This window comes from Xenorhabdus mauleonii, assembly GCF_900113945.1.
GTDB lineage: Bacteria > Pseudomonadota > Gammaproteobacteria > Enterobacterales > Enterobacteriaceae > Xenorhabdus > Xenorhabdus mauleonii.
In genome coordinates, this window is the sequence record NZ_FORG01000009.1 from 57672 (window position 1) to 115342 (window position 57671).

General features: G+C 45.9%; 56 protein-coding genes, 1 tRNA gene and 1 riboswitch (2 of these 58 cut by a window edge). Of the genes, 20 read left to right on the forward strand and 37 right to left on the reverse strand.

The features are described 5' to 3' along the window. A protein-coding gene (locus tag BM100_RS10555) for a hypothetical protein (RefSeq protein ID WP_244590628.1) crosses the window boundary here: on the forward strand, positions 1-385 show its end. Its footprint begins 1535 nt before the window's first position; the window shows 385 of its 1920 coding nt (coding positions 1536-1920); its start codon lies beyond the left edge, outside the window; the stop codon is at positions 383-385. A 2-nt stretch (positions 386-387) separates the two neighbouring features. Continuing rightward, on the forward strand, positions 388-1233 hold the full coding sequence (locus BM100_RS10560; protein WP_092510693.1) for a DUF6402 family protein: 846 nt from the start codon (positions 388-390) through the stop codon (positions 1231-1233). A gap of 415 nt (positions 1234-1648) precedes the next feature. Here BM100_RS10560 and BM100_RS10565 read toward each other — a convergent pair whose 3' ends face one another. The 20 genes from BM100_RS10565 to BM100_RS10660 form a co-directional block, all read right to left on the reverse strand. Further along, positions 1649-3073: an MFS transporter gene (locus BM100_RS10565; RefSeq protein WP_092510695.1), complete on the reverse strand. Its 1425-nt coding sequence runs from the start codon at positions 3071-3073 to the stop codon at positions 1649-1651. Then, the gene (locus BM100_RS10570) at positions 3060-3305 is read right to left on the reverse strand and encodes a hypothetical protein (RefSeq protein WP_092510697.1); all 246 of its coding nucleotides are present in this window, start codon (positions 3303-3305) and stop codon (positions 3060-3062) included. The genes BM100_RS10565 and BM100_RS10570 overlap by 14 nt, the downstream gene beginning before the upstream one ends. Positions 3306-3690: 385 nt before the next feature. Next, positions 3691-4920 carry a beta-ketoacyl-ACP synthase gene (locus BM100_RS10575; RefSeq protein WP_092510699.1) on the reverse strand — a complete coding sequence of 410 codons (1230 nt, stop codon included), beginning with the start codon at positions 4918-4920 and terminating at the stop codon, positions 3691-3693. Then, complete coding sequence (locus BM100_RS10580; protein ID WP_092510701.1) at positions 4917-5648, reverse strand: 3-ketoacyl-ACP reductase FabG2; 732 nt, start codon at positions 5646-5648, stop codon at positions 4917-4919. Before BM100_RS10580 ends, BM100_RS10575 begins: the two co-directional genes overlap by 4 nt. A gap of 1 nt (position 5649) precedes the next feature. Then, a complete protein-coding gene (locus BM100_RS10585; RefSeq protein ID WP_338066834.1) occupies positions 5650-6123 on the reverse strand; it encodes a hotdog family protein in 474 nt (157 codons plus the stop codon). Beyond that, on the reverse strand, positions 6120-7286 hold the full coding sequence (locus tag BM100_RS10590) for a beta-ketoacyl-[acyl-carrier-protein] synthase family protein (protein WP_092510705.1): 1167 nt from the start codon (positions 7284-7286) through the stop codon (positions 6120-6122). The genes BM100_RS10585 and BM100_RS10590 overlap by 4 nt, the downstream gene beginning before the upstream one ends. Positions 7287-7289: 3 nt before the next feature. After that, positions 7290-7853, reverse strand: a complete 564-nt coding sequence (locus BM100_RS10595) for a DUF3261 domain-containing protein (protein WP_092510707.1) — start codon at positions 7851-7853, stop codon at positions 7290-7292. Next, positions 7850-10174 (reverse strand): MMPL family transporter, encoded by a 2325-nt coding sequence (locus BM100_RS10600; protein WP_092510709.1) that lies wholly within the window; start codon positions 10172-10174, stop codon positions 7850-7852. The genes BM100_RS10595 and BM100_RS10600 overlap by 4 nt, the downstream gene beginning before the upstream one ends. Beyond that, on the reverse strand, positions 10146-10781 hold the full coding sequence (locus BM100_RS10605) for a LolA family protein (protein WP_092510877.1): 636 nt from the start codon (positions 10779-10781) through the stop codon (positions 10146-10148). The genes BM100_RS10600 and BM100_RS10605 overlap by 29 nt, the downstream gene beginning before the upstream one ends. 14 nt (positions 10782-10795) lie before the next feature. Beyond that, a complete protein-coding gene (locus tag BM100_RS10610; RefSeq protein WP_092510711.1) occupies positions 10796-11218 on the reverse strand; it encodes an acyl-CoA thioesterase in 423 nt (140 codons plus the stop codon). A 10-nt stretch (positions 11219-11228) separates the two neighbouring features. Further along, the gene (locus BM100_RS10615) at positions 11229-13004 is read right to left on the reverse strand and encodes a glycosyltransferase family 2 protein (protein WP_244590629.1); all 1776 of its coding nucleotides are present in this window, start codon (positions 13002-13004) and stop codon (positions 11229-11231) included. Next, entirely contained in the window at positions 12995-13354 is a 360-nt protein-coding gene (locus BM100_RS10620; RefSeq protein ID WP_092510713.1) for an ApeI family dehydratase, read from the reverse strand. Before BM100_RS10620 ends, BM100_RS10615 begins: the two co-directional genes overlap by 10 nt. After that, the gene (locus BM100_RS10625) at positions 13341-14729 is read right to left on the reverse strand and encodes an AMP-binding protein (protein WP_092510715.1); all 1389 of its coding nucleotides are present in this window, start codon (positions 14727-14729) and stop codon (positions 13341-13343) included. The genes BM100_RS10620 and BM100_RS10625 overlap by 14 nt, the downstream gene beginning before the upstream one ends. Next, complete coding sequence (locus tag BM100_RS10630; protein ID WP_244590630.1) at positions 14726-15295, reverse strand: COG4648 family protein; 570 nt, start codon at positions 15293-15295, stop codon at positions 14726-14728. Before BM100_RS10630 ends, BM100_RS10625 begins: the two co-directional genes overlap by 4 nt. A 58-nt stretch (positions 15296-15353) precedes the next feature. Then, entirely contained in the window at positions 15354-15605 is a 252-nt protein-coding gene (locus BM100_RS10635) for an acyl carrier protein (protein ID WP_420855317.1), read from the reverse strand. Between the two features lie 14 nt (positions 15606-15619). Then, the gene (locus tag BM100_RS10640) at positions 15620-15877 is read right to left on the reverse strand and encodes a phosphopantetheine-binding protein (protein ID WP_092510719.1); all 258 of its coding nucleotides are present in this window, start codon (positions 15875-15877) and stop codon (positions 15620-15622) included. A gap of 18 nt (positions 15878-15895) precedes the next feature. Then, positions 15896-16684, reverse strand: a complete 789-nt coding sequence (locus BM100_RS10645) for a lysophospholipid acyltransferase family protein (protein ID WP_092510883.1) — start codon at positions 16682-16684, stop codon at positions 15896-15898. A 4-nt stretch (positions 16685-16688) separates the two neighbouring features. Beyond that, entirely contained in the window at positions 16689-17408 is a 720-nt protein-coding gene (locus BM100_RS10650; protein WP_092510721.1) for a beta-ketoacyl synthase chain length factor, read from the reverse strand. Positions 17409-17421: 13 nt separating this feature from the next. Next, positions 17422-18495, reverse strand: a complete 1074-nt coding sequence (locus BM100_RS10655) for a methyltransferase (RefSeq protein ID WP_092510723.1) — start codon at positions 18493-18495, stop codon at positions 17422-17424. 113 nt (positions 18496-18608) lie between these two features. After that, positions 18609-18998: a hypothetical protein gene (locus BM100_RS10660; protein ID WP_092510725.1), complete on the reverse strand. Its 390-nt coding sequence runs from the start codon at positions 18996-18998 to the stop codon at positions 18609-18611. A 706-nt stretch (positions 18999-19704) separates the two neighbouring features. On the opposite strand from BM100_RS10660, the gene BM100_RS23030 reads away from it, so the two are divergent. Beyond that, positions 19705-19845, forward strand: coding sequence for a hypothetical protein (locus tag BM100_RS23030; protein WP_175494939.1), 141 nt, complete (start codon positions 19705-19707; stop codon positions 19843-19845). Between the two features lie 186 nt (positions 19846-20031). Here the strand turns inward: BM100_RS23030 and BM100_RS10665 are convergent. After that, a tRNA-Ile gene (locus BM100_RS10665) sits at positions 20032-20107 on the reverse strand. A gap of 275 nt (positions 20108-20382) precedes the next feature. On the opposite strand from BM100_RS10665, the gene BM100_RS10670 reads away from it, so the two are divergent. After that, complete coding sequence (locus tag BM100_RS10670; protein WP_092510727.1) at positions 20383-21159, forward strand: GNAT family N-acetyltransferase; 777 nt, start codon at positions 20383-20385, stop codon at positions 21157-21159. Between the two features lie 54 nt (positions 21160-21213). Here the strand turns inward: BM100_RS10670 and rpoD are convergent, their stop codons facing one another. From rpoD to rpsU, 3 genes are all read right to left on the reverse strand, one after another. After that, on the reverse strand, positions 21214-23061 hold the full coding sequence (rpoD, locus tag BM100_RS10675) for an RNA polymerase sigma factor RpoD (RefSeq protein WP_092510729.1): 1848 nt from the start codon (positions 23059-23061) through the stop codon (positions 21214-21216). Positions 23062-23528: 467 nt separating this feature from the next. After that, positions 23529-25277: a DNA primase gene (dnaG, locus tag BM100_RS10680; RefSeq protein WP_092510731.1), complete on the reverse strand. Its 1749-nt coding sequence runs from the start codon at positions 25275-25277 to the stop codon at positions 23529-23531. Positions 25278-25392: 115 nt separating this feature from the next. Continuing rightward, positions 25393-25608 (reverse strand): 30S ribosomal protein S21, encoded by a 216-nt coding sequence (gene rpsU, locus BM100_RS10685; protein WP_001144069.1) that lies wholly within the window; start codon positions 25606-25608, stop codon positions 25393-25395. 494 nt (positions 25609-26102) lie between these two features. On the opposite strand from rpsU, the gene tsaD reads away from it, so the two are divergent. Continuing rightward, positions 26103-27140 carry a tRNA (adenosine(37)-N6)-threonylcarbamoyltransferase complex transferase subunit TsaD gene (gene tsaD / locus BM100_RS10690; protein WP_092510734.1) on the forward strand — a complete coding sequence of 346 codons (1038 nt, stop codon included), beginning with the start codon at positions 26103-26105 and terminating at the stop codon, positions 27138-27140. A 185-nt stretch (positions 27141-27325) separates the two neighbouring features. Further along, complete coding sequence (locus BM100_RS10695; protein ID WP_092510736.1) at positions 27326-28552, forward strand: MFS transporter; 1227 nt, start codon at positions 27326-27328, stop codon at positions 28550-28552. Positions 28553-28651: 99 nt separating this feature from the next. Here BM100_RS10695 and BM100_RS10700 read toward each other — a convergent pair whose 3' ends face one another. The 4 genes from BM100_RS10700 to plsY all read right to left on the reverse strand — a co-directional run bounded on the left by BM100_RS10700 (position 28652) and on the right by plsY (position 31905). Then, positions 28652-29194 carry a DUF5384 family protein gene (locus tag BM100_RS10700; protein ID WP_092510738.1) on the reverse strand — a complete coding sequence of 181 codons (543 nt, stop codon included), beginning with the start codon at positions 29192-29194 and terminating at the stop codon, positions 28652-28654. Between the two features lie 54 nt (positions 29195-29248). Continuing rightward, positions 29249-29764 carry a hypothetical protein gene (locus tag BM100_RS23035; RefSeq protein WP_092510740.1) on the reverse strand — a complete coding sequence of 172 codons (516 nt, stop codon included), beginning with the start codon at positions 29762-29764 and terminating at the stop codon, positions 29249-29251. 235 nt (positions 29765-29999) lie between these two features. Continuing rightward, positions 30000-31040 (reverse strand): zinc-dependent alcohol dehydrogenase family protein, encoded by a 1041-nt coding sequence (locus tag BM100_RS10710; protein ID WP_092510742.1) that lies wholly within the window; start codon positions 31038-31040, stop codon positions 30000-30002. Between the two features lie 211 nt (positions 31041-31251). Then, on the reverse strand, positions 31252-31905 hold the full coding sequence (plsY, locus tag BM100_RS10715) for a glycerol-3-phosphate 1-O-acyltransferase PlsY (RefSeq protein WP_092510744.1): 654 nt from the start codon (positions 31903-31905) through the stop codon (positions 31252-31254). 109 nt (positions 31906-32014) lie between these two features. Here plsY and folB point away from each other — a divergent pair, with 109 nt between their 5' ends. Next, positions 32015-32368, forward strand: a complete 354-nt coding sequence (gene folB / locus BM100_RS10720) for a bifunctional dihydroneopterin aldolase/7,8-dihydroneopterin epimerase (RefSeq protein WP_092510885.1) — start codon at positions 32015-32017, stop codon at positions 32366-32368. An 88-nt stretch (positions 32369-32456) separates the two neighbouring features. Here the strand turns inward: folB and BM100_RS10725 are convergent, their stop codons facing one another. Both BM100_RS10725 and BM100_RS10730 read right to left on the reverse strand, forming a co-directional pair. Beyond that, a complete protein-coding gene (locus BM100_RS10725) occupies positions 32457-33644 on the reverse strand; it encodes a multifunctional CCA addition/repair protein (protein ID WP_092510746.1) in 1188 nt (395 codons plus the stop codon). 15 nt (positions 33645-33659) lie between these two features. Then, on the reverse strand, positions 33660-34280 hold the full coding sequence (locus tag BM100_RS10730; protein WP_092510748.1) for a TIGR04211 family SH3 domain-containing protein: 621 nt from the start codon (positions 34278-34280) through the stop codon (positions 33660-33662). Positions 34281-34550: 270 nt separating this feature from the next. Between BM100_RS10730 and BM100_RS10735 the strand changes: the two genes are divergently transcribed. From BM100_RS10735 to hldE, 3 genes are all read left to right on the forward strand, one after another. Then, positions 34551-35564, forward strand: coding sequence for a CYTH domain-containing protein (locus BM100_RS10735; protein WP_092510750.1), 1014 nt, complete (start codon positions 34551-34553; stop codon positions 35562-35564). Between the two features lie 116 nt (positions 35565-35680). After that, on the forward strand, positions 35681-38521 hold the full coding sequence (glnE, locus tag BM100_RS10740) for a bifunctional [glutamate--ammonia ligase]-adenylyl-L-tyrosine phosphorylase/[glutamate--ammonia-ligase] adenylyltransferase (protein WP_092510752.1): 2841 nt from the start codon (positions 35681-35683) through the stop codon (positions 38519-38521). A 99-nt stretch (positions 38522-38620) separates the two neighbouring features. Next, on the forward strand, positions 38621-40045 hold the full coding sequence (hldE, locus tag BM100_RS10745; RefSeq protein WP_092510754.1) for a bifunctional D-glycero-beta-D-manno-heptose-7-phosphate kinase/D-glycero-beta-D-manno-heptose 1-phosphate adenylyltransferase HldE: 1425 nt from the start codon (positions 38621-38623) through the stop codon (positions 40043-40045). Positions 40046-40128: 83 nt separating this feature from the next. Here hldE and loiP read toward each other — a convergent pair whose 3' ends face one another. Continuing rightward, positions 40129-40881 carry a metalloprotease LoiP gene (loiP, locus tag BM100_RS10750; protein WP_092510756.1) on the reverse strand — a complete coding sequence of 251 codons (753 nt, stop codon included), beginning with the start codon at positions 40879-40881 and terminating at the stop codon, positions 40129-40131. 341 nt (positions 40882-41222) lie between these two features. Next, positions 41223-41489 (reverse strand): hypothetical protein, encoded by a 267-nt coding sequence (locus BM100_RS10760; RefSeq protein ID WP_092510759.1) that lies wholly within the window; start codon positions 41487-41489, stop codon positions 41223-41225. Between the two features lie 519 nt (positions 41490-42008). Between BM100_RS10760 and BM100_RS10765 the strand changes: the two genes are divergently transcribed. Next, on the forward strand, positions 42009-42812 hold the full coding sequence (locus tag BM100_RS10765; RefSeq protein WP_211284496.1) for a M15 family metallopeptidase: 804 nt from the start codon (positions 42009-42011) through the stop codon (positions 42810-42812). Between the two features lie 73 nt (positions 42813-42885). Here the strand turns inward: BM100_RS10765 and ubiK are convergent, their stop codons facing one another. Continuing rightward, entirely contained in the window at positions 42886-43179 is a 294-nt protein-coding gene (gene ubiK / locus BM100_RS10770) for a ubiquinone biosynthesis accessory factor UbiK (protein ID WP_092510761.1), read from the reverse strand. A gap of 137 nt (positions 43180-43316) precedes the next feature. Continuing rightward, a riboswitch (FMN riboswitch) is annotated at positions 43317-43512 on the forward strand. A 118-nt stretch (positions 43513-43630) separates the two neighbouring features. On the opposite strand from ubiK, the gene ribB reads away from it, so the two are divergent. Both ribB and ygiD read left to right on the forward strand, forming a co-directional pair. Further along, a complete protein-coding gene (gene ribB, locus BM100_RS10775; protein WP_092510763.1) occupies positions 43631-44284 on the forward strand; it encodes a 3,4-dihydroxy-2-butanone-4-phosphate synthase in 654 nt (217 codons plus the stop codon). A 368-nt stretch (positions 44285-44652) separates the two neighbouring features. After that, positions 44653-45429 carry a 4,5-DOPA-extradiol-dioxygenase gene (gene ygiD / locus BM100_RS10780; protein WP_092510765.1) on the forward strand — a complete coding sequence of 259 codons (777 nt, stop codon included), beginning with the start codon at positions 44653-44655 and terminating at the stop codon, positions 45427-45429. Between the two features lie 152 nt (positions 45430-45581). Here the strand turns inward: ygiD and BM100_RS10785 are convergent, their stop codons facing one another. From BM100_RS10785 to tolC, 3 genes are all read right to left on the reverse strand, one after another. Next, positions 45582-46742 carry a glutathionylspermidine synthase family protein gene (locus BM100_RS10785; RefSeq protein WP_092510767.1) on the reverse strand — a complete coding sequence of 387 codons (1161 nt, stop codon included), beginning with the start codon at positions 46740-46742 and terminating at the stop codon, positions 45582-45584. A gap of 6 nt (positions 46743-46748) precedes the next feature. Further along, a complete protein-coding gene (locus tag BM100_RS10790; RefSeq protein WP_175494941.1) occupies positions 46749-47420 on the reverse strand; it encodes a DUF1190 family protein in 672 nt (223 codons plus the stop codon). Between the two features lie 180 nt (positions 47421-47600). Then, complete coding sequence (gene tolC / locus BM100_RS10795) at positions 47601-48977, reverse strand: outer membrane channel protein TolC (RefSeq protein WP_092510771.1); 1377 nt, start codon at positions 48975-48977, stop codon at positions 47601-47603. A gap of 217 nt (positions 48978-49194) precedes the next feature. Here tolC and nudF point away from each other — a divergent pair, with 217 nt between their 5' ends. The 7 genes from nudF to BM100_RS10830 all read left to right on the forward strand — a co-directional run bounded on the left by nudF (position 49195) and on the right by BM100_RS10830 (position 57512). Continuing rightward, positions 49195-49866 (forward strand): ADP-ribose diphosphatase, encoded by a 672-nt coding sequence (nudF, locus tag BM100_RS10800; RefSeq protein ID WP_092510773.1) that lies wholly within the window; start codon positions 49195-49197, stop codon positions 49864-49866. Positions 49867-49963: 97 nt separating this feature from the next. Then, the gene (gene cpdA / locus BM100_RS10805; RefSeq protein ID WP_092510776.1) at positions 49964-50803 is read left to right on the forward strand and encodes a 3',5'-cyclic-AMP phosphodiesterase; all 840 of its coding nucleotides are present in this window, start codon (positions 49964-49966) and stop codon (positions 50801-50803) included. Next, positions 50803-51411: an esterase YqiA gene (gene yqiA / locus BM100_RS10810; RefSeq protein ID WP_092510778.1), complete on the forward strand. Its 609-nt coding sequence runs from the start codon at positions 50803-50805 to the stop codon at positions 51409-51411. The genes cpdA and yqiA overlap by 1 nt, the downstream gene beginning before the upstream one ends. Before the next feature lie 73 nt (positions 51412-51484). Then, a complete protein-coding gene (parE, locus tag BM100_RS10815) occupies positions 51485-53380 on the forward strand; it encodes a DNA topoisomerase IV subunit B (RefSeq protein ID WP_092510780.1) in 1896 nt (631 codons plus the stop codon). Between the two features lie 84 nt (positions 53381-53464). Next, on the forward strand, positions 53465-55717 hold the full coding sequence (gene parC, locus BM100_RS10820; RefSeq protein WP_092510782.1) for a DNA topoisomerase IV subunit A: 2253 nt from the start codon (positions 53465-53467) through the stop codon (positions 55715-55717). Between the two features lie 137 nt (positions 55718-55854). After that, the gene (locus tag BM100_RS10825; RefSeq protein WP_092510784.1) at positions 55855-56586 is read left to right on the forward strand and encodes a 1-acylglycerol-3-phosphate O-acyltransferase; all 732 of its coding nucleotides are present in this window, start codon (positions 55855-55857) and stop codon (positions 56584-56586) included. A gap of 194 nt (positions 56587-56780) precedes the next feature. Next, positions 56781-57512 (forward strand): 1-acylglycerol-3-phosphate O-acyltransferase, encoded by a 732-nt coding sequence (locus BM100_RS10830; protein WP_092510786.1) that lies wholly within the window; start codon positions 56781-56783, stop codon positions 57510-57512. A 155-nt stretch (positions 57513-57667) separates the two neighbouring features. On the opposite strand, the gene BM100_RS10835 is transcribed toward BM100_RS10830, so the two are convergent. Beyond that, a protein-coding gene (locus BM100_RS10835) for a RidA family protein (protein WP_092510788.1) crosses the window boundary here: on the reverse strand, positions 57668-57671 show its final stretch. Its footprint extends 482 nt past the window's final position; the window shows 4 of its 486 coding nt (coding positions 483-486); its start codon lies off the right edge, out of view — the gene reads right to left on this strand; it ends in the stop codon at positions 57668-57670.

Here is a 57671-nt window from a genome sequence, read left to right on the forward strand (position 1 = left end):
TACGCATCAGAATACCGATGGGCCAAAGAATGCCAGCGCGATACGCAACACAGTCTCTAATTCGGATGGGCTGAAACAGAAGTACTCGCCAGTGATTGGCGAGAATGTATCTGACTTTGGAAGTACGGTTGAAACAAATCCTGTTAGTGAAGAGGATAACACCGATGAGTCAAATGTTACCGTTCCTGAAAGAGCTTTATTTAGCCATAAATTCACGCTGAAACATCAAGGGAATGTTTGCCAAGATATTGCGTATGGAGTGGAAACGGATGAGGGACTTATTGAGGGAATATGTCAAACATCTGGAATGACGAAACAATTTGATACCCAAGAGGAAGGAAACCTTGAGGTTAAATATTTATTTCAGACAAAAATAGGGATTTAATCATGTCGATTTTTAAAACTAAAACTGTTAAAGGCGGTAAAAACACAGATATTGATGTGGAGGAGCGCTTTTATTTAAACCAACTCCCTGATGCAATGGAAAAAATGGGTTGGGAAATGGCGCCAAAATTAATGCGTCATTGGTTTAATTCTAAACCAGCGTATTCGTTTACTGAAAAAACAAAAGATCTTTATACAAGAACTGGAAATTCGGTAGATATCCCAAAAGAACAAGTGAATGATTCAATAGTTAAAATGGCTTGGGCAATTAATTATATCCAAGTCAGAGAGCGTGTAGAAGAATTACATTATATGTGGGATTCGCCTAACGGAATTCAGCTACTGAGAAAAAAACTAAGTATGAGCAAAGACAAACGCATAGGATATACTGATTCAGCTATTGAATTAGACACCTATGCACAAGTTAATTCCAGACTAATAGGGTCTATGCAAGATACCATAGATGATTATTATGGTGCTATAGGAAAAGCAAATATAAAATTAGCAGTAAGAGGATATGTTGAAAAAAGGAATTATAAAGATGTATTTATTACAGAGCTTGTAGGTGTTTATTTAAAGGATAGTTATGATTTTATAACAAAAGGTGAATTTCTTGGAGTGTGGCACAAAAACGGTGTATTAAGTAAAGCTAAGACGCTTGCTTATATGGGAATTTATGAAAGAATGGGTTGGAGAGAATTATCCGGAGAGTATTCAGGAACTGTTCCCATATTTAACGGTGATTTTAAAATGTGGCAAGAAAAGCGTAATGAAGGCAGTGATTTTATTGTTTTCTCTGATGTGTTATGGATGAAACCATTACCAAAACATAGCATATTTCACCTATGAAAACCAAATGTAAATTTTTTAAAAAACATTATTGAATTTTTTTCTCGTTACTGCTTTTATGGTATGTGTGTTATTTATATCAACTTTGTTTTTCGGTAATTGGAATAAAAACCTTAAGGTAAAGGATGAAAATTGTCAATATACCGCAGTAATTTATATGGAATTACCAATATCTTCATATTCAATGTCTAAGTTTGCTATGGGGATAAATATTTTATTGTATTATGTGACAATAACAATAAGTATGGTTGAGTTCTCCCTTGACATAAATATCAATAGAAACAGAAAGATATCAGAATTTCTAACACTCCCGCTCAAATAGCCGCCAGAATATTGAGAGATACTCTTATCACATCATCAATTCTCAGTATTTTTCTGGCGGCATTTATTTTGCAAAAATCGCCGTAAACCCTTTTTACTGCGAGGCGCTGCCACTCTTTTGGATGGCGGCCCGACGTGCGACAAATGTTGCAAGTACCGGTGCAATTGCAAAGATTGCGAACAGCCACATAGCTGCATTTTGAGCACCCGCTAAACCACCAGGATCAGAGAATCCAGCCAGATTAGCGACAATGCCAGCAAGCGCAGAACCAATGGCGGTAGCATAGAGTTGTACCGTGGTAATCGAAGTCGATGCCAGATCTTCTTGACCCGCAGGCGCATTTTTAAGTACCTGCGTGAGCAGGTGAGGCCACGTAGCACCAATGCCGATACCAACAGCCGTAAGCACGATGCATATCAATATAAAGCTAGTGGCTGAGCCAAACAGGTGTTGTGCTGGAATGATGATTGCTAGCACAAGGAGCGCAAGCACAACAAGAACAGGGCCAAGCCGAACAAATTTTTGTGCTGTATGTGGACTGCGCCCTGAACTGAATAATGAACCCACCGTCCAGCCTGCAGCCATTAATGCTGTAGCATACCCAGCGATTAATGGGCTATAACCGTGAATGGTTTGTAGAAAATAGGGGACAAATATTTCGGTCGTTATACCAATAACAAGTAGACTCATGCAGGCATAAATTGCACCAAGAGGCATGTGTATATTGTAAGCACCCGTTGGCATGAGTTTAATTTTCGCTTGATGGTCAAAGCGTGCAATTAACGCGGCTATCGTAAGCCCAGCCGCAACACCTACAATGTTTACAGAAATTTCCTTCGATAGACTGGCGACTGAGATGGTGAGCACCGATACGCCAAGTAGCAGGATCTTACCAAGTGCCACCTGCCCTGACTGAATATTGGATTTTTCATGAGAGGGGAGTTGGGTCAGCACGATTATCGCAAGTAGAGCGGCAACCGGAAGAAGAGCGATAAATGCAAAACGCCAAGAGTCTGAATGCGCAAAGATGCCTCCGATTGCAGGGCCGCAGAGCGTTGCAATCCCCCACATTCCGGAAACCATCGCCATTGCGCGGGACCACAAACGCTCATTGAATACAATACGAATAAGCGCGTAGCTCAGTGCAAACAGAATTCCACCACCGAAACCTTGGATAAATCGTCCGGTAAGCATCCATAACATATCTTTTGCACTAGAACATATGAATGTCCCTATACAGAATATAATGAGAGCAATGACATAGGCGGCGCGTGGCCCGAAACGGCTCAGTACGCTTTTGGATAATGGCGCACCGATAATAGATGCGACCATGAACAAAGTCGTATTCCATGCATAGTACTCAAGCCCACCAATATCTCGCACGACAGATGGCAGGATTGTTGTTGTGACATAGATATTGATAGCATGTAATGCAACGCCTCCGGCGAGTGCGATTGAAAGCAAACCGTTGCGCCCATAAAGCAGTTGTCCCCAAGAAGGGGGGTTAGTGGAATTCATAGGCTACCTTAATTATTGATGGATTTAAGAATGGCCATTTAGCCGGCGGAAGGTGCTGGAAAGTGAAGTATGAATGACTGCCAATCATGTCTATTTCCGAAGAATAAATTTTGATTGTTTGAGCGGCAGGATCTTGAGATGGAACGTTATGTATAGAGCTGCGTGATCCTGAAAATAGCCAAAAATTGGAGCATTGTCCTTTACGATAAAATAAGCCGTTATCTTCCATCATATTGATACTGCCCTTTACCCTCACTTTGTTTACTATAGCTGTTGTAAGCACTCCTCCGGCCGGCAAAAAATGCGATAAGCATTAGCAATAAATGGCATGAGACTATAAATGCTGTCCGTAATAATGCCTGATGTTATGCTGGCGGATTTCTATACCCTATGGATTTTAAGATGCGTCGCGGCGGCAAGGGAATGAACCCTAGGAGCATAGATAACTATGTGACTGGGGTGAATGAACGCAGCCAACAAAGAGGCAACTTGAAAGACGACGGGTATAAAATAAGAAATAACGGAAACGTAAATAAGGCCATTTGGGTTAATCACCCAATGGCCTTTAATTTTTGATTCGCGGAAATTGTTATTATCAGTGATGTTAAAACGTTAAATTAATTCCAGCGACGGATCACAATTGAGGTATTAATCCCACCAAAGGCAAAGTTATTGCTTTGAATAAATTCAGTCTGGATTTTACGCGGCTGATGCATAATGTAATCCAACTCGCCACAGGCAGGATCAACGTCGTTGAGGTTAATGGTTGGGGCGAACCAACCTTCGTTCATCATTTCGATGGATAACCATGCTTCCAGTGCTCCACAAGCCCCCAGTGTGTGACCAAAATAGCTCTTCAGTGAAGAGATTGGCGTCTGGTTGCCGAAAATATTGGCAGTCGCCTGACTTTCTGCCACATCCCCGCGCTCGGTTGCTGTACCGTGGGCGCTGATATAACCGATATCTGCCGGCTGTAATCCCGCAGATTTCAATGCCGTTTCAATGCATATCTGCATAGTTTCAGATTTTGGCTGAGTGATATGGGATGCATCACAATTCGTGGCAAACCCGATGATTTCGCCATAAATCTTGGCACCACGCGCTTTGGCATGTTCCAGTTCTTCAAGGATTAATGTCCCGGCACCTTCGCCAATCACCAGACCATCACGGTTAATATCAAATGGGGAAGGCGTGGTGTTCGGACGATCATTTTTCTGGCTGGTGGCGAACAGAGTATCAAATACGGCGGCTTCAGATGGGCACAGTTCTTCGGCTCCGCCCGCCACCATCACGGTTTGATAGCCATGACGGATGGCTTCCCACGCATAACCAATCGCTTGGCTGCCAGAGGTACACGCGCTTGAGGTTGGGATGACCCGGCCGCGCAGCCCAAAGAACAGCCCCGTATTGACCGCCGTGGTGTGTGGCATCATTTGCACATAGGTTGTGCCCGTGATGTTATTGGTATGCTTTTCAGTCAGCATGGTGGCAAATTCGCTGACGGGTTTTGTGCTGCCGGTTGAAGAACCATAAGCGATGCCCGTTTCTCCATTGGTGAGTATGGGATCATCAAGCAAGCCTGCCATCTCCAATGCCAGTTCTGTTGCACGTGTTGACATCAGAGAAACACGCCCCATGGAGCGAATGCGTTTACGGGTATAGTGTTCAGGCAGTACAAAATCGGTGACAGGTGCTCCGAGATGGGTATTTAGCCCGTCATATTCTGCCCATGCCGGCATCTGCTGGATGGTATTGGTGCCAGCTTTCAATCCGGCAGAAACAGATTGCCAGTCATGCCCCAATGCTGTGATGCCTCCCATTCCGGTGATAACAACTCTGCGGCTCATAGCATTCCTCCATTGATTGAGATGACCTGACGGGTGACATAGCCCGCAATATCCGACATCAGATAGCTGGCAAGGCCGGCGACTTCATCGGCTTGTCCCATGCGTTTCATTGGGATCATGTTCATGGCTTCTTTTAGGGCGGCTTCTTCCATCTGGATCATGTCGGTGCCAATCAACCCCGGCGCAATGCAGTTCACGGTGATTTTTCTTTTTGCCAACTCAATCGCCAAGGCTTTTGTTGCTCCGATAATGCCCGCCTTAGCAGCACTGTAATTGACTTGCCCGCGGTTGCCCATCAGGCCAGAAACGGATGACAGCGTGATAATTCGTCCGCCTTGGCGCAGCCCTATCATTGGCATCATGCATGGATGGATGACATTGTAGAAGCCATCCAGATTCGTGTGGATAACATCGTCCCAATCACTGCCTTCCAGTGCGGGGAATGCGCCATCTTTGGCGATCCCTGCATTGCAGACGATGCCATAGTAAGCGCCATGAGCGTCGATATCATTTTCCAGCACCTCACGGCAGACAGTGCGATCCGAAACATCAAAACTCAGTACGCGACCGTTGCCGCCGCTTGCCCGGATTTGTTCCAGTGTTTCTTCCGCGCCTTTGGCGTCGCGGTGATAATGTACGATGACAGTAAAACCGTCCGCTGCCAATCGATGAGCTATTGCCCTGCCGATCCCTTTGCTGGCACCGGTCACTAGAACTGAACGCATTATGCTACTCCATCCTGTTTATTAGTTGTGTAAGTTCTGTTTTGTTAGGTTGGTAGGTATTCAGGCGGCCTGTTACGAGCACAATACCGTTACAACTTATTTCACCTTCAAAACTGCCAAATTTTTCATCTTGTAATAGTAAATTCATGCGGATATCCAACACACTGCCTTGTGTGAAAGCGGGTACCTGACAACGAATCGCCCGGCCTCCCAGCAACATCCCCAGAGCTGAATCCTCTTCTTCATTTTTTTTGCGATGCCAGCCAGACCAGACACCAATGGTCTGGGCCATGATTTCAATGGCAAACCAACCCGGCAAATCACCTTGTTCATTAAGGAAAGGGGACAGTACGCCATTTTTGCTGACGGTCACCTGACAATAGACATGGCTGTCAGAAACATTGGCAACGTTATCCAGTAACACCATCGGCGATTCATGCGGGAGATAGCTGTCTACAGGTAAATAATCAGCCATCATGCAACTCCTAATATCAAGCTGGTATTGTTTCCACCAAAAGCAAAAGAATTTGACATGATAATGGGTTTTTCCAAGCGTTTGGGTTGAGTTAACAGGCCACAGCCCGGCAATGAACTGTCTATTCGTGAGTGCGAAAAATCTTGGGCTGGCAGGGGAAGATTGCGTGTGAGCATCAACCAGCACAGCCCGGCTTCACATGCACCGGCTGCGCCCAGCGTATGGCCTGTTAGATACTTGGTTGAACTGCTCGGTATGTTTTCACCAAAAATCTGATTAACGATGAGGGATTCCATCTGGTCATTCAATTTTGTGCCGGTTCCATGCAAGTTGATATAACCGATTTCTGCCGGGGATAACGCGGCGTTGTTCAACGCCATATTGATGGCTTCCATGGCGCCTTTGCCTTCCGGATGAGGCGCGGACATATGCCAGGCATCACTGGATTCACCTGCACCCAGCAATGCAACAGGATGTGGCTCCCGCGTGAGCAGCAGTAACGTTGACGCTTCCCCGATAGTAATTCCCTGACGATTTTCACAAAAGGGTTCGCACAGGGCAGGAGAAAGCGATTCGAGGCTATTGAATCCATTGATTGGCATACGGCTCAGTGTGTCTGCGCCACCAACAATTGCGACATCCACTAATCCCATTTCAATGAGTCGCTGACCGCTGATAATTGCACGTGAACTGGATGAACAAGCCGTGGAAATGGTAAATGCAGGCCCGTCAATACCGAGGTAATTGGCAAGGAAGCGGGAAGGATCCCCCAACTCTTGTTGGTAATAATGGTATCGATCATCGGGTTGTTGATGGAAAGTCCGGCTGACATGCTGGTCCCCTTCTTCTAGACCCGATGTGCTGGTTCCCATGATAACGGCAACGCGTTCCCTGCCATGGCGGGCGATAGCCGCATCTACCTGTGGTTTTATTTGCAACAATGCAGCCAGCAGCAACCGATTGTTACGACTGTTATGTTTGGACAGATCATCCGGAATGGCCGGCAGTTCACCGTCAACACCGCCAAGGCAGCAGGTTTTGTCGGGTTGCAACCAGCCTGAACGCTCATACATGCCGGGAGCGTGGCCGAGTACGAGATTTTGGGCGATATCATCCACATTGTTACCCAAGGCATTGAGCATACCCACCGCAGAAATATAAATCATGTTTTACTCTTCCAGAGGCTGAATGGCGATGTCATAACCAAAAATGAATTGCTGGACGCGGATCGGGCGTCGTTTGCCATTCGGGGCTTCATAATGAATTTCTGTAATCAATTTCCCGCTCTTGTCATATAACTGACGGAGAGCCCCGTTGTCCCTGAGTTCCCAGCCATCAGGCAGCTGTGTTTGCCAGGCTGAAATCGGCCAATAACTGAGCATGATATCGGCCAATACTTGGTTGGCGGGGGGAAGTTCCGGCAGGACAATGGATTGCTCGGTATGGATGCCGTTTTTGTCGTAATCCAGTTTGAATAACCGGATACCCAATGAAGATAAGCCAGCCAGTGACAGGTGCTGTTCGTTGGCACTGAGGAGCACAATCAATGATTGTTGCTTGCCTTTCACTGTGGCGGTGAGCAATTGTTGTTCATTAATGGCAGGTGAAATAACCGGCTCCGGCAAGGAAACCCGTACACCCGGCTTAAGCCAGGCACTGGGGGTATTATCTTGCGGGAAGTTTGTACATGCTGCCAACAGGCAAGCCAGAGATAAAATCAATAGCCGTATCATGATTTCTTTTTCCTTTTTTGGCGTTCCGGTATTGCCAGCGGCGACAGCAGGAATGCGGTAAAAATCCCGCTGCACAACACGATGCCAAAGCTGCTGATTGCCTGGGTGGCACTGAATATCAACATGCCCAGCGTGAGCAATGAAGTGCACATTGCAACGCTTATTGCCAATAACGAGGTCAGTGTTGTGCCACGAGGGTTGCTGAAAAACAGGGTATAGTTGATGCCAATTCCGAGTACCAAGACCAAAGCCAGAATGGAGAACAGGTTAAGACTGTGGCCGCTGAACCCGAGAACGGCCAGCCCGCAGCCGATAGAGAGCAATGATGGCAATATGCTGATGGCTCCACGGCGCAGTCCCAAACGTACAAGATAACTGATGGCAATGAGGATGATTGAACCCGCCAGCAACCAGCCAAGCATGGTTCGGTAAAATTGAAACATCTCATCAAAAGCCAGTTTGCGATCAACCCAACTGATTCCTGTCTGACCTTCTGCCAGTTGACGCATCAACATACTATTTTTCACTCCATTGACTGGCAGCAGGACACCACTTTGACCATTCGGCAAGGTTATCCACATCAGGCGCCATCCTTCACTGACAACACTGTTGAGCCAATCATCCGGCGTGACCGTCATGGGATGAGCATCCGGTTGTTTGATGCTTAATCCCGCATCCGCTAGCCTGTCCATGATATTGGGAATGGCAGATTTTATCAGTTCAAGATCGCGTTGTTGTTGGGCCTGAGAAGAAAGGGGAAACCGCTGGTAATGGCTGATATTGCCCTGCTGTTTTTCTGCATCCAGCTTGGGAATGAAAGATTCCAAGCGTTGTAATGTTTGCTCGGCAGTATCGCCGAAAATAACGAACCACTTTTGGTCGCTGCGTTGCCCGGTCAGCGCTGCGATACTTTTTTCCTGCTGATGAATCTCCTGCGGCAGTGCTTGCAGTTGGGAAATGTCATCATTGATCTGTAAACGGGAGATACCCAATATGGCAAAAATAGCCAATGCGCAGGGAAGCCCGATATAAAACACCCGATTGCGTCGCCACAAGGCCAACCAACGCATCAGCGTGATCATGGCAGGAATAGGGCGTACAGGCAGATTGTTAGCCAGCCGAGGATACCAACAGACAACGGTCAGGCAGGATGCTGTCAATCCCGCAGCGGCAAAGACTGCCAATTGGCGCAGGCCAGGGAACGGAGCAAACATCATGACCAGATAGGCGATGACGGTTGTCGCCAATGCCATCAACAATGCAGGCAAAACTTTCCGCATACTTTGCCAGGGCGTGGCTTCCTGCCCGTGAACCATGCGCTCTGTCAGATAATAAATGGCATAGTCGGCAGAAATGCCGATGATACTGATGCTCATCACCAGCGTCATAAAATGCAGGTCACCAAAGAGACTCAAGGTGACCACTGTGCCTGCCAACGCTCCAATACTGATGGACAATACGCACAAGAACAGTGGTTTCAGGGAGCGAAACACGCCATAAATCAGCAGAAGTACGCCGAAAACAGTTGCGCTGCCCAATGTTGAAATATCATGTTTTGCTTGTTGGGTGGCGTAATCGCTGTAGAAAAGTGTTCCCCGCGAAATGACCTCCGCATCAGGAAATTGTTTTTTCAGCGATTGCCGCAACTTGTTCAGTTCAGTCACGGCATAATGCCCTTGCTGCATATCGAAGGAAGAACTTTTCAGTTCTCCGTGCAGCAAGTACCAGTTCCTGCCCAAATTATCTTTGGCCATTAACCAGCCATGCTGAAGCCGCAACTGGCTGGATGTTTGCTGGAGGGCAAATTGTGAGCCTCTGACCAGCATTAAGGGATCATTATTCAGCTCTTGCCCACTGACACCGGAAAATGCGGAATAAACTTGGGACAGTATCCAGTTCGCTTGCTGATCGCCCCCATTTTCCAAGCGGTCACGGGTAGCCGAATCGAGCATCGCATTGCGGTGCTCGTAGTAAAAACGTCCCCATGCTTGCTGCTGATCCGCCGCCATTGGGCCTTTAATATTGGTCAGGAATGGCATTTTTTGCAGATGCTCCAGCCAATATTGGGCAGGTGCGGTATCTTCTGTTTTTCCGGGGCTTACCATCCAAACGACTTGGCTATCAAGACGGTGCATAAATTCATCTTGCAATGCCGGCGGCATATCCCCGGCACTTTGCGCAGGCAGTAACGCCAACACGCTGGTGGACAAACGAGATTGAGGCAGCAGGACTGATAAGGCTATCAGTAAAACCGCACAGGTTATCAGCCAGATTATTGCAAGCCAGCGTGGCTCAGAACTTGAAGTGTTGTTCTTCTTCATGGCTCAGTGTCTCTGGCTTCAATTGATGTTGAGTAAATGATAATTCTGTGCGATCACCCTGACGATCGATCAGCAAGATCGCATCGAGGTTAGCTTGGCCATTCAAGGTGATCGTCGTAAAGAGCTTATCCAAAGGCGAGGTTTTGGGTGTCAGTACCAAGCGCCACTTTTCTTGTCCGAGATCGCTGAATTCGAGCTTGAAGTTCTCTTCCAGTACCGCACGATCGGCTTGAAACAAGGCTCTCATCAGATGATTGAACTGAAAAAGTTGAGGATTGGAATCCGCAGTAATGATTTGGGGCGTTTGCCCCGGCATGATCTGTACCATTCTGCGGTCATCCAGCACTAATGTCAGCGGGAATGGTTTTTGCTGGTGCCACCATAATCCCTTTTGCTGCGAAACCAACATTTCGCCATTGGAGTGCAGAGGTTTGGGCATACCCTGAATTTGGCGCACTTGCGTGAAATGCGCCCGAACGACAGCTTGGTGCGTGAAACGTTGCTGCAATTTCTCAAGGGTAATGGCATCAGCGGTAATGGCATCAACAGGAATAGCATGTGCCACGTTACCGATGACCAGAAAATTTGCGACCAGAGATAGCAGCATCCATCGCCATTTTTTCATGGTTTTACCCCCATGCGTTCGAGCAGAATATCAGGGCTGACAAAACTCATTTCTTGTGTTTCTTCAGAAACGGCAACTTGAATGGTGTAGCCCATCGTGGTTTTTTTGCCGCTTGCAGCATCAAAAATCTGATAGGCAATTTTCAGTCGATTTTCGAATTCTTCGATGGTGGCCCTGATCCGGATTTTTTGTTCAAAGCGCACAGAAGCCCGATATTTGATCCGCGCATCAACAACCGGCCAAACATAGCCAGATTCGCGCATGTCACTGTAACCATAATTGAGCTGGCTCATCAGTGCTTCACGGGCGATTTCAAAATAGCGAAAGTAGTTTCCATGCCAGACAACGCCCATAGGATCGGCATCATGGAAAGGCACAGTGAGCTCAACTTCGGCAGTAAAACGGGGATGGGTTAACATGTCTTACTCCTTATTTTTTATTCGTTCTATTGGCAGGAAGTTGCCAAAAATCGAAAAAATTAAACCAATCAAGCGGTGATTGGAGGGCATGGTGCTCCAGGCGGGAAGCATAGCGATCGACGGTTTGCTGCAAGGCTTGTTCTCTTTGTTGGCGCGGCAATTCCAGTGGGTTGGCGAAGTGCTCACAATAGACTTTGAATTGGTTATTTTGTCGGAGCGCGAACATCAACAGCACCGGGCAGCGCAACACAGATGCAAGGATGAAAGGGCCTTGCGGGAATGGGGCGGAATGACCAAGAAATGGGCTCCATACAATGCGTGGGGTGCCGGTTCGTGAAGGATTGACTGCGATCCGATCACCAACAATTGCAACCCATTCACCGGCATCAATTTTTTCTTTCAGCATGATGGCGGTATCCGCCCCGACATCGGTGACCGGCAGTAAATTGATCCCTGCTTGCGGGGAAACTTCTTCAATAATTTGCTTGAAACGTTGTGCATGTTCAGTGAACACCAACGCATTGATTGTTCTCTGCCCAGAGCGTTGGGCCAAAGCCCGGCATACTTCGATATCACCTAAATGTGAAACCAGCAGCAATTTACCGCCAGCATCCCCATCCAAGAGGGTTTTTTCTGCATCAGCAGCAAACTGGATATCTTTGCCCCACTGTAGATCCCCACGCCAACTGGCGATCTTATCCAGCATGGCTCCGCCGAAACGCAGATAATGGCGGTAGCTGTTAAGGCCATGTGGAATGGCGATATTTTTGCGTTGCATTGTTTGTTGCAGGCGTTCAAGGTACTGACGGGATGCCTGACGCTGCGCCCCACCGGTTGCCCAAAAATAACCCACGACAGGGTAAAGTAACCATTCAAAAGGCTTGCGTCCGAACCAGCGATAAACCGTTAGCATAAACTTCATGCCAAACAGCCCCTTACGCTCCTTGATATCAGACCAATGGTGGCGTTTGTGCCACGATCCTTTGCAAAGCAGTTCTTTTATAACCAATTTCTTTCGAAACAATAGCGACGGAATACGCGGTAACATGCTGAAAAACAGGCGGGTATGCATCCATGAAATACTGAGGTTGTCCCTCAGTGCATCAAAATGGGACAGGCCATTTTCAGGATAAGTGACTTTTGTCGGCACAAATTCACTTTCTGTACCTTGCCAATAAAGGCGTACCATAATTTCGATGTCGAAATCCATCCGGCGGCCAATATCCTGTTTAGCCAACAATTGCAGGGTGGGAACCAACGGATAGACCCGAAAACCACACATGCTGTCTTTGATGGAGAAAGAGAGCGTTTCAACCCAAACCCAAAAATGTGTGATATAGCGGCCATAAAGGCGGGATTTTGGCACCGAAACATCGTACATCGGGTTGCCGGAAATCACTTTGTGAGGATATTGGCGGGACTTAGCCAGAAACAGGGGAATATCTTCCAGACAATGTTGCCCATCCGCATCAACCTGTAATGCGTGGCTGTATCCTGAATTCGCTGCTGCCCGCATTCCTGCCATGACCGCACCACCTTTGCCCTGATTAGACTCAAGGCGGATCAGCGTGACATTGGGCACGGTTTTTGCCAGTTCTTCTAGGCAGTGTTGAGTTTCGGCTTCACTGCCATCATCCACGATAAAGCAGTGGAGTTGGTAAGGTGATAGCCGCTCCAATACCGTAGGCATGGTTGCACCGTGGTTATAGCAAGGTATGACGATACAGGGCATAACTGCACAGGGTGTGGCCGGACAGGGCGTAATGCTGTCTGAACTCAACGACATAGCTTTATCTTTCCTTGGCTCGCAGTTTGGTATTCGCCCCCGTTCGGAACAGCCACGCTGTAGTTAAAAATCAGGAGGTGTTTTTCTTCTGCCCATTGGATTTTCAATAGCAATTTGTCATTCGGTTGCAGAGGAAGTTGGAATTTCACCATTTCAATTGAAGAAAAAGACCAACCCGGCGCCAACAGCGTTTGGGCATAGTGCATAACCCAATCGATTTGTGCCACGCCCGGCAAAAGGGGTTGAATGGGAAAATGCCCACGAAACCAATCTAAAGCAGGATCTAAATACAATTGTATGATGGCTTCATTTTGAGCGGGCTGCTCGCGCTGAATTTCAATGGGTTTCATTAAATAGTTCCTGTAACGCAGGCCATGAACGCTTGCTTTGGGCGTTCAACGGAATGGTTTTGACGACCCGCCAATAGCGAGGCAAGGCGACGGATTCCAGCCAAGGCTTCAATTGATTGCGCCAATCCTGTGAAAATTTGCGCAGCCCCTGTTGCTGGTAACGTTGGTAGGCGTTGCTGTCTAAAACCACGACTGCACCAATATGATTACGCTTCCCGCGACTGATGAGCAGGGCTGCCGCATCAATGACGTCAGGTGTGTCACACAGACGTCGCTCAATCTCTGTCAGGGAAATGCGTTTTTCTTCAATTTTTACCAAGCGATCCCTACGCCCCAATAACGTGAAGTTGCCTTGGTCATCAAATTCAAACTGGTCATCCAGCACTAAGCCCGCAGACTCAGCAAGCAACGGAGAATAGACGCGCAGGTTTTTTTCGTCATCTTCCAAGAAGGAGACGCCCTTAAATTTCATCCAGATGGCATTCTCGGTTTTACGGCTGCGCCAAGCGATAACGCCGGTTTCGGTACAGCCATAAATTTCATTGGGGATGGTGCTGAGCCAGTGCATGGCTTGTTCAGCATGGGCAAAATGCAAAGGCCCACCCGCAGATACGACGAAAGTACAATCAGGGGCGGGGAGGCTGCTATCCAATCGCTGCAAAAAAGCCGGGCTGCTGATCAGTGCGCAACGGGGGCTATTGATTAGTTGTTCCGGAAATTCCACCAACTTGCGGTCAAAGGGGAGACCGAGTGACATTGGCAACCAGATGCGGAATGTTAAACCATACAAATGCTGATGGCTGACTGATGCCCTGATAACGCAGGATTGGAGTTGTTCTCCCCACAGCGAGGCCAACCATTGAGATTCAAGATCCATAGCGGCTACTGATTTGATGACCTGCTGGGGAGTGCCGGTTGAACCAGAGGTGAACATCACCAAAAAGGCATCGGGTGAGATGGTTGGTAATTCGACGTGAAGCGCAGTTTGAGGCGCAATATCCAATTCAGGCTGCCAACAAGGGCAGGATAATGCCAGTGGTAAATCTGTCAGCACGCCATCAAACAGGGATTGCTGCTCCTGCAATTGAGCTTCGCGGCAATGGCCCGGGATCACCGGGATCTGGCCTGCATACAGCGTCGCCAGCAATGCAACGCAGAAAGAGTAGCTATCGTCAAAGCACAGTGCCCAGCGGGAAGTGGCTTGTCCTTCATGTTGTTGGGACTGTTTTTTCAAACGCAGATACAGAGCAATGACATCCTGCCGAAATGTTTTCAGGCTGGTTTTTTTCTGGCTGTTTGAGTGGCTTTCCCAACAGATAACTCGATTGGGGCAATTATCCTCTGATAACCATTGGGATATCGGTTGTACTTTCATTTTTTCCTTACCCGCTGACGCACCAGCCATTCAATGGAGATAAGTAATCCGATTAACAGGTAACTCACCATTCCGTTCCAGACTGTCCACAGGTTCATATCGTTGTATAGGCAAGTGCCCAGCGCCACGGAACCATTAAACATAAAGAACAGGCACCAGATATAAGTGACCTTGCGCGTATACGCGACGCCCTCCGGAGGCAAATCAGGCTCTTTGAGACGCGCTACCCTTTCAATGATGGGAGGGCCATAACGTAATGAACCCGCAAAAATCATCAGCAAAACAACATTGACCACGACCGGGTAGTACATCAACAAGTGATGATTGCGCAGGAATAAACTGGCTAATCCCAGTGTTATCCCTGCGATGGATAATATCCATCCGCTATTCCAGCCAGTGTCTTGCTGATTGCGCGCGTGATGCTTGTTTATCAGTAATCGCACAACGAAAAACAGAATAATGACAGTTAATACTGCATGAAAATGGCCATAGGTGACCATCGCCCACACTAAGAAAGGCCAGGCGATTAACATGACGGTATTGGCAATGCGGAGTAATAAAATCAATTAACTATCCAAGTATTTACGGCTTGTTTCTATTTTTACTTTGCGGATTATTCGTCTTTCATTGTTCTTCGTTCAATAACTGCTCGACTGCATCGACAACATCTTGCACGGTACGAACAGATTTAAACGCTTCTGGTTTGATCTTGCGTCCCGTTTTTTTCTGTAAATGAACGACCATATCAACAGCGTCAATGCTGTCCAGTTCAAGATCTTCATAGAGTCGGGACTCAGGCGTAATGTCTTCAGGCGCCAGCTCAAATAACTGAACTAATAATTGTGATACTTCCTGAAAAATGGCTTGTTTTTCCATGATGTCACCTGTTCTTATGCTTGTTGCGACTGGATGTAATGTGCCAATGTGGCGATTGAAGAAAAATGCTGGCGCATTTCTTCACTTTCGGAAGACAACACAATGCCATAGCGGTTTTTGACGGCCAAACCCAGTTCCAGAGCATCAATAGAATCCAGACCTAAGCCATCGCCAAACAGGGGAGCGTCAGTTTCAATATCAGCAGGGGTAAGATCTTCCAGATTCAGGGTATCTATAATGAGTTGTTTTATTTCAATGTGTAATTCTTGCATCATCATATCCGATAGTGATTAATTTGTTGGTGTTAGTAATTGAGTGAGCTGACGATTGAGTTGACGGGCTGCGATGGCGTGCCCATTTTCAATACTGACAGCAAAATTTTCGTTGGTGAGATGGTCACCAATTGTGATTGTATAAATGGGTTTTTTCGGCGGAATTTGATACCACTTGCTTTTTTTATCCAGCATTTTTTGGCTGCAAGTAATATGTATGATCCGTAGATCACACTCACACCGTACGGCAATATTGGCCGCCCCGCGTTGAAGTGAAATAGGATGACCAGGGGTTGTACGCGTTCCTTCCGGGAAAATTAAGATATTGTGGCCGGAAGACAGGCGCTTACGGCAGACGGGCAGCAACGTTTCTGCCTCACTGTTAATGAGGTAGCGGGCAGAGCGGATCACGCCATTCACAAATGGATTGCGCAGTAACGAGGATTTCACGATGCAATCTACGTCGGGCATCGTTGATGCCAATATGACGTAATCTAACAACGTCGGGTGATTAGCAACAATCAGGCATCCTTTATCCGCCCGAACTTTCTCCAAACCTCTAAAATGGTAATCCAGCACACCTAATTTTCGGGTCAGAAAAAGGAACAAGCGAAAACTGACGGAAATGCTGTGGCGTGCAATACGGCAACGTTTTTCTTCATTGCGTTGGAAAACCAGCAGCAAATTAAACCAGGTCAAGGAAAGGAGTAAACCGCCAATACCAAACAGGGCAAAACAAAGCCCTGTCATAAGTAAACGCCAAAGCCAATTAATTCGTTCAACGACAGTGATTGCAATGCTCTTCATCATCTTACCCAGCCCAGCACCATCGGCAATGATCCCCGGAAACAACGAAATTTTGCCCACCTTGCAGCCAGCCATGAAGAAACTGGAGGCTTTGCGGAAGGTCAGGCTCGGTTTCCTGTGAAGTTTGTTTGGTGCAATGAAGAGACGTTCCTTGCTCCAATAGCAGGGCTACCGCGAAGGGGTAGTTTGGTACACTGGCATCAATGACATTGTTGTAAAAATGTGGGATTTCTCCATCAAAATCGACAATCAGCACTTTTTTATGACCGGCATGGAACAGTGAAAATACTTCAAATAATCCTTGCTGGAAGCTGTCAATGCCGGCTGAAACTGAAGAGGAAACAAGAGGGGCTTTGGCCACAATAGTCAGATTGCCGACAGACGAATTATGAACTGACATGGCAAAATTGGTTGGTGAAACACTCTCAGCCTGCGCTAGATTTTGCAGTATTTGATAATTGCGCTCCAATTCACCGTGACGGCTGGTATAAACAATAGCGTCAACTTGGTGGCGGCGCAGGATGCTCAAACCACAATCCACAGCAAGACGGCTGCCTGAGCTGAGTCGGCGAGCTGTCATCATGGGCAATTGAGAGCATTTTGCTAATGGGTGAGACTTATCAATTATTGCAGGAGAAGTTGCAGACCATTCTGCCCATTCTTCAGGCGTGGAAAGTCCCGGTGCAATGGCTTGCCAATCTATAATATCCAATGTCAATTTCATGAAATACCGTGTGTTACTGCTTTTTGCAGATCAGTAAAGTATGACCAAGACCTAACTGATCAATCTGGTTCTCTATTATCAACCCTGCTTTATGAAGGAATTGGGTAAAATCATTAATGCTATAAAAACGACTGTTACCATTTGCCATGCATGTAAAATAAAGCGAAGTCGCATTGAGGCTGTAAGCCGCTGCTTCAAAAGGCTGGCAGTCCCAGAATAGCTCCATGATGCAGATCCGTGAATCTGGTTTCATTGCTGTTGAGATCTTGCGTAGAATGCCTACAATTTGTGTTTCGGAAAAACAATCCAGGAATTGGCTCATCCACCAGATATCAGCGTCGGTGGGTAAATCCTTATCCGATAACATATCAACGGGATAGCCGGAAATACGATCAGCCATGCCTTGGCTGCGTATATTTTCTTCAGCCAGTTTTATTTGCTGGGGTAAATCCAAAATAGTGACGCTGACTTTACTGTCATATTGGCAACAGCGCAATGCCCATTTTCCTGTATTGCCACCAACATCATAAATCACTTTGGGATCGAGGGAGAAAATGGTTTTTAAGGCTTCACTGAAGGCGGAATCGGAATAAAAATGGTCAAAGGAAAACCAGCTTGTTTTTGCAGGTTCGGGCAATTGGCTGAGGGCTGGGTAAATTGTGGACCACTCGCCGAATACCTGCAATCCAGCGGGTTTATTTTTCATAAGAGATTCTTTGAGGTGAAATAACCCTTGATAACAGACATCCTGGGTAAAATCCATATTGACGCGTGTCATTTTATCATGCAGCAAATAATGCCCAATTTTGCCGAGGAAATAGCGTTCATCTTTCTTAATGATAATTCTGCCGCTCAACCCCATATCAAGCAGAATACCGACACCGTAATTGTCTAATTCAGAATAACCACAGATTTCGTCTCTCGTTGCTCCGTTTTTATGGTTTTTATCCAGGAAAGATAAAATTCCACAATCACGCAAACCAATGGCAGTTTGAAATAGCATGGGAGCAAAAGCAATGCGCTGGGCTTCAGTAATTGCCTCAAGTGCACTGATATCATCCTTGTCATAATCGTAGGGTGTGGTCATATATTTAAATATCCGATATCTATGGCCAGAAAAATGGCCTGAAAAAATATTAAAGCGTCAAAACCTATTCATCCGGCATTTTTGTCCATTGGAATAGGTTTTGAATTTGATGATTACTGATTAGCCAACAGGGCTAAATTTAACTGAATATCTTTATCCAAGTTATTAACCCAGCGATTATAGTTGCGGTGAATTGTACCGTTTTTCTCTCTTAATTTATGGCTGCCAACATAATTAATAACGTAGTTTTTATTGGTATAAGTGATGCGAATTTGAGCATCGTGATCACGATTTTTCAGGAACCCATCAATGACACCTGGAGAAACTTCCGTCATGACCCATTTGCGTTTTTTACCTGCTTCCAAAATCGCTTTTTTCACGCTTGGCAGGGAGTTGTGGCTCATGATTGTGGTTTGAGGAGTCAAGATCGGCATATTACGTGCGCAGCCAGCAAGCGTGAGAATACAAACCAGACTGGCCAATAGTTTATGGGAAGTTTTCATGTTGTTCTCTTGTTAGATAAGGAGGTATAACTTGCGTAATAGTTCATTTACGTCGATGAGTTTAAATAAATTCTGATAGTCCTGCTACATTTATTGTCCATCAGAAACACCAAAGAAAGAATGTCATTGAAAGTCTTAAGCGAAAATACACAATTTTATCTCTATGTTTATTCGGCTTTACAGCTAAATCAACTGTGTTGAGTGGTGTTTGTATTTATTTTCTCTATTGGATTTAAATTGAATGAATAAGAGTAATTTTCGGATTTTTCTGTTTATATATTCCATTTTTATTTAATTATTAATAAGTTTATTCCTCAGTTCTATGATAGATAATAACGAAATAGTTTCTATAGTTATTTATAGATTGATTTATGCGTTAATTACATATTTCGATGTATTTTTACGGAGTGATATTTTTTTGAATTGAACTTTCGGTTAGGTGTAATCAACTTATATGGGGGCGTTTTTTTACACTCTTTCCGCTATTTTGTTATTTTCCAATTCAAGTAATTAACTAGTTTTCTAACTGTATCGGGGACAAGTTGGTTTATCTTTATTTCGGCTATAGTGTTAAGTGCGGAGCAGTACAGTATCCTTAAACGCTTATACGAATTCGCTTATTAAGTCAGATAAACCAATCAGTTAAAGTAGCTGCGTCATTGGCAAAACCCAATGGTCAAGGTTTCGCATCCCTGAGTATTCAAACATGGGTAGGAAGTTGTTATCAATGTGTCTGCTATCGACATCTTCAATGGTGATTCAGGGAGGGGAGACTTCGACTAGCTGCTATTTTGATTCGTATGGTCAACGCATTGAGCGTAAAGTGCGCGATAAGCCGCTGGCATAATCACCCATTTGCTTGTTATTTATCTGGGCGTTTTGATGTTTATGGGATGTGATTGGTGTCACGGAGGGAAATACGAGAACGCTTGTTACTGTAGCGGTATTAACCGGTCATGCCTCACGCTACTGCCAGAAGGTATTCTAGAAAAAACTAAGGGGTCGCACTTTTGATGCGACCCCTTGATAATTCTGGTGGCCCCTGCTGGACTTGAACCAGCGACCAAGCGATTATGAGTCGCCTGCTCTAACCACTGAGCTAAGGGGCCAGTGATGCGGAGGATTATACGGTACAGTTTGGTATTAGGTCTAGTCCCGAAAAATCTGTATGCGTATTTTATATACAATAATCACCTTCTTTTAACACACTTCCATCAATTGCCTGTGTTTTTAGTGATATCGATAGCTTTTCTAATAAATATTTCTGATTATTTATTGTACTTGACTCATACTCTGGCCGGCAAACGTGTTGATATAATTTTATTTCTTCATTGATTTTTAATCATTTTGATAACTTTCTATGAAAATATCTTTGTGAGTGAATATGAACGAGCGTCACTTGTCAGAGGCGATTCTGTCTCATCATCAAATAGAAGATTATTTTTACTCATCTATTAGTCTAATGCATCAGCATATCAGTGAAGATGTCCGTGCTTATGTAACAGGTGTTGAAGTATATGTATTGAACTTTTTGCTGGTCACGGATAATCATTCCCAAGTTGCAGAAAATGTGCAAAAAGGCATCCGGTTACTGGACGAGAACTTTGATGTGCCGTTTGCGGTTTATGCTGTGCAGCCAAACCATCAAACACGGGAAGTGCTCCAGCAAGCAGGGTTTGTGCCCGATGCTGATGGCATAACTACGGCTATGCAGCTTGATTTAATGAATTGGCCGATAAATGATGTAGCGGCTGAATATGATATTCGCTGTGTTGAGCATGAACTGGGGAATTGGGCAATCCCAGTGGAAAGTGCGTTTGAGACCGGCAGCCTGCTCTCCGCGCAATATCTAAAATGTCATCAGGCAGCAGTAGAAGCAGGCAAATCCCTGCAACATTATGCTTTGTATGTCGATGGCCAGCCAGCCTGTGCGTTAACGTTATCAAGATTGGGAAATATTGTGCGCTTTGATGATATTGGCACGGTGACGGACATGCAGAGGAAAGGATATGCGTCTGCCTTGGTAAATCATGTGCTGAAGGAAGTAAAGCAGCAAGGTGCAATTGCGTGTTATCTGGATGCTTCACGTGATGGGAATGGGGTGTATCTACGTACTGGCTTCCAGCCATTGTTCGAATATCAGGGATTTATTCGCGAATAATAAAAAAGCGCCTGCCGGAGCAGACGCTTTTCAGGTAATCAGCAAGCTTGTTGATTAATCATCAAGGAAGCTGCGCAGTACTTCAGAGCGGCTTGGATGACGCAATTTGCGTAATGCTTTCGCTTCGATCTGACGAATACGTTCGCGGGTAACATCAAATTGTTTGCCCACTTCTTCCAATGTATGGTCAGTATTCATATCGATACCAAAGCGCATACGCAGAACTTTCGCTTCACGTGCGGTTAAGCCAGCCAGAACATCGTGAGTTGCAGAACGCAGGCTTTCTGACGTTGCGGAATCCAGTGGCAGCTCGAGAGTTGTATCCTCGATAAAATCACCCAGATGTGAATCATCATCGTCACCTACCGGTGTTTCCATTGAGATTGGCTCTTTGGCGATTTTCAGCACCTTGCGGATCTTATCTTCAGGCATCAACATACGTTCTGCCAGCTCTTCCGGTGAAGGCTCACGACCCATTTCCTGCAACATCTGGCGAGAAATACGATTGAGTTTGTTGATGGTCTCAATCATATGCACCGGAATACGGATGGTGCGCGCCTGATCTGCGATAGAACGGGTAATTGCCTGACGGATCCACCATGTGGCGTAAGTTGAGAATTTGTAACCACGACGGTATTCAAATTTATCAACCGCTTTCATCAGGCCGATGTTGCCTTCCTGGATCAAATCAAGGAATTGCAGACCACGGTTGGTGTATTTCTTCGCAATCGAAATAACCAGACGTAAGTTCGCTTCAACCATTTCTTTCTTCGCACGGCGGGCTTTCGCTTCACCGATTGACATGCGGCGGTTGATATCCTTGACCTGTTCAATTGTCAGGCCAGTTTCTTCTTCGATTTGGCGTAACTTCTGCAAGCTACGTATAACTTCTTCTTCAATTTCCAGTAACTTTTCAGACCAAGGCTTGTTCATTGCTTTTGCAGCAGTGAACCATGTATCACTGGTTTCATTGCCAGAGAAGAGGGTAATGAAATTCTTCTTCGGCATTTTGCACTGTTCAACACACATTTTCATGATCTGGCGTTCTTGGAAACGCACGCGATCCATCATGGAACGCATATTGTTAACCAGATAATCAAACTGCTTTGGTACCAAACGGAATTGTTTGAATACATCAGACAGGATCAAAATTTCTGCTGCGGTATTTGGATGATTACGCCCGTTCTTTTTGATTGTTTGACGAGTAATTTCATATTGCTCACGCAATTCTGAAAATTTCTGGCGAGCTAATTCTGGATCGATGCTGTTATCATCTTCGCTGTCAGCATCGTCATCTTCGTCTTCATCATCATCTTCGTCGTCATCCAGCTCTTCCTGAGGAAGCTCAGATCCAACGTGAGTAGCTGTTGGTGCGAGATCTTCTTCTGCGTTAGGGTCAACGAAACCCGTAATAAGATCGGATAAGCGGCTCTCGCCAGCTTCGACGAGGTCGTACTGTTCTAGCAGGTAAGTAATTGCTTCTGGGTATTCTGCAACGGAGCACTGCACTTGGTTGATGCCATCTTCAATGCGCTTTGCAATGTCAATCTCACCTTCGCGAGTCAGTAGTTCCACTGTACCCATTTCACGCATGTACATGCGCACTGGATCAGTAGTACGGCCGATTTCTGACTCGACACTAGATAACACCTGTGCAGCCGCTTCCGCCGCGTCTTCATCGGTGTCGTTTGTGTTTTCTGCCAACATGAGATCATCAGCATCAGGTGCTTCTTCCATTACCTGGATGCCCATGTCATTGATCATTTGGATGATATCTTCTATCTGATCAGAATCGACGATATCTTCCGGCAGATGGTCATTGACCTCAGCATAGGTCAGATAGCCTTGCTCCTTACCTCTGGTGACAAGTAGCTTTAGCTGTGACTGCGGGTTTTGCTCCATAAGACGGTATCCACACTTCAGAGTATTGGTTGGTGTCGGTCGGCGAAACAAATATGCCAACAATAACATTTAGGGGCGTTTTCGTGTATTGCCGCTGCCCTCAATAGCGACAATCGTAGGGCTGTCTCCCTACCTAATGCGGCACTTAAGCCGTGAATTTTGTATCTGTAATCTTAATCTTTTGGTTGAAAACCTGTTCCATCAAGCTATATTTACATCAAACTATATTCATCAAAATTATATTTTTTAAAACTATTTATACTTAATAGTATATTTTTTGGCGCTGTTTTCCCTAAAACTAAGTTTAAAACCAATGAGTTAGTGCTTGGTCTGGAAATTATTACGCGAACCAGCGTATTAAGTCAGCAAGTTTAAGTAATATAGTTTCGTTAAAGCATGGCTTCGTTAAAAATATCGTTTTGTTGACATTCAGTTTGGTTAAAATGTAGTCTTGCTGAGACAGATTCTTATTTTCTCGCACCAGATTCCGTGATTAAACGAACTTCTTCACGCTCTTCTGGTGTCAGGCCTTCTGTTCTATCTTTGGCCATCAGAAAATTAAAACGTTCATCAAGAGCTGAAGCGAAAAGATGACTCAGTGCATCACTGAATGTCTTTTCAGCAATCTCTTCTACTTGTATATCGTTCCATGCAGCGAGTTTTTCAAGCTGTTTGGCGTATTTATTATCGCGATATTGCTCTAAAAGCTGGCCAGTTGTTAAACCTGGTTGAGCAAGACATGTATCGACAAGCTCTACAAATAACGGTAAACCCGCTATCGGAGCCGAAAACATTCCCTGTAAAGAAGGAACTAATGTCGCTAAATGCGGATTCTGTACCAGCAATGCGATAAGAATACGCATTGTCGTCGGTTTCAGTTTTAGCGCCTGATATGTACTTGTATCTTTTTTGACAAGCTTTGCTAAAGATCGTTCCAATTGTGTAGTATCAGGTATGCCAAGTAGTTTCCCAATTTCCTGGAGTAAATAAATCCGCAACGCTTCCCCGGGAATCTGACTAATCAGTGGCATAGCAAGTGAACTGAGTTTAGTCGCCCCTTCTGGGGTACTCAAATCTACTTGTGGTAATAGAGACTCAAACAGAAATTCAGATAGCGTTAATGCTTTCTCCATTCTCTGTTCAAAAGCCTCCCGCCCTTCTTTGCGAACCAGTGAATCTGGATCTTCGCCATCAGGCAAGAACATAAAACGCAACTGTCTACCATCATTTAGATAGGGCAGCGCGGTTTCCAGTGCGCGCCATGCAGCATCACGGCCAGCACGGTCGCCATCGTAACAACAAATCACATTGTCTGTTGTCCGAAAAAGTAACTGAATATGTTCTGCGGTTGTCGATGTTCCCAGCGAAGCCACGGCATAATCAATGCCAAATTGGGCCAGCGCGACAACATCCATATAACCTTCAACCACCAATAGCTTTGAAAGCACATCGTGATTCTGTTGGGCTTCATAGAGGCCATATAACTGGCGGCCTTTATGGAAAATTTCTGTTTCCGGTGAGTTCAGATATTTGGGAATGGCATCTCCCAATACACGCCCACCGAATGCAATTACACGACCCCGGCGATCGCGGATGGGAAACATCACACGTTCGCGAAAACGGTCATAAGTCCGGCCATTATCATTTGTGACCAGCATGCCTGCATCGTTTAATTGCTTGCGATCTTCAACGTTATGGGCAAAGCGCTTCAGAACGTTATCCCATCCTGCCGGCGCAAAACCAATGGCAAAACGCTGAATGATCTCTTCACTTAGCCCACGTTGGGTCAAATATTGCCGGGCTGCTTGAGCGTTCGGTATATTCAGTGAATTCTGATAGAAGCTGTTGAGCTTATCCATCAACTGGTAAAGATTCTGTCTCTGGTGGCGCTCGATTTGGCTGCTGCCGGAGCCTGCTTCGTAGGGAACTTCCAGCCCATGCATTGCTGCCAGTTCTTCGATGGATTCGACAAAGTCCAGCCTGTCGTAATTCATCAAAAAATCAATGGCATTGCCATGCGCTCCGCAACCGAAACAATGGTAAAACTGTTTATCGCCATTAACGGTGAATGAAGGAGTTTTTTCGTTATGAAAAGGACAGCACGCTTGATGATTTTTACCTTTCTTTTTGAGAGGTACTCTGACATCGATCAAATCAATGATATCAGTTCTTGCTAGTAAATCATTGATGAATGCGCGTGGAATTCGTCCAGCCATAAGCCCTTTTTACGCCTGTTGATGAACGAGAATAAGCCGCGCTTCCTCTTGGAAAGCACGGCCTTTAACTGCAGTAGTTTGTTAATACAACCACTATGCGGATTGACCGCAAGGATTAGTACAAACGAGTGCGGCGTGCGTTTTCACGAGCCAGCTTCTTAGCATGACGCTTAACTGCAGAAGCTTTAGCGCGTTTACGCTCAGTCGTTGGTTTTTCATAGAATTCACGACGACGAACTTCTGCTAATACGCCTGCTTTTTCGCAAGAACGCTTAAAGCGACGCAGTGCTACGTCAAATGGCTCGTTTTCACGTACTTTAATTACTGGCATGTGCCTCTCACCTCAATAGAAATCGGGTTTGTCGCTGGCGGGATAGTGCCAGCCGTCTTTAAAATGGTGCGGAATTTTACTTCAATGAACACGGCTTTGTAAAGTGCCGAGGAAAATTGAAACGTACAACGCTACAGGCTATAGTCTGTTTTTTTGTATACAAAATGGACAGACTGACGTTGGCGTTATTTACATTAACCACACAGGATATTCAAGTAGGGTACTGATTATAGACTAAACAGAGAAAATAGCCAGCATGTAAATTGCCCTGATGCGCTCTGAAAGCAATGAATGGCGGGATATGGGAACGGGAACATGGATGTGAATAGTGGTTATAAACGGATAGTGGTACACTTGTGCCCGATTTAGGGGATTACGTCATATAAAGGCATATGATTGAGAAATATGCACTAAGAGATATGAACACTAAGCAATATGAATACTGAGCAATATAAATAGCTCGGCGACGATATAGTGACGAGACGAAAAGTACAATGCGAGTTTTAGGTATAGAAACGTCCTGCGATGAAACCGGAATCGCAATTTATGATGACAAATCCGGTCTGCTAGCCAATCAACTGTACAGTCAGGTAAAGCTGCATGCTGATTATGGCGGTGTTGTGCCTGAACTGGCGTCCCGTGACCACATTCGCAAAACAGTTCCCTTGATTCAGGCTGCGTTACAAGAAGCGGGCCTGACGAATAAAGATATTGATGCTGTTGCTTATACTGCGGGGCCGGGTTTGGTCGGCGCGCTGCTGGTTGGGGCCACGATTGGGCGTTCACTGGCATTTGCGTGGAATGTACCCGCTATCCCAGTACATCATATGGAAGGCCATTTGCTGGCGCCGATGCTGGAAGAAAATAGCCCTGAATTTCCTTTTGTCGCCTTATTGGTTTCCGGTGGTCATACCCAGTTGATTAGTGTGACGGGAATTGGCGAGTACAAACTGTTGGGTGAATCCATTGATGATGCGGCGGGCGAGGCTTTCGATAAGACTGCAAAACTGTTGGGTCTGGATTATCCCGGTGGCCCGGTACTTTCCCGCATGGCACAGCAGGGCACAGCAGGCCGTTTTGTGTTCCCACGACCAATGACGGATCGGCCAGGGTTGGATTTCAGCTTTTCTGGCTTGAAAACATTTGCGGCCAATACCATTCGAAACAACCTGCATGGTCAAAATACTGCCGAAGATGAACAAACCAAAGCAGACATTGCCCGTGCTTTTGAAGATGCCGTTGTAGATACACTGGCAATTAAGTGTAAACGAGCATTGGAACAGACCGGCTTCAAACGCTTGGTTATGGCGGGTGGCGTGAGTGCCAATCGCACACTGCGTACAAAGATGCAGGAACTGATGGAAAAGTTGGGAGGCGAAGTCTTCTATGCCCGCCCTGAGTTTTGCACTGATAATGGCGCTATGATCGCACTGGCCGGCATGATCCGCTTACAAGGTGGCACGGCAGGAGAATTGGGCGTGACAGTAAAAGCACGTTGGCCATTGGCAGATCTGCCTGCATTGCAGAAGTAATAAAAAAATAACCATTTGATATGGGCTGAATGTTATTGAGAGCTGATCTGATAAATCTCAGCCCATATGATCCACATAAACTGTACCTTTAATTTAAAGGTAAATATCTCCTACCCCTGCAACATTTCGGATATATTATTGGTTAATTTTCAGCAAGTTTCTGAACAATAAAAGAGCCAATAATAATGTCAAGTCGGGAAAATAGCATTAATTTGCGATTATCAGGCCGTAATGCTTTATTTATCGTGAGTGCAAGGTTTGTCTCTGATTGTGGCGCATTCCTGAATATGGTGGCGTTATCCACATATGTTTACTTACTCAGCAACAGTGTGATGCACGTCAGCATTTTTCTTGCCTGTCGTGTGGCTGGTGGATTGATTGCCAGTTTAGCGGGAACACCGTTTTTCCGGCGATTTACAGGGCGATGGCCGTTTGTTTGTTTTAACTTAATGCGGGTCATGCTGCTGTCTTTGCTATTGGTTATTCCTGCTTCACAACAATTATTAGTTTTGCCCGTTATTGCGTTTGGCATCGGCTTGGGTAACTCAATGTTTGCTATCGGGTTAAACAGCCAACTTCCGCATTGGGTACATGTCTCACAGCGTATATCAACTAATTCCTGGCTGACATCCGTAGCTGCCACGGGGGCAGTGCTTGGCAGCCTTGTCTCGGGCTTGCTTATTGCCAGTAGCGGTTATGAGATGGTTTTTATGGTGAATATCGTGACCTATTTGCTGGCGGCGATATTGATTGTTCCGCTGCGTTTCCTCACTGTGCCTGAACGGAAGGTATCGCGGGCATTGGGTAATGAATGGCGTGAATTGCGGCTTGGATTACGCGGAGCACCCATTCTGGCAGGTATGTTATTTGTCAGTATGGCGGATACGCTGGGGAGTTCTGCCCATAACGTCGGTTTTCCCATCCTTTCTAAACTGCTCAATCCCGATAATGCCAGTACTGTCATGGGAATGTTATGGGCAACATGGGCAGTAGGAAAATTCAGTGGTGCCCGTCTGGCGAGTTATCTATTACGCCGTCGCGAAATACTTAAAATGGAAAAACTGTTTTTTCTCGGCGTTGCGCTGATGTCTACGGGATTTATCCTGACTTTCCAGCAAACAGATCAATTCTGGTTACTATTATTTGCAGTCTGGGCTGGGATCGGAGATGGGATCGCCGAGGTCAGTTTGATATCCCGGGCGCAAAGTGAACCAGAAAGTTTGCGGTTGCCTATCTTCAGCTTCCTGACTTTATTGCAAATGACAGGCTTTGGAATAGGCATGCTGTTGGTTGCCCCTTTTTACGTTTGGCTGCCACCTTCCATTGTCATCATCATATTTCACGGCTTGCCACTCACTGTATTGACTCTCGTTCTGGTATGGAGCCGGCGCTTTGCGTCCAGCAGGGCATAATTTTCATATTGCCAAAGCCTTTCAAGTTGTGAACTACCCCCAAAAAGCCACAGATTGGCTGATTAGGGGGGCAATTCAACGTGTCAGGAACTTACCAGATTATTTAAACCAGCTGCTGGATTCCCTTTCGCGAGCTCGGCCTTCGCTTTCCAATAATGCCTTTCCACCGGATGATAAATTACGATTAACATCTGCTTCAGATTGAATCACATCCGCTTTTGCTGCTTGCGTTTTCAGCTCTTGATCAATGAAATCGTTTTCACGTTTCACTCTGGCTGAACGTTTCTCCAGTTCGAGCTTTTTCATCTCAATGTCGAGTTTACGCAGCTCATTTGCATAATCCTGATCGCGTTTTTTATCCGCTTTTGCTTCAGCAAGCACTCTTTGTTTCTCAGCCGCTTGAATGGCTTCTTGTTTTTTGATTTTTTCCGCTCTGGCTGCTGCTTCACGCTGCCTTTTTTCTCTTTCTGCTTTGGCTGCCCGCTCTAATTTAGCCTGTTGAGCTTTGTGTTGTCTTTGTTCTTCAACTTTACCTTCATTTTCAGCTTGGGCAATTTGTGCCAGTTGGTCTTGCAGAGATGAAGCCAAAACCGGCGCAGACAGCGTGATCAGCAAAAATGAAATCAGGGTTTCCTTAACCATATCGTTATCTCTTGTTACTTTTTATTGCGTTATTTATTGGGTTATTGGAGCAGGTTATTTACTGGGGCAAGTTGCATTGGGTTGAATGCGTGTTTCATTTTGCTTGGTCGTGATAACGAGAGCTACTCCCGGAGTGAACTGGCATGCGCGGCCAACCTGAGTTGATGTGTAAATCTTCATTTTTTCTTTGTAGGTTAGGGAAACACCTTCAACGATGACTTTATCATTGACCATTGAACCGGCTGCTGCACCAAGGGCTCCGCCGCCTACTGCCCCGGCCGCTGCGCCTGCACGAGAACCTGCACCTCCTGCGTTATAGCCTACGACACCACCAGCTACAGCACCAAGGATGGCGCCAAAAGTTTGAGCTGCTTCTTTGTTTGATTTGTTTTCTACAGCGACTTTGGCAGGAAGAACAGAAATAAGATTAACGGTTTTTGTTTCTTGTTTTGCGTTTAATTGTGTTGTGTCATAAACATCCGCAGCATATGAATCAGCACTGGATTGGCATCCGCTGATGATAACGGAACAAGTTGCGATTGCTGTGATGCATAATGATTTAATTTTCACTTTATATTTACCTGCTAAATTGTAAAAAGAGGTAATAGTGCATTTCTTTATAATAAATAACAATATGTTACACGTAAGATAATAAATTAATTTTGGATTGGTTATTATTTGATACTGAAAGGAGAAGGGGGAGCGGGCAATCATGGCGTCAGCCTGTCTTTTGGCAGGAAGGAGTGTTGCAATTCCTCCTTCCTCGTTATCTTACAGCCTTGTTTTACAATCTTACTTTATCCACTTATTCTGCCGTCAAAACAATTTTTAGGGCTTTTTCCTGAGAGGCGTTACCAAAAACCTCATAAGCAGTTTCAATTTCACTCAGTGGATAGCGATGCGTCACGAGTTTTTCAGGTGAAATCTTGCCGGATTGAACGCTTTTCAGCAGCATGGGCGTACTGCTTGTGTTCACTAAACCGGTAGTGATGGTAATGTTTTTGATCCAAAGTTCTTCCAGATGCAATTCAACGGATTTCCCGTGAACCCCCACGTTGGCAATATATCCGCCAGCGGTAATGATATCCTGACAAATTTTGAATGTGGCGGGGATACCAACACATTCGATTGCGACATCAACTCCAAGGCCATCAGTCAGTTCCTTGATGGTTTCCACAACATTTTGGCGTGCGGGGTTGATGATTGTGTTAGCCCCGAACTGCTGGGCAACATGAAGGCGATTATCATCGGTATCAATCATGATGATATGTGCCGGAGAATAAAATTGTGATGCCAGAAGTGCAGAAAGGCCTACGGGGCCTGCACCTATCAGAGCAATGGTCTGGCCGGGTTGAACTTTGCCGTTGATAACACCGATTTCAAGCCCTGTGGGTAAGATATCGCTGAGCATCAATGCGGCTTCTTCATTTATTCCTTCAGGTAAGCGGTGCAAGCTGTTATCTGCATGAGGAATGCGTACTTGTTCAGCTTGAGTGCCGTCAATTTTATGTCCGAGGATCCAGCCACCATCATTACAGTGTGAATAAAGTTGGCGTTTGCAGTAACTGCAACTACCACACACCGTGATACAAGAGATAATGACTTTATCCCCTACGTTGATGTTGCGGACAGATTTCCCGATACTTTCAACTATTCCAATTCCTTCATGACCTAAAATCCGGCCCTTTTCTACTGCTGGAACATCCCCCTTGAGAATATGTAAATCAGTTCCGCAGATGGTGGTTTTAATAATACGGACAACTGCATCGGTTGGCTCAATAATTTGGGGAAGTGCTTTTTCTTCCCAATGTTTTTGGCCTATACCGTGGTAAACAAGTGCTTTCATAAAACCTCCGTTACAGATAGTTCTCTTTTCGCATTGTAAAACTAACGTATTATTTAGGTTGAAAATAATGAATCGCTCAAGAAATACAGTATTTATCACGAAAGAATGAAAGGTGATAGTAATGAGCGTATGTAATTTTGAGGATTACCAGTATGAATGTTATGGAATAATCCGATCTTGGTGAAGAAAGCCCCTGGCGGGGCATTCCGGCTTAATCGTCTTGCTGTTCTTTTGTGGCTTGAATTTTTTCTTTATCCGTCATCTCCTGTTTCTTTTTCAATTTCTGCCAGATACGGCTTTCTTGGCCGCGCCAGAGACGCTGGATGTTATCGTGGTGACGTACTAATACTAAACATGACAACATCGCGACAGGAAAGGTAAATTCGGGTTTGAACCACCAGACATAAAAAGGTGCGATTAATGCGCTGACGATGGCTCCCAATGATGAGTAGCCACTTAATAGCACCGTCATCAGCCACGTACCGGCCACTAATCCTGTAAGATCCCAACCAATGGCTGCAATGGAGCCGAAGGCCGTCGCTACCCCTTTTCCGCCCTTGAAATGGAAGAAAACCGGATAAATGTGTCCCAAACAGGCGGCAATGGCGATAACGCCTAAATAGAATGGGGGAATATTGAGCTTGTATGCCAGCCAAACTGGGATCATTCCTTTTAATACATCACAAACCAGCACTGCCAAGGCAGCCCATTTACCTCCGATGCGCAGTACATTTGTGGCCCCTGGGTTACCCGAGCCATGTTGGCGGGGATCGGGAAGCCTTGCCAAACGGCATATCAATATCGCGCTGGATATAGAGCCACATAAGTACGCGAAGATGATCATGCCAAGCGCGATTGCACTCATAAGATATCTCCAATGAATAAGGGTCGTTTTCTTAAGTCTAACAATGGATAATACGCACATTTCGCCGGAAGTGGTATCTGGCGAACCGAAAAACGGGGAAAAGGTCGTGATGGATATCGTATTTATTGAAGAATTAACCGTGGTTACGACGATTGGTGTTTATGATTGGGAACAGACGATCAAACAGAAATTAGTGTTCGATATCGAAATGGGCTGGGATAACAAACGCGCATCTTCCAGTGATAACGTTGAGCACTGTCTGGATTATTCCAAGGTCAGTGAAGCGGTGATTGAACACGTGGAAAACCAGCGCTTTGCTTTGGTTGAGCGGGTGGCGGAAGAAGTGGCGAATATCTTGTTGGAGCAGTTTCATTCGCCTTGGGTCAAAATCAAAGTCAGTAAACCGGGCGCAGTCGCGCAAGCGAAAAGTGTTGGCGTGGTGATTGAACGGAGAGCGGGTTAATTGTTGCGTTCTTTTGGCAATGGCCGCAAAAAGGCGTCCCAATTATAAGGGTGATTTGGGACGCTTGTGTTCGTTGCCAGAAATCACTTCACTGAGCTTTTTTCCAGTTTGCGATGGCAATATGTCGTTGGCGTTCTAACTCTGTGCGAATTTCAGCGCCCTGAAATCCACGGGCAATGACTTCTTGAACGTTGACCTGATTGGCAATTGCAAATGCGCCGCGTAAATAATTCCCTTGAGGGTAATTATCTTGTCGCTGGTGTTCCGGATCCGTGTATGCACGGCTGTCTGCTTCACTGCACCTTATTAATTGTTCAATGCGTTGTGGTTTGCGCCAGGCGTCTACGGCATTAAACATGGTCAACAACGCTTCCGGGAGAAGCTGTTCTGCTTTATGCACCCAAGTGTGGTATTGCGTCACAATCATGATCAAGTCACGGATTGCATTGGGGATGCGTAGGTGTTCACACATTTGTTTTGCTGGTATGGCACCGACATGGCCGCAGAAGGCGGCGAACCGGATGTCTGTCTCCTCACTCAATTGAGTGGCGATTTTCAACACGTGCAATGAGTGAAGGCCGGCATCAAGTTCAAGCGGTAGCTTTTCCTGTGCTTTTTCCCGTAAAGGAGTGCCAAACAAGTTATCGATTTCAGGGAAAAGTACAGTCAATGCCCCGCAATCGCGCAGAACTTGAAAGTAAGTTTGTGGCGATTGTGACACGAGGGCTTTTTCTGTTTCCCGCCAAACGCGTTCCGGTGTCAAAGAAGATAATTCACCGCTTGTCACCATTTCCGTGATGAGGGATTGTGTTTCCGGTGCGATTGAAAAACCCAAATGGGCAAAGCGGGCCGCAAAACGAGCCAAGCGTAGAACCCGCAGTGGATCTTCTGAAAATGCGGCTGAAACATGGCGCAGTATCCGGCTTTCGAGATCATTGATACCGTGGTAGGGATCAATAAGTTCACCGTCGGGGGATTGTGCGATGGCGTTAATGGTCAAATCACGCCGCAGCAGATCTTCTTCCAATGTGACATCGGGAGCGGCGTAACAGGTAAAACCCGTGTAGCCCTGTCCCGATTTTCTTTCTGTTCGCGCTAAGGCATACTCTTCGTGGGTCTTGGGATGCAAAAAAACAGGGAAATCTTTCCCAACTTGTTGATATCCCTTTGAAATAAGTTCATCAGGATTGCCGCCGACGACAACCCAATCCCTTTCGGTGACGGGAAGACCCAGTAATTGATCACGCACTGCACCGCCAACCAAATAGACTTTCACTCTGATTTCCTTAAATTAGCTCATCCAGCGATCTTTCTTCTTACGGCGCGGAATAATATGCGGCAATACAAGACCTAAAAGCAGGCCGATACCCGCAACACCACCGCCGTACATAAACCACTGCAAGATGATTTCTCTTTGTTTATCATCCAATTGTAAGTTGGCAGCATCCACTTTTTTCTCGGCTACAGTCAACTTATTCCGGAGTTTGGCATTTTCTTTTTCCAGATCGCTGATGAGCTTATCGCTGGTCGCAACTTTGTTTTGTAATTCCGCAGTGCGTTCATTCCATTTTTCGTCAATATTTGCCAGATTGTCTGTGAGGGTTTTGATCTTTTCTTCCATGGCAGGAAGGCGCTCGCGTAAGCTGGGGATATTGCGGAGTTCACTTGAAAGTACCCAGCTTGTGCGCCCTTTATGATCTTTTATCTGCAGGAAACCATTTTCTGGTTTTGAGCTGAGCAGTGTGACCTCTTCTCCGGCATTCAATGAGCCAATGATACGGTTCCCGACGCTTGGGCCACTGCGAATGTATGCGGACAGCTCATCAGAAATGTAACGCTTTTCTTCAGCGTGTACGGATAATGGGAGTGTAAAACCCAGTAACAGGATAAATAATCGATGTAGTTTTTTCATTCTGTATTCAACTGTTTTTGTTTATGGAGCAATTGTGATTCAAACTACTCAACTGATAGTAAAGAGTTAAGTTTGTGGGTGCAATCAGTAAACCAGAATGTTTGCTCTCTCAACGGACCGAATACAGGCATTGTTAGGGTTTTTTTTAGTGAAGTAAGTATGATGCTTGTGGAGATAACCGCCTATTGTGGTTTATTTTTTTCTTTCTATGCAACAAAGTGTAGGCAGAATGAAAAGCAAAATTTGCTATATGAATTGAGGAATAAAAATATGAGTTCTATAGAAATAGAGTTGAAACTGTCGGTGAAGCCTGATGCGATATCGGCGGTTCGCCAGCAGTTATTTCAGTTTCCTCATGACTACACTTCACCACAGCATTTGACAAATATTTATTATGAAACGCCGGATAATCAATTGCGGCGTTGGGATATGGGGCTGCGTATTCGTGGGTTTGATGGGCACTATGAAATGACCATTAAAACCGCAGGTAAAGTTGTGGGGGGATTGCATCAACGTCCTGAATTCAACGTGCCTTTGCATCGTCCCGAATTGGATTTGGCTCAATTTCCTTCCCATATCTGGCCTGAAAATACCTCTCTTTCACATCTGCAAGCTCAATTGAATGCATTATTCAGTACGGATTTCAGCCGTGAGAAATGGCTTGTATCTTATGGGCAGAGTGAAATTGAAGTCGTGCTGGATCAGGGTATGATTTTTGCCGGAGATAGCCGTGCTGAAAAGCAGGCCACGCCAATTTGTGAGTTTGAGCTGGAATTGATAAACGGCAATGTCACTGATGTTTTATCACTGGCAAATAAACTGGCTTCACACAATGGGTTGCGTCTGGCAAATAAAAGTAAAGCTGCGCGGGGATATGCGCTTGTGCAAGCGTTGTCACAGGCATCGCCACAAATATCCCCACAAACTTCGTTACCCAATGTTGCCGAAAAGTTGGATTGGCAACAGCCATTGCTAGTGCTGCTGTCCGAAATTCTGGCCCAATGGCAGACACAGGAAGAAGGCTGGCTGGCCGGGCTGGCGGCAGGTAAAACGGGATTGATGCAGATTCTTCTGTGGGTGGAAGAACTGCTTGAAAAGCAGGCCGCACGCCTACCGGAAGAGGTGGAACGATTGCCTGATTTATTGTCCGAATTAAGGAATAAATTATCAGTTGCCAATGCCGATGAGGATAGAGAAACAAAAGCCGAAGAATTGTGTTACAGCACTTCATGGCTGCAATGTAAGCTGGCGTTAACGCAGTGGCTGTTAGTTCAATCTCTATAAAATCGGCTCGATAAACCCAGCCCAATAATTTTACGCTCCCGATTATATCCCTTGATTGCTTTAACAGTTATCAGGGGCAATGAGCGGTCATACATGGTATCAAGGGAAACCCAGTTATGTTGCCACTTTCATCGCCTTTAGCCCAACAAGTACAGCGCATCATTGCCAATTTCCACCCATCCGGGGAGGCAGCCACATCCTTTGCTCCCCATGAGCAAGCCGTTCTGTCACTAAGTGATTTTGTCGCTGAAAACTTGCAGTCACATCCTGCTTGGCTGGAGGATATCCGTCAGTCGTCCCCGCAACCGGAGGAGTGGCAAGATTACGCCCATTGGTTGGACGAGGCATTGGCTACGGTAAACGATGAAAATAATTTGATGCGGGTGTTGCGGCTGTTTCGCCATCGTATGCTGGTCAGGATTGCATGGCAGCAGGCATTGAAAATAAGTGCAACAGAGCAAACTTTGCAGCAGTTGAGCATGTTGGCAGAAACTTTGATTATGGCCGCCCGTGACTGGCTTTATCTGCGTTGTTGCCAAGATTGGGGAACTCCCACCAATAGTGAAGGATTGGCTCAGCCATTATTAATTCTGGGGATGGGAAAATTAGGCGGTGGAGAACTCAATTTTTCCTCAGATATCGATCTTATTTTTGCTTATCCGGAAAATGGCGTAACCCAAGGCGGGCGCCGCGAAATGGATAACTCCCAATTTTTTACTCGGTTGGGTCAGAAGCTGATTAAAGTGTTGGATCAACAAACAGTAGACGGGTTTGTTTATCGTGTTGATATGAGGTTGCGTCCATTTGGCGACAGTGGGCCGCTGGTTTTCAGTTTTTCGGCTCTGGAAGATTATTATCAGGAACAAGGGCGGGACTGGGAACGTTACGCGTTGGTGAAAGCGCGCATTTTAGGGCACGACGGGCTGGCATATTGTCAGGAATTGCGCCTGATGTTGCGCCCGTTTGTTTTTCGCCGTTATATCGATTTCAGTGTGATTCAATCCTTGCGCAATATGAAGGGCATGATTGAACGGGAAGTTCGCCGTCGCGGATTAAAAGAAAATATTAAACTGGGGGCTGGGGGGATTCGGGAAATCGAATTTATCACCCAAGTCTTTCAGCTTATTCGTGGAGGAAGGGAACCGAGCCTGCAATCCCGTTCCTTGTTGCCGGCATTAAAGGCCATTGAAGAATTATCCCTATTGTCGCCAGAACAGGTCAATCGGCTTGAAGAAAGCTACCTGTTCTTGCGTCGGCTTGAAAATTTACTGCAATCAATTCGCGATCAACAAACACAAACGTTGCCGGATAATGAGCTGGATCGCGCCCGCCTTTCTTGGGGAATGGGATTTGTCGATTGGGCGGAGTTGATGGTTGAAACCGAACGCAAGATGAATGCAGTTCGCGATATTTTCCAGCAGTTGATTGGCGACGAAGCTGAAGAAAATGGTGAGGAAGCGAGCCATGTGCCATTTAAGAGTTTATGGCTCGAGACGTTAAATCAGGACGAACTCAGCCCATTGGTTCTCCACCTTTCTGGTGATGAAGCCCAGAAAATGCTTGATGTGATAGCACTTTTCCGTCAGGACATCAGCAAGCGAACTATCGGCCCACGGGGGCGGGACGTCCTTGATCAATTGATGCCGCGCTTATTGGCAAAAGTTGGGGAACGGAAAGATGCCAATACGGTATTGGAGCGAATTATTCCCCTGCTGCTGAGTATCGTCAGCCGCACGACTTATCTGGAGTTGATGCTGGAATCTGAGCAGGTGATGATCCATGTCATCCGCCTGTGTGCGGCTTCCCCGATGATTGCCAGCCAGCTTACCCGCCATCCATTGTTGTTGGATGAATTGATCGACCCAAAATCACTGTATCAGCCGCTGCCAATAGAAGCTTATCGCGATGAGCTTTACCAATATCTGCTGCGTATTCCTGAGGGGGATGATGAGCAGTTGCTGGAGGCATTGCGTCAGTTCAAGCAAGCCCAATTACTGCGGATTGCGGCAGAAGACATTGCAGGTGTTCTGCCTGTGATGAAGGTAAGCGATCATCTGACTTATCTGGCCGAAGCCATTATTGAGGCAGTTGTTCAGCAAGCATGGAATCAGATGGTAAAACGTTATGGCGCTCCTGCCCATTTATCCCAGCGGCAGGGAATGGGATTTGCCATTATCGGTTACGGCAAATTGGGAGGATGGGAGCTGGGCTATAGCTCTGATCTGGATCTGGTATTTTTGCTGGATTGCCCGATGGGCGTAATGACGGGTGGCCCTCGTTCCATTGATGCAAGGCAGTTTTATTTGCGCCTTGCCCAGCGGATTATTCACTTGTTCAGCACCCGAACCGCATCGGGGATATTGTATGATGTTGATGCGCGTTTGCGCCCATCCGGCGAATCCGGAATGTTGGTCAGCACACTTGAAGCCTTTGACGATTACCAGAAAAACGAAGCGTGGACATGGGAACATCAAGCGTTGATCCGCGCCCGCATGGTTTTCGGTGATGAAAAAATGCGTAATGATTTTGAACGCATTCGCCGTGAAACGTTGTGCCGTTCCCGCGAGCCTGCGCTTTTGCGCCAACAGGTGCGTGAAATGAGAGAAAAGATGCATCAACATCTGGGCAGCTCTCAACCGGATCAATTTGATATCAAAGCCGATCCGGGGGGGATCACCGATATTGAATTTATCGCTCAGTATCAGGTTCTGCGTTATGCGCCAGAAAATGCCAAATTGACCCGTTGGTCGGATAATGTGCGGATTTTCGAACTCATGGCAAACCACAATATTATGGATGAGCAGGAAGCAATGGCTTTGACACAGGCCTACATTACCATGCGTGATGAACTGCATCACTTGGCCTTGCAAGCGTTGTCCAGCCGCGTTTCAGCGGATCATTTCAATCAGCAGAAAACGTTGGTGCTCACTAGCTGGCAAAAATGGCTCGGAGAGTAATCAGTGCATGAATTGTCGCTTTTCATTATGGAACTTGCTGGCATTCAGCTTGATTATGGTAATATCCGCAACAGTTTATTTTGATATTTGGAGTATGGGATGAAAGTAGCACTCCCTGATTTTCACCGTGCAGGTGTTTTGGTTGTTGGCGATGTTATGTTAGACCGCTATTGGTATGGCCCGACTAGTCGTATTTCACCGGAAGCACCGGTTCCCGTCGTTAAAGTCGAAAACATTGAAGAGCGTCCGGGCGGAGCGGCCAACGTTGCCATGAATATTGCATCATTGGGTGCTAATTCACGTTTGGTAGGGTTAACCGGCATTGATGATGCAGCACGGGCCTTGAGTGAAAAACTGGGCAGTGTCAAAGTCCAATGTGATTTTGTTTCTGTTCCAACCCACCCAACTATCACAAAATTGCGAGTGTTATCGCGTAATCAGCAGTTGCTTCGCTTGGATTTTGAAGAAGGCTTCCAGAATGTGGATGCCCAGCCGATGCTGGAGAAGATCCAACAAGCATTGCCACATATTGGGGCGCTGGTGCTGTCGGATTATGCCAAGGGAGCGTTGAATCAAGTTCAGGCTATGATCAAGCTGGCTAATGAAGCCAATGTTCCGGTACTGATCGATCCGAAAGGCAGTGATTTTGAGCGTTATCGCGGTGCTACGCTGCTCACGCCAAACATGTCAGAGTTTGAGGCTGTTGTCGGGCATTGCAAAGATGATGATGATTTGGTTCAAAAGGGAACGAAACTGGTACAGGCCTTGGAATTGAAGGCGTTGTTGATCACCCGTTCTGAGCGCGGAATGAGCTTACTGAGAGTAGGCCAGCCTCCTTTACATTTACCGACTCAGGCGCAAGAGGTTTTTGATGTCACTGGCGCGGGAGATACCGTAATTGGCGTGTTGGCAACGGCACTGGCTGCTGGCAAGCCATTGAATGAGGCTTGTTATCTGGCCAATGCAGCCGCAGGTGTGGTTGTCGGTAAACTGGGAACGTCGACCGTTTCGCCTATCGAACTGGAAAATGCAGTGCGTGGTCGCGCGGAAACCGGATTTGGCGTGATGACTGAAACCCGGTTGAAAGAGGTGGTTGCACAAGCCCGTCAGCGCGGTGAACGCATCGTGATGACTAATGGTTGCTTTGATATTCTTCATGCCGGCCATGTTTCCTATCTCTCCAACGCGCGCAAATTGGGCGATCGCTTAATTGTTGCCGTCAACAGTGATGCTTCCACCAAACGATTGAAAGGGGAAACTCGCCCGGTCAATCCATTGGAACAGCGCATGATCGTATTATCCGCACTGGAATCTGTTGATTGGGTGGTGGAATTTGAAGAAGATACACCACAACGCTTAATTGCCGATATCCTGCCGGATATTTTGGTAAAAGGTGGTGATTACAAACCGGAAGAAATTGCCGGCAGTGAGGAAGTTTGGGCTGCGGGCGGCGAAGTCAAAGTATTGAACTTCGAAGATGGGATCTCCACGACCAATATCATTAAAACGATTAAGTGCCAGTAAAAAGCAACAATCAAAAGTAAAAAATAAAAAGCGGTGCCAAATGGCACCGCGGCATCCTGTACGACACTGATGTACAGAACAGATTATTTTTTGTCTGAGGAAATACGGGAACGAATGTGTTGAGCGCGCTCTTCTGAAGGCGGGTGTGAATCAAACATGCTGGATTGACCACCGCCCAGTTTAGCCAGTTTCTCGAAGCCGGTGACTAAACCTTCGGTTTTGACACCGCGTTTTTTCAGAAGATCATAAGAAAAATCATCAGCCTGACTTTCCTGATGCTGTGAGAACTGTGAGTTGATAAGTTTTTCACCCAGCTCTGCAAACTGAGAATTGCTCAACTGTGCGGCTACACCACCCGCTGATGCTGCTGCGGTACGTGCCGCAACGGCCGCATAAGCAACCTGAATAGCTTTACGTGAATGCCCCAGCGCAACGTGACCCATTTCATGGCCCAGAACGCCTTCAACTTCGTTATTGTTCATCATATCCATCAAGCCACTGTAAACACGCACACAACCGTTAGCCATTGCCCATGCGTTCACATCTTTGGTCAGATAAACTTTATAGTTAACAGGGGTGCCGTTAACTTCGTTACCTAATGCTTTGGCGATTTTGTTCAGACGCTTAGTGTACTGGCTGGATGCCGGTGCAATTTTATTCTTTGCATCCATTTCGTGGCACGATTGATCTGCGATATGTTTGACATCTGCATCCCCCAGAGTTGCTGCCTGGAATAATTGCATTCCAGATTGGGCCAGCATTCCTTGATTTAGATTGCTGCAACCTGCCAGAATCGTGGTAGAAACAGCCATTGCAACAAGAGCTTTCATTTTCATAATATTATGTTTTTCCTTGGCAACATACGTGAAATACGAACAACTATAATATAGTTAATATTATTAATTAATCTCATGAATTTTTCAAAGAATTATATCCCCGTCGTCTTTCAAGTTGCTTTTTTGTTGGCTGCGTTGATTCACACCGGCCACCGTTTTTATAAATATACGGTTATCTATGCTCTCGGGGATTATGAGAGGATCCGGCCTCTCACCGGAGGCCAGCCTTTGGTTGTTCAAATTCGTTTCCGACGAATGCGCCATTCCCTTTCTGCCGTGACGCATCTTGAAGTACAACGGGTATACATAAAATGGTGAGTTGAGGTGTGAAAATTCACATATTAATATGTTTTTTTATTGTATTTTTTATTAATGTATTCCATGGCAGTTACCACAGATTGATATTTAAAAATATGTGAATCACCATTAAAAATACCATCCAGGCCCGAGAGGTTGGGGTCATTGTAAATATCATGATTTGGTTTCAGATATCCATCTTTATAATAATAAGCGTATATCTCATAGGATTCGCCATTAATCTTAAATTCATTATGGTTGTGTTTCCACGAAACAATCACAATGGCATTTCTCATTCCTGCAATCTTCATGAAAAAGTTCATCTGAAATGCTTTGATGCTCCATGAAGAGATACTGCTGCATATACCGTGTATAAAAATCATTCGTAATTTGCTCTGGTGATGAATGTTCTGTTTTAGCAAATACATTTATTGGTGCACACATGAACATAAAAGCCATAAAGTAAAGAAAACAACTTAACAATGATGACCGCCTCATTTATCTATCCTTTTTATTATAATAAATCCAGCCTTAGCTAATTTTCTGCAACCAGAAATATAACAAATGTTATTTCCATTAGATAGAGAGATAATTTCTATTTCTTGGCGGGAAAATAAAGTCAGTAATTATTATTAGCTTAAACTATAAGATATTATGTAACAGGTTCTGCCACATTCATTCTGATTGAACTGGGTACAGTGTGGTCAAAATGGTTGGAGTAGTTGTCTATGATTATTTATTATTCATGATGATACAAATATGAATGATTCGTTAAAATGAAAATAATTATTATGATGGTAAGATGTTGATTGTTTATTTTTGAGTGAATTATGAAAATATTTAAGGTTATTATTTTATCGATATTTTTATTTCCGGTTTATGTCTTAGCAAAAGTGTCTCCGTTAACGCCAGAGGATTGCCAAAAAATGGCATTTTCGGGTGTGATAACAAAAAGTAATCCAGTACCTTGTGACAGATTAAATATCGTTAATTTCAATTACATTGATTTTTCAGGGAATAAAAATACCGGAAAAGTTATCGTTCTCGATGTAGTTGCATTGCAGGCAGAGAATATTTTCAATGAATTGTTATTGGCGAAATTCCCGATACATAAGGCATTGGCAATAGAGCATTATAACGGGGATGATCAGGCTTCAATGCGTGATAATAACACATCTGCATTTAACGGAAGAAAGATAACGGGCGCTTCATCATGGTCAAAGCATGCGTATGGCGCAGCCATCGATATCAATCCATTACAGAACCCGTTTTTAGGCTTTAATTCAAATGGGGTGCCCTATGTTTTGCCTGAAAACAGCGCAGAACAATACTTAAATAGAATAGCTAAAAGACCCGGAAAAATGGCAAGGAAAGGAATGTCGGAAGAAGTCATTGATATATTTTTATCAAATGGTTTTATGCGATGGGGTGGCTATTGGGATACTCCGATCGATTACCAGCATTTTGAAGTAGGCAGTCTAGAATTTATTGAGAGTTTATTGAAAAAACCATTATCCATAGCAAGAATGGAATTCAAAGAATACGGTGATAATTATCGGTTATGCATGAAAAATGTGCAGCCTAATAACATCGAATTCACAAGAGCTGCATGTGTGGAGAAAAATATACGTTAATTGCCCTAAGAGCCTAATGAGTTAGGCTCTAAATTTTTATTGAGGAAAACGCGGTTAAATTCCTCTAATACAATTATTCAGCCTGCTCGTTTTTTGGTTCTGATCCTTCTTGCTGGTTTGATCCTTCGAGGCGGGCTTCCAATTCATTCAAACGCTGTTCCATCGCGACCAATTTTTCACGGGTACGCAACAGGACTTGAGTCTGAACGTCAAACTCTTCCCGGCTGACGAGATCCAGTTTACTCAACTGAGATTGCAAAACAGTGCGCAATTTTTTTTCGACATCATCGCCGAACTCTTTGACGCCCTTTGGCATGGCGCTGTGAATTTGGCGGGCAATTTGTTCAATTTTCTTTGGGTCGAGCATGATGAGCATCCTTTTGCTAAATAGAAATAGTTGCGAGTATTTTAATGCCTAATGCTGAAAGCATAAATGATTGAGAGCCAGGTTTCATATTTGATTTTGTTGATTGCCCCTGTCGATTATAAAGGCTATAGTGCAAATGTTTATCTCAGGGCAGGGTGAAAGTCCCTACCGGCGGTAACGTGAAATTAACCGATGCTATTTTAAGCAATCATATTTCATGAAGCCCGCGAGCGCTCTGTTTGTTGTTATCCCTAAGCGGATAATAAATAGAGGTCAGCAGATCCAGTGTGATTCTGGAGCCGACGGTGATAGTCCGGATGGGAGAGAATAACAGCATCAATCGAGTGCTTGCGCTCGTCTGTTGTTTTTGTTGCCGTATTTTTGTGCAGCATGAACTCCTCAAAATTGCCCTGATTCTGGTAATCCATACAATTAAAGAGGTTTCTTTACCATGAATCAGACGCTACTTTCCTCATATGGGACGCCATTTGAACGTGTTGAACGCGCGCTTGCTGCTTTGCGTGCGGGTCAGGGCGTAATGGTATTGGATGACGAAAATCGTGAAAATGAAGGTGACATGATTTTCGCCGCCGAAACAATGACGGTAGAACAAATGGCACTGACCATCCGCCATGGCAGTGGCATTGTTTGTCTTTGCCTGACAGAAGAGCGCCGTCAGCAGCTTAAATTACCAATGATGGTAGAAAGCAATTCCAGCCAGTACCAAACAGCTTTCACAGTGACTATTGAAGCCGCACAAGGTGTAACCACCGGGGTTTCTGCCGCAGATCGCATTACCACTATCCAAGCTGCCATTGCCGATGATGCACAACCAAGCGATTTGAATCGGCCCGGGCATGTGTTCCCTCTGCGCGCACAATCCGGAGGGGTTTTGACTCGCCGTGGTCATACTGAAGCAACTATTGATTTGGTTAAAATGGCAGGCTTTAAGCCAGCTGGAGTGCTGTGTGAATTAACCAATGATGATGGTTCAATGGCACGTGCTCCTGAAGTAATTGAATTTGCGCAACAGCATGATATGCCAGTTGTGACCATTGAAGATTTAGTCAGTTATCGCCTTAAAACAACAAAGGTAGCGAGTTGATGGCCTGCTTGGGTTGTTTATCTTAAAACAACAAACTAACAAGGCTAAAATTGTTGTTAAAAAATGATATTGTTTTCTTAAAGTTGGATAGAGAAAACGTATCGGGATAGAATATATCGGTTTATACTCACCCACTTTCAAATCGCAGGGCTGTCAAAGTACTGTAGTTTGGGAAGTGGGGAGAAATATCGCATGCACGCTTGTAAGGCCACAGTCCCACACCCTGTGGCCTTTCAGTATTTTTGAAAGACCCCATCATTTTTGATTAGCAATATTCAAGGAAGAAAAGTCTTAATCTTGTCATAATTCTTTAATCATCATCCACAATTCATATTCGAAATGTTTAATTTGCTGTATAAGGGGCGAGAATGAGTCTCCTAAGAATGCCTGCTTTATTCGTTGGTCATGGTAGTCCGATGAATGCCATTGAAGATAATTATTACTCCCGTGCCTGGTTTGAATTGGGAAACAAACTGCTCAAGCCAAGGGCGATACTTGTGATTTCTGCACACTGGTATACGAATGGTACAGCAGTGACTGCGATGGCTCAGCCCAGAACTATCCACGATTTTGGTAATTTCCCGCGAGAGTTGCATGAAAAACAGTACCCGGCTAAAGGGTTCCCTGAGCTGGCGGTATTGGTGCAAGATATTCTTGATCCGATTGAGGTTGAAACGGATTTTGAGCATTGGGGACTGGATCATGGTTCTTGGGGAATATTGGCGAAAATGTATCCCGATGCAGATATTCCCGTTATTCAACTGAGCATGGATCGCAATCAACCGGCATCTTTCCATTATGAAGTCGGCAAGAAATTAGCGCTGTTGCGGGATGAGGGCGTGTTGATTATCGGCAGCGGCAATGTTGTGCATAACCTGCCGGCGGAAGTATTGGGAGCAGAACCTTTTCCTTGGGCACTCTCTTTTGAGCAGTTTGTGCGTGACAGTTTAACCAGCCTTGAAGAGCCTCATCCCCTGACTCATGCTTTGGAAAGGGAAGACGGTAAACTGTCGAATCCGACACCTGAGCACTTTTTACCGTTGTTGTATGTGATGGGAACATGGGATAAAAAAGAGCCGATTTCAACACCCGTAGAAGGGATTGAAGACGGCTCCTTGAGTATGCTATCGATTCAGGTCGGCTAACGATACTCACCGGCCATAGTTATCTATGTGGCCGGTGAGAGGCTTCTGTCTTTCTAAAGAGGCCCGCCTTGGGCAAATTCGCTACTTCTTTGCTGCCCTGACCACCACGATACCATTGGCAATCTATTGGGCGAGATCAATCCAAAACCATATCAATCTAAAATAATGTGAGGATAGAAACGTGATAAATCTTGCGTAATCAACCCTTGATCTTCGCGGATACAAATACCCGCAGATTGGTCATCCACCAGCCAACTACCAACTAACGTATAGTTATCACCAAATTTTGGCAACGCATGGAATTGCTGAACAATCATGCCTTCTTCCCCATAAGGGCCATCAGCATTGGCAATCTCCCGACCATTTTCAATGATCTGGATATTGGCTCCTTCACGGGAGAATAGCGGTTTAATGACATAGCTATCCATATCGGAAGGGCGCTCATCGGCGAAATACGCTGGTAGCAGGTTTGGATGATCCGGAAACATTTTCCACAACATCGGCAATAAGGCTTTATTGGAAATAATGCTCTTCCATGCCGGCTCCAGCCAGCGGACACCCGCGTCAGCAAGTTTAGTCGAGAACATTTCACGCAGCATGAATTCCCACGGATACAGCTTGAACAGGTTGCCGATCACTTGATCCTGCAAATCCGTAAACTGCCCTTTTTCACCCAGCCCGATATCCTCGATAAACAAGAACTCGGTTGGGATCCCCGCTTCTGCCGCGCAATCCTGCAAATATTGAATAGTGCCACGATCTTCTTCAGTATCCTGACAGCAAGCCATATGCAGCAGACCAAACCCATGCTTCTCGCGCAATTGGGTAAAACGGTCAATCAGTTTTTCTTGCAGGCTGTTGAACTGATCGGCATTTGACGGCAGGTTGCCTGCGTTGATCTGGTCTTCCAGCCAAATCCACTGAAAAAAGGCCGATTCGTACAACGACGTTGGTGTATCGGCGTTGTTTTCCAGCAGCTTCGGTGGATTTTTGCCATCATAGGCCAAATCCAAGCGGGAATAGAGTGAAGGCTGGCTGGTGACCCATGAAGAACGGACGAATTCCCAGCAATGTTTTGGGATCTGGAATTTGGTCAGCAGCTCTTCGCTGTTGACCACTTTTTCCACGACCTGCAAACACATTTGGTGCAGCTCTACCGTTGCATCTTCGATTTCTTCAATTTGAGCCAGTGTAAATTGGTAATAAGCCTCTTCACTCCAGTAAGGCTGGTCATACATGGTGTGAAAATTGAAACCGTATTCAGCTGCTTTTTCGCGCCAATCCGGGCGCTCGGTAATTCCAATGCGTTTCATTGTTGATTAACCACCCATAGAGCGGGAAGAATTAGAACTGGAGCTGGCAGATGAACGCTGCATAGACGACTGCTTCGCCACAGATTCACCGAACCCGCCGCGAGTAATTGTAGAAGTTGTCGCAGGTTTTGGCGCCATTGCGGTTTTTGGCACGGTCATGCTGCGGCCGCCGGCAGTGGCCGGGCCATAATTTTTACCCGTAGCATCAACAAATTTGCCATTCGCTGGGCTGGAAGCTGATTTTGATGTAAACAGCGGCTGCGATGGCGCAGCACTGCCACCCATCAAACGCCCCATCATGTAACCTGCCATCAACGGCATCCAGAAACTGCCGCTGCTGTTTTGTGCCTGAGCCTGACCGACGCCTGCCTGAGCCGGTGCCTGAGTACATTGTTGCTCACCAAACTCAGCGACACAATCTTCACGGGTGGCATATTTCGGCGCGGTTTTCTCCGCTTCTTTCAGGGCAGTGTTATAAGCGACTTTACACTGTTCGCTTTGAGAAGGATTCGCCTGAGAGCACTCATCGGCATTGGTATAGAGTGACACCGTTTCATCGTTCTGTTCACAGGCTGAGAGCAAGAAAGCCGCACTGATAGCAAGTGCTACAGGTGCCAGACGATAGCTGCGCCACGTTTTGCGGAAAGAATCGCGGTTTATCTCTTTTGTCCGTTTCATTGTCATAGGGGCATCCATCTTGAAGGTATCTGATTAGGATTAAGAGCGTATCCCATTCATATTACCTAATGGGAGCAGCGCTCAGGAAGCGTTAAAAAACAGCCCACACATTGGCGGGCTGCTTTTTAGTATAGCTTCTTTAATATAACGTTTTTTAATGTAAAACGATAGCTCATTAAATCAGCGGACTGGTGGTGTTTTCATCTCTTTGATGATATCGCTGGCAGAGGTTGAGATTTGTGCGCCCAGCATCTTGTTCAATGCGACCAAATCGTTTTCATTCAATGTGCCACGGGCTTGCTCATTCGCCAATTGGGAAAGCAGATAACTATAACGTGCTTGAGATAAGTTCTGCTTAGCCTGATACAACTTGGTTGTCGAGTCCAGCACATCAACAATAGTACGGGTTCCTACCTGATAGCCCGCTTCCATTGAGTCCAGTGAGCTTTGAGCAGAAAGAACAGCCTGTTTGTTGGCTTCAATACTACTGATGGCGCCGGAAATATTATTGGAAGAAGAACGCACATCTTGTATCACTTTGCGGTAGGTGTTTTCCAACGCTTGACTGGTGCTGACAAAATTATACTTTGCCTGTTCCACTTGGGAATAAGTGGCTCCGCCATTAAAGAGCGGTAAGCTTAACGATAACCCGACAGAGTTGTTTCCATTATAAGCATTTTTAGCTGCCTCATTTGGGGCACCAAGTGTTGTATGTGAGTTGGAGATACCTGTTTTCGCAGTTAAACCAATGGTTGGCATATAGCCAGTCTGCGAATCCTTGATTTGCTCGCGGCTTAAATCCTGCTGTAAACGTGCCGCCAACAGGCTAAGGTTACGAGCCTCTGCTTCTTTTAGGGTATTGTTGGCGGGCTCTGGTTGTTTGGTTTTGAACTGTTCGATATTCAATCCAGCCAACTGTGGGTAATGCATTCCCGTAATCATTCGCAGCGTTTCCAGCGAATTTTCTAACTGATTACGATCAGAGACTTCTTTCGCCAGAATTGAGTCATATTGTGCGCGGGCATTTTGCACATCAGTAATCGCAACCAGACCCACATTGAAGCGCTGTGTGGTTTGATCCAATTGGCGATAGAGCGATGCTTTCTGGGCTTCGGTGAATGTCAATGTATCAATTTTGTTCAGGGCGTCAAAGTAAGCGTGGGCAGTGTCCAGCATTAATTTTTGCTGGGCTACCTGATAATTGATATCGGCGATACCTGCACTCTTTTCTGCTTGGTTCAATTTATACCATTTTGACATATCAAAGACGATTTGGGTCAGAGACAGACCGGCATTTGCACCGTAGCTTTCTGTTTGTTTGGGAGAGCGGAAGCTTTTACTATAGTCAACATCTGCACCCAAACCCAATTGAGGCAGTAAGCTACTGCGCGCTATATTAATATTTTCAAAAACCGAATTGCGGTCAGCTTGTGCCTTAAGCAATTCAGGGTTTGTTTCTTTTGCTTGCTGATAAATCTGCAACAGATCGGCTGCATGGCTTGAAGTACTAAAACCTACCAGATTCATAGCGATAAAAAGAGAGAGCAATTTCTTCATTTGCGTTCCTTGTTGTGCAGCTATTTTGCTTAAGTTGCCTCTGCATAAAAAACTAATACCGTAGATTCTAGCAGAGAATGCCAGCAGGGTAGGGTGGCTGTTTGTGCCATATTGCCTCATTTTCCAGCTTGTTTGTACCATCGCATGAATTTATTTAGATCAAAATGACAAAATACATTTTAATAATAGGAAATCTTTAAAATAATCAGGGGGTTTTATGGGCAAAGAACAGGCCTCATCGCTGACTGCAACGGAACAGACGTTCACCGAGCAAACTTTTACAAAACAAGATGTTGAAATTACTTCCCGCAAGACACTCTACCGTGGTTTTTTCACCATGACGGAATATCAATTCAAACATCGACTGTTCCGGGGCGGATGGAGTGAAACCGTAAGACGTGAGGTTTTTGAACGGGGTCACGCGGGTGTTTTACTGCCTTACGATCCGGTGCGTGATGAAGTGGTTTTAATTGAACAAATTCGCATTCCCGCGATTGAAACCAGCCAAACCCCCTGGTTGCTGGAAGTCATTGCCGGCATGATCGAAGAAGGTGAAGAAGCCGAACAGGTTGTTCGTCGCGAAGCTATGGAAGAGGCGGGCATTGAAGTGAAACGCTGCCAGCCGGCACTGAGTTACCTTTCCAGCCCGGGCGGTACGACAGAGCGCATGAACGTGTTTGTTGGTGAAGTTGACACTTCCACTGCGTCAGGAATTCACGGTCTGGAAGGGGAACATGAAGATATTCGCGTTCTCGTTGTTAGCCGCGAGCAGGCTTATCAGTGGGTAGAAGAGGGCGTGATTGATAATGCGGCTTCGGTTATTGCAATACAGTGGCTGGCATTGCACCATAAAAAACTTAAGAAAGAATGGTTAGGGAACAATTCCTAATTTACGCTGGAAAACGGGAAGTGTGCCCCAGTCAGCAGATCTTTTGTATGAAGACACGTTAAAATAATCCTTATGATCGACAGGAAAAGGAAACCTTTTGGAAAGCCGGCTTGAAATACCTGTGGCAGAAGGCGCCACAGCCAGAATACTGCAAATTACCGACACACACCTTTTCGCCAATGAAAGAGATTCGTTGCTGGGAGTCAACACTTATCGCAGCTATCACGCTGTTTTGGACATGATCCTTGAACAAAATCTCGACATTGACTTAATTGTTGCAACCGGTGATTTGGTTCAGGATCAGAGCATCAATGCCTACCAGCTTTTTGCTGAAGGAATTGCTCGCTTGCCTGCGCCTTGTGTTTGGTTACCCGGTAATCATGATTATCAACCCGCGATGGTTGATACTTTGGCCGCTGCAGGCATTTCACCTTCCAAGCAAATATTTATCGGGCAACATTGGCAATTGATCATGCTGGACAGCCAAGTGCAGGGTGTTCCTCATGGCGAGTTAACGGAATATCAGTTGGAATGGATGGAAAAATGTTTGGATGAACATAGTGAACGTCATGCGATTGTCATGCTTCATCACCATCCTTTGCCTTCCGGATGTACTTGGCTGGATCAACACAGTTTACGCAATGCCCCTGAATTATCAGAATATTTGAAAGGCAAAACACAGGTGAAAGGCATACTGTGCGGGCATATCCATCAGGAAGTCGACAAAATGTGGAATGGCATCCGTGTGCTGGCGACGCCATCAACCTGTGTGCAATTTAAGCCGCATTGTACTAATTTTATGCTTGATACAGTGGCTCCGGGATGGCGTTACCTCGAACTGTCTGTGGCTGGCAACCAAGATGCAATATTGAAAACCCAAGTTCACAGGCTTAAGAGTAATGAGTTTTGCCCGGATTTAGATTCGGACGGGTATTAATGTCAACGTTACTTTATTTACATGGTTTCAACAGTTCGCCACAATCAGCAAAAGCGAATGCGCTGAAAACGTGGTTGCACCAACAATATCCTGAAATTGATATGTTGGTGCCGCAATTACCGCCTTATCCTGAAGATACCGCTATCTTACTGGAAGAATTGGTGATGGAACGCGCCGGGGAACACATCGGGCTGGTGGGGTCTTCCCTTGGCGGTTATCTGGCCATCTGGCTTTCCCAATGCTTTAGTTTACCTGCCGTGGTCGTTAATCCTGCAGTGCGTCCATTCGACTTGCTTCAGAATTATATTGGGGAAAACGTGAATCCCTACACCGAAGAGCGCTATACTCTCGAACAATGCCATATGCATGATCTCAAAGTGATGCACATTGACCCGCTGGAATCACCTGATCTTATCTGGTTATTGCAGCAATCAGGGGATGAAGTGCTCGATTACCGCCAAGCTGTTGCTTACCTGATGCAGTGTCGGCAAACAGTTGAATCTGGCGGGAATCATGCTTTTATCGGTTTCGAATACTATTTCCCTCAAATTATTGACTTCTTAGGGCTAACCAGTGGCAATAGTAAAAAAATTGCCAAAAATGGGTAAGTGACTGGTATTATCAACAGTATATCAATACTGATTGGCCCCTTAATAACGAAGCAACCGACAGAATTACAACATGACTCAATCTAGTTACAACGCAGAGGCCATTGAAGTCCTCAGTGGCCTGGAGCCAGTTCGTCGTCGTCCCGGCATGTATACCGATACAGCCCGCCCGAACCATCTGGCACAGGAAGTGATCGATAACAGTGTGGACGAAGCTCTGGCTGGTCACGCGAAGCATATTGAAGTAATCCTTCACAGCGATCAGTCTCTGGAAGTGATAGATGATGGCCGTGGTATGCCGGTTGATATCCATCCTGAAGAAAAAGTTTCTGCTGTCGAACTGATCCTGACCCGCTTGCACGCGGGAGGAAAATTCTCCAATAAAAATTACCAGTTTTCTGGTGGCTTGCATGGTGTGGGGATCTCTGTGGTCAACGCCCTGTCCAAGCGTGTGGAAGTGACTGTCCGTCGTGACAGCCAAGTTCATCAAATCGCGTTTGAAAATGGCGAAAAAGTGCAAGAGCTGGACGTTATCGGCAGTTGTGGCAAACGCAACACCGGAACCAGCGTCCACTTCTGGCCGGATGAAAGCTATTTCGATATACCCCGTTTTTCTATTACTCGCTTGACGCATCTGCTGAAAGCCAAGGCAGTATTGTGTCCGGGGGTTGAAATTGTCTTTAAGGACAAACTGAATAGCACCGAGCAGAAATGGTGCTATGCCGATGGCCTGACAGATTATCTGCTGGAGGCTGTGAACGGATTGGTCACATTGCCTCAATCGCCTTTTGTCGGCACATTTAGCGGAGAAACCGAAGCAGTTGACTGGGCGGTACTTTGGTTGCCGGAAGGGGGAGAACTTCTGACGGAAAGTTACGTGAACCTGATCCCGACAGTACAGGGTGGAACTCATGTCAACGGCCTGCGTCAGGGGCTGCTGGATGCGATGCGCGAATTTTGTGAATTCCGCAACCTATTGCCACGTGGCGTCAAACTCTCTGCTGATGATATCTGGGATCGCTGTGCTTACGTGTTGTCCCTCAAAATGCAGGATCCACAATTTGCAGGGCAGACCAAAGAACGTCTTTCATCGCGTCAATCTGCGGCCTTTGTTTCCGGTGTGGTAAAAGATGCATTCAGCCTGTGGCTGAATCAACACACTCAGGATGCGGAACAGCTTGCCGAAATGGCAATTGCCAGCGCCCAGCGCAGAATGCGTGCGGCAAAGAAAGTGGTACGTAAAAAGCTGACCAATGGCCCTGCACTGCCGGGCAAATTAGCAGACTGTACCGCGCAAGATCTGAATATTACCGAACTGTTTTTGGTGGAAGGGGATTCTGCGGGCGGTTCAGCGAAGCAGGCCCGTGACCGTGAATTTCAGGCGATCATGCCGCTGCGCGGAAAGATCTTGAATACGTGGGAAGTCTCTTCTGATGAAGTATTGGCTTCGCAGGAAGTGCACGATATTTCCGTTGCGATTGGCATCGATCCTGACAGTGAAGACCTCAGCCAGCTGCGTTACGGTAAAATATGCATACTGGCGGATGCGGATTCTGATGGTTTGCATATCGCCACGTTGCTGTGCGCCCTGTTTGTCCGTCACTTCCCGACACTGGTGAAGCGCGGGCATGTCTATATGGCGATGCCGCCGCTGTATCGCATTGACCTCGGCAAAGAAGTGCATTATGCGCTGGATGAAGGGGAAAAAAGCGCCATACTGGATCGTTTGAGCCGCAAGCGTGGCAAACCTAATGTCCAACGCTTTAAAGGACTGGGGGAAATGAATCCCATGCAGCTGCGTGAAACCACATTAGACCCCAATACGCGCCGTCTGGTGCAATTGACTATCGATGATGAGAATTATCAAGAAACGTTTGCTGTCATGGACATGCTTCTGGCGAAGAAACGCTCAGAAGATCGCCGGAATTGGCTGCAAGAAAAAGGTGATTCGATTGACATTGAAGTTTAGCGGAAATGCCGTAAATTCCCGCCCGACAGGGTGGGATTCAATCACCGTACGGTAGTCAAAACAGGATCCTGAGGAAATAAATACATGAGTGAGATAACTCACGATGGTGTGGAGCGTCAGCCGCTTCACACGTTCACTGAAAACGCCTATTTGAATTACTCCATGTACGTCATCATGGACAGGGCGCTGCCTTTTATCGGTGATGGTTTAAAACCCGTTCAGCGCCGCATTGTTTATGCGATGTCAGAGTTGGGGCTGAGCAACAGCGCCAAGTTTAAAAAATCTGCCCGTACCGTGGGGGACGTGCTTGGCAAATACCATCCACATGGCGATGGCGCTTGCTATGAAGCGATGGTTTTAATGGCACAGCCTTTCTCATACCGTTATCCGCTGGTGGATGGTCAGGGTAACTGGGGTGCCCCGGATGATCCAAAATCCTTTGCCGCGATGCGTTATACCGAATCCCGCCTGTCCAAATATGCTGAGTTGCTGCTGAGTGAATTGGGGCAAGGTACAGTGGATTGGATGCCAAACTTTGATGGCACTTTGCAGGAGCCGAAAATGCTGCCTGCGCGCTTGCCCAATATTTTGTTGAATGGCACCACCGGCATTGCCGTAGGGATGGCAACTGACATTCCACCGCATAACTCCCGTGAAGTGGCGAATGCGTTGATTGCGATGCTGGATAATCCGGAACTGTCGCTTGATCAGGCGATGGAATACATCCAAGGGCCGGATTACCCAACAGAAGCCGAAATAATCACATCAAAGGAAGATATCCGCAAAATCTACAAAACCGGTCGTGGCTCCGTGCGTATGCGGGCCGTGTGGTCGAAAGAAGAGGGCAATGTCATTATTACCGCCCTGCCACACCAAGTTTCCGGCGCAAAAGTTTTGGAGCAAATCGCCAGCCAAATGCGGGCGAAAAAATTGCCAATGGTTGAGGATCTGCGTGATGAATCCGATCACGAGAACCCGACACGTTTAGTGATTGTTCCACGCACCAATCGTGTGGATGTTGAACAAGTGATGAATCATCTGTTTGCGACCACCGATTTGGAAAAAAGCTATCGTATTAACCTGAATATGATCGGGTTGGACAACCGCCCGGCAGTGAAAGGCTTGGTTGAAATCCTCAGCGAATGGTTGGTTTATCGTCGTGAAACCGTGCGTAGGCGATTGAATCACCGTCTGGAAAAAGTGCTTAAGCGTTTGCATATTCTGGAAGGTTTGCTGGTGGCGTATCTCAACATTGACGAAGTGATCCATATTATTCGCAATGAAGATGAACCCAAGGCTGTATTGATGGAGCGTTTCGAATTAACAGAAACGCAGGCTGAAGCCATTCTGGAGTTGAAATTACGTCACTTGGCGAAGCTGGAAGAAGTTAAAATCCGTGGCGAACAGAATGAGCTGGCAAAAGAGCGTGACAAATTGCAGTCAATCTTGGGTTCAGAGCGAAAACTAAATACGTTGCTGAAAAAAGAGATTATTGCGGATGCCGAAAGCTACGGTGATGAGCGTCGCTCTCCACTGAAAGAGCGCACGGAAGCAAAAGCCATGAGCGATCATGATATTTTGCCATCAGAGCCAATTACGGTTGTCATGTCAGAAATGGGATGGGTACGCAGCGCGAAAGGGCATGAAATCGATCCGGCTGGTTTGAATTACAAATCCGGAGATAACTTCCGCAGTGCGGTACGTGGCAAGAGTAACCAGCCTGTGGTCTTTATTGATTCGACCGGGCGCAGTTACTCCGTGGATCCACTGGATTTGCCATCAGCCAGAGGGCAGGGTGAACCGCTGACGGGTAAATTGGCATTGCCGGCCGGCGCATCGGTTGAACATCTTTTGATGGCGAAAGAAGATCAAAAACTCTTGATGGCATCTGATGCGGGTTATGGTTTTATCTGTACATTCAGTGATCTCATAGCCAAGAACCGTGCAGGTAAGGCGTTGATTACTCTGCCTGAAAATGCCAAAGTCATGCAGCCTCTGGAGATCAACAGTGAGCAGGATGACATGCTATTGGCTATCACCAAAGCTGGCCGCTTGTTGATGTTCCCGGTGGCTGATCTTCCGCAGCTTTCGAAAGGCAAAGGCAATAAAATTGTCTCCATTACTGCGGCCCAAGCTGCGTCAGGGGAGGATATGCTGAGCTGGTTGCTGATTTTGCCTCCACAATCGTCAATCACGCTTTACTTCGGCAAACGCAAACTATTGCTTCGTCCAGAAGATTTGCAAAAATTCAGGGCGGAACGCGGTAGGAAGGGAACTTCTCTGCCACGTGGTTTACAGCGTGTTGAACGCGTCGAAGTGGATACCCCGAAATCATAAAATAAATTGAGGCAACCACGCCATACCAAGGGATTTAAACATGCAGCGCAATCAACACGGCTGCCACTTGGAAAATCGTGGAATTAAATTATAACTGCGGGCCAGCTTAATACTGGCCTGCTCTGCAAGAGGCAACCATGCTCGCGATCATTCGTGGAATCATTGTTATTCTGTTTACTATTTTGGTCTTTATTTTCGGCGGTATTTACTGCTTATTCAGTCCACGCAATCCACGCCATGTGATGACTTTTGGACACGCGTTTGGCAAATTGCACAAAATATTCGGCATTAAGCTGCTGGAACGCATTCCAGCCGATGCCCGTCAGTACGGCCCCAGTATTTATATCGGCAACCACCAAAATAATTTCGACATGATTACCATGTCGAATGCGGTACAGCCACGCACAGTGACAGTTGGCAAAAAAAGCCTGGTATTTATTCCCTTTTTTGGTCAGCTTTATTGGCTGACAGGTAACATTCTGATTGATAGAAACAACCGGACAAAAGCGCACGGTACAATTTCACAGGTTGTCGAGCAGATCAAAAAACACCAGATCTCAGTCTGGATGTTCCCCGAAGGAACACGCAGCCGGGGTCGTGGCTTGTTGCCATTCAAAACCGGTGCTTTCCACGCGGCTATCACGGCAGGTGTACCCATCGTGCCTGTTTGTGTTTCGACAACACATGGCAATATAAAACTTAACCGCTGGAATAACGGCTCGGTGATTGTTGAAATGTTACCGCCGATTGATACGACAAAATACACCAAAGAGCAGGTTCGTGAATTGGCAGAGCATTGTCGACAACTGATGCAAAACAAAATCGAAGAGTTGGATAAAGAAGTTAGCGAGCTGAACAAGCAAAAATAATTGAATGCCTAACGTGTATTAAGCTTGTCGAAGTAGAAAGATCTAAGCCATAACCCCATTTGAGGTAATTACGCTATCCCGCTATTAAATTTCAAGTTGCAGTACAATCAACACGGCCACAACTTGGAAAATCATGGGGTTATGGTCATTATATGTAGGCCAGTTTGTACTGGCCTACTCTGCAAGAGGCAACTATGCTCGCGATCATTCGTGGAATTATTGTTATTTTGTTTACTGTCCTGGTCTTTATCTTCGGCGGTATTTACTGCTTATTCAGCCCACGCAATCCATGCCATGTGATGACTTTTGGCCGCATATTTGGCAAATTGCGCAAGCTATTCGGCATTAAGCTGCTGGAACGCATCCCAGCCGATGCCCGCCAGTATGGCCCCAGTATTTATATCGGCAACCACCAAAATAATTTCGATATGATAATCATGTCGAATGCAGTGCAGCCACGCACAGTGACAGTTGGCAAAAAAAGCCTGGCATTTATTCCTTTCTTTGGTCAGATTTATTGGCTGACAGGCAACATTCTGATTGATAGAAGCAACTGGACAAAAGCGCACGGTACAATTGCACAGGTTGTCGAGCAGATCAAAAAACACCAAATTTCAGTCTGGATGTTCCCCGAAGGAAATCGCAGCCGGGGCCGAGGCTTACTGCCATTCAAAACCGGCGCTTTCCACGCGGCTATTACGGCAGGCGTACCCATCGTGCCTGTTTGTGCTTCTTCAACACACGGCAATATAAAACTTAACCGCTGGAATAATGGCACGGTGATTGTCGAAATGTTGCCGCCGATTGATACGACAAAGTACACCAAAGCGCAGGTTCGTGAATTGGCGGAGCATTGTCGGCAATTGATGCAAAACAAAATCGAAGAGTTGGATAAAGAAGCCAGCGAGTTGAACAAGAAAAAATAATGGAATGGCGTCAAAATGACGAAAATCGTTAAATTTTTTCTCTTAAATTAAGATAAAACGAAAAAGCCTGAATCCGGTAAGAATGCCGAATTCAGACCAATTAACGACTGTTGTGGTATAGAGAGGATACCTTTACTGATTTCGTTGACGTTGCGTCAA

What these genes read in the sequence shown, in the direction of transcription:
- BM100_RS10560 (WP_092510693.1), top strand. Translation starts at nt 388, where the DNA reads ATGTCGATTTTTAAAACTAAAACTGTTAAAGGCGGTAAAAACACAGAT.
- BM100_RS10565 (WP_092510695.1), bottom strand. Translation starts at nt 3,073, where the DNA reads ATGAATTCCACTAACCCCCCTTCTTGGGGACAACTGCTTTATGGGCGC.
- BM100_RS10570 (WP_092510697.1), bottom strand. Translation starts at nt 3,305, where the DNA reads ATGATGGAAGATAACGGCTTATTTTATCGTAAAGGACAATGCTCCAAT.
- BM100_RS10575 (WP_092510699.1), bottom strand. Translation starts at nt 4,920, where the DNA reads ATGAGCCGCAGAGTTGTTATCACCGGAATGGGAGGCATCACAGCATTG.
- BM100_RS10585 (WP_338066834.1), bottom strand. Translation starts at nt 6,123, where the DNA reads ATGATGGCTGATTATTTACCTGTAGACAGCTATCTCCCGCATGAATCG.
- BM100_RS10590 (WP_092510705.1), bottom strand. Translation starts at nt 7,286, where the DNA reads ATGATTTATATTTCTGCGGTGGGTATGCTCAATGCCTTGGGTAACAAT.
- BM100_RS10595 (WP_092510707.1), bottom strand. Translation starts at nt 7,853, where the DNA reads ATGATACGGCTATTGATTTTATCTCTGGCTTGCCTGTTGGCAGCATGT.
- BM100_RS10600 (WP_092510709.1), bottom strand. Translation starts at nt 10,174, where the DNA reads ATGAAGAAGAACAACACTTCAAGTTCTGAGCCACGCTGGCTTGCAATA.
- BM100_RS10605 (WP_092510877.1), bottom strand. Translation starts at nt 10,781, where the DNA reads ATGCTGCTATCTCTGGTCGCAAATTTTCTGGTCATCGGTAACGTGGCA.
- BM100_RS10610 (WP_092510711.1), bottom strand. Translation starts at nt 11,218, where the DNA reads ATGTTAACCCATCCCCGTTTTACTGCCGAAGTTGAGCTCACTGTGCCT.
- BM100_RS10615 (WP_244590629.1), bottom strand. Translation starts at nt 13,004, where the DNA reads ATGTCGTTGAGTTCAGACAGCATTACGCCCTGTCCGGCCACACCCTGT.
- BM100_RS10620 (WP_092510713.1), bottom strand. Translation starts at nt 13,354, where the DNA reads ATGAAACCCATTGAAATTCAGCGCGAGCAGCCCGCTCAAAATGAAGCC.
- BM100_RS10625 (WP_092510715.1), bottom strand. Translation starts at nt 14,729, where the DNA reads ATGAAAGTACAACCGATATCCCAATGGTTATCAGAGGATAATTGCCCC.
- BM100_RS10635 (WP_420855317.1), bottom strand. Translation starts at nt 15,605, where the DNA reads ATGGAAAAACAAGCCATTTTTCAGGAAGTATCACAATTATTAGTTCAG.
- BM100_RS10640 (WP_092510719.1), bottom strand. Translation starts at nt 15,877, where the DNA reads ATGCAAGAATTACACATTGAAATAAAACAACTCATTATAGATACCCTG.
- BM100_RS10645 (WP_092510883.1), bottom strand. Translation starts at nt 16,684, where the DNA reads ATGAAGAGCATTGCAATCACTGTCGTTGAACGAATTAATTGGCTTTGG.
- BM100_RS10650 (WP_092510721.1), bottom strand. Translation starts at nt 17,408, where the DNA reads ATGAAATTGACATTGGATATTATAGATTGGCAAGCCATTGCACCGGGA.
- BM100_RS10655 (WP_092510723.1), bottom strand. Translation starts at nt 18,495, where the DNA reads ATGACCACACCCTACGATTATGACAAGGATGATATCAGTGCACTTGAG.
- BM100_RS10660 (WP_092510725.1), bottom strand. Translation starts at nt 18,998, where the DNA reads ATGAAAACTTCCCATAAACTATTGGCCAGTCTGGTTTGTATTCTCACG.
- BM100_RS23030 (WP_175494939.1), top strand. Translation starts at nt 19,705, where the DNA reads ATGGGTAGGAAGTTGTTATCAATGTGTCTGCTATCGACATCTTCAATG.
- BM100_RS10670 (WP_092510727.1), top strand. Translation starts at nt 20,383, where the DNA reads ATGAACGAGCGTCACTTGTCAGAGGCGATTCTGTCTCATCATCAAATA.
- rpoD (WP_092510729.1), bottom strand. Translation starts at nt 23,061, where the DNA reads ATGGAGCAAAACCCGCAGTCACAGCTAAAGCTACTTGTCACCAGAGGT.
- dnaG (WP_092510731.1), bottom strand. Translation starts at nt 25,277, where the DNA reads ATGGCTGGACGAATTCCACGCGCATTCATCAATGATTTACTAGCAAGA.
- rpsU (WP_001144069.1), bottom strand. Translation starts at nt 25,608, where the DNA reads ATGCCAGTAATTAAAGTACGTGAAAACGAGCCATTTGACGTAGCACTG.
- tsaD (WP_092510734.1), top strand. Translation starts at nt 26,103, where the DNA reads ATGCGAGTTTTAGGTATAGAAACGTCCTGCGATGAAACCGGAATCGCA.
- BM100_RS10695 (WP_092510736.1), top strand. Translation starts at nt 27,326, where the DNA reads ATGTCAAGTCGGGAAAATAGCATTAATTTGCGATTATCAGGCCGTAAT.
- BM100_RS10700 (WP_092510738.1), bottom strand. Translation starts at nt 29,194, where the DNA reads ATGGTTAAGGAAACCCTGATTTCATTTTTGCTGATCACGCTGTCTGCG.
- BM100_RS10710 (WP_092510742.1), bottom strand. Translation starts at nt 31,040, where the DNA reads ATGAAAGCACTTGTTTACCACGGTATAGGCCAAAAACATTGGGAAGAA.
- plsY (WP_092510744.1), bottom strand. Translation starts at nt 31,905, where the DNA reads ATGAGTGCAATCGCGCTTGGCATGATCATCTTCGCGTACTTATGTGGC.
- folB (WP_092510885.1), top strand. Translation starts at nt 32,015, where the DNA reads ATGGATATCGTATTTATTGAAGAATTAACCGTGGTTACGACGATTGGT.
- BM100_RS10730 (WP_092510748.1), bottom strand. Translation starts at nt 34,280, where the DNA reads ATGAAAAAACTACATCGATTATTTATCCTGTTACTGGGTTTTACACTC.
- BM100_RS10735 (WP_092510750.1), top strand. Translation starts at nt 34,551, where the DNA reads ATGAGTTCTATAGAAATAGAGTTGAAACTGTCGGTGAAGCCTGATGCG.
- glnE (WP_092510752.1), top strand. Translation starts at nt 35,681, where the DNA reads ATGTTGCCACTTTCATCGCCTTTAGCCCAACAAGTACAGCGCATCATT.
- hldE (WP_092510754.1), top strand. Translation starts at nt 38,621, where the DNA reads ATGAAAGTAGCACTCCCTGATTTTCACCGTGCAGGTGTTTTGGTTGTT.
- loiP (WP_092510756.1), bottom strand. Translation starts at nt 40,881, where the DNA reads ATGAAAATGAAAGCTCTTGTTGCAATGGCTGTTTCTACCACGATTCTG.
- BM100_RS10760 (WP_092510759.1), bottom strand. Translation starts at nt 41,489, where the DNA reads ATGAAGATTGCAGGAATGAGAAATGCCATTGTGATTGTTTCGTGGAAA.
- BM100_RS10765 (WP_211284496.1), top strand. Translation starts at nt 42,009, where the DNA reads ATGAAAATATTTAAGGTTATTATTTTATCGATATTTTTATTTCCGGTT.
- ubiK (WP_092510761.1), bottom strand. Translation starts at nt 43,179, where the DNA reads ATGCTCGACCCAAAGAAAATTGAACAAATTGCCCGCCAAATTCACAGC.
- ribB (WP_092510763.1), top strand. Translation starts at nt 43,631, where the DNA reads ATGAATCAGACGCTACTTTCCTCATATGGGACGCCATTTGAACGTGTT.
- ygiD (WP_092510765.1), top strand. Translation starts at nt 44,653, where the DNA reads ATGAGTCTCCTAAGAATGCCTGCTTTATTCGTTGGTCATGGTAGTCCG.
- BM100_RS10785 (WP_092510767.1), bottom strand. Translation starts at nt 46,742, where the DNA reads ATGAAACGCATTGGAATTACCGAGCGCCCGGATTGGCGCGAAAAAGCA.
- BM100_RS10790 (WP_175494941.1), bottom strand. Translation starts at nt 47,420, where the DNA reads ATGAAACGGACAAAAGAGATAAACCGCGATTCTTTCCGCAAAACGTGG.
- tolC (WP_092510771.1), bottom strand. Translation starts at nt 48,977, where the DNA reads ATGAAGAAATTGCTCTCTCTTTTTATCGCTATGAATCTGGTAGGTTTT.
- nudF (WP_092510773.1), top strand. Translation starts at nt 49,195, where the DNA reads ATGGGCAAAGAACAGGCCTCATCGCTGACTGCAACGGAACAGACGTTC.
- yqiA (WP_092510778.1), top strand. Translation starts at nt 50,803, where the DNA reads ATGTCAACGTTACTTTATTTACATGGTTTCAACAGTTCGCCACAATCA.
- parE (WP_092510780.1), top strand. Translation starts at nt 51,485, where the DNA reads ATGACTCAATCTAGTTACAACGCAGAGGCCATTGAAGTCCTCAGTGGC.
- parC (WP_092510782.1), top strand. Translation starts at nt 53,465, where the DNA reads ATGAGTGAGATAACTCACGATGGTGTGGAGCGTCAGCCGCTTCACACG.
- BM100_RS10825 (WP_092510784.1), top strand. Translation starts at nt 55,855, where the DNA reads ATGCTCGCGATCATTCGTGGAATCATTGTTATTCTGTTTACTATTTTG.
- BM100_RS10830 (WP_092510786.1), top strand. Translation starts at nt 56,781, where the DNA reads ATGCTCGCGATCATTCGTGGAATTATTGTTATTTTGTTTACTGTCCTG.